General features: G+C 59.7%; 55 protein-coding genes (2 of these 55 cut by a window edge). 20 read left to right on the plus strand and 35 right to left on the minus strand.

Annotated features, from left to right (window positions below):
• The 19 genes from HF257_RS33285 to HF257_RS05710 form a co-directional block, all read right to left on the minus strand.
• Positions 1–1,699, minus strand: the 5' portion of a protein-coding gene (locus HF257_RS33285) for a phage tail protein (RefSeq protein ID WP_233100269.1). 44 nt of this gene lie to the left of the window's left edge; the window shows 1,699 of its 1,743 coding nt (coding positions 1–1,699); the start codon lies at positions 1,697–1,699; its stop codon lies off the left edge, out of view.
• A gap of 8 nt (positions 1,700–1,707) precedes the next feature.
• Entirely contained in the window at positions 1,708–2,232 is a 525-nt protein-coding gene (locus HF257_RS05630; protein ID WP_185712032.1) for a phage tail protein, read from the minus strand.
• Positions 2,225–3,400 carry a baseplate J/gp47 family protein gene (locus HF257_RS05635; protein ID WP_185712033.1) on the minus strand — a complete coding sequence of 392 codons (1,176 nt, stop codon included), beginning with the start codon at positions 3,398–3,400 and terminating at the stop codon, positions 2,225–2,227. Before HF257_RS05635 ends, HF257_RS05630 begins: the two co-directional genes overlap by 8 nt.
• The gene (locus tag HF257_RS05640; RefSeq protein WP_185712034.1) at positions 3,397–3,714 is read right to left on the minus strand and encodes a DUF2590 family protein; all 318 of its coding nucleotides are present in this window, start codon (positions 3,712–3,714) and stop codon (positions 3,397–3,399) included. The genes HF257_RS05635 and HF257_RS05640 overlap by 4 nt, the downstream gene beginning before the upstream one ends.
• Positions 3,711–5,693 carry a phage tail tape measure protein gene (locus tag HF257_RS05645; protein ID WP_185712035.1) on the minus strand — a complete coding sequence of 661 codons (1,983 nt, stop codon included), beginning with the start codon at positions 5,691–5,693 and terminating at the stop codon, positions 3,711–3,713. The genes HF257_RS05640 and HF257_RS05645 overlap by 4 nt, the downstream gene beginning before the upstream one ends.
• Before the next feature lie 6 nt (positions 5,694–5,699).
• A complete protein-coding gene (locus HF257_RS33540) occupies positions 5,700–5,843 on the minus strand; it encodes a DUF6890 family protein (protein ID WP_408635599.1) in 144 nt (47 codons plus the stop codon).
• Between the two features lie 20 nt (positions 5,844–5,863).
• Positions 5,864–6,151, minus strand: a complete 288-nt coding sequence (locus HF257_RS05650; protein ID WP_185712036.1) for a putative phage tail assembly chaperone — start codon at positions 6,149–6,151, stop codon at positions 5,864–5,866.
• Between the two features lie 39 nt (positions 6,152–6,190).
• Positions 6,191–6,643, minus strand: a complete 453-nt coding sequence (locus tag HF257_RS05655) for a lysis protein (protein ID WP_185712037.1) — start codon at positions 6,641–6,643, stop codon at positions 6,191–6,193.
• Complete coding sequence (locus HF257_RS05660) at positions 6,643–7,176, minus strand: lysozyme (protein WP_185712038.1); 534 nt, start codon at positions 7,174–7,176, stop codon at positions 6,643–6,645. The genes HF257_RS05655 and HF257_RS05660 overlap by 1 nt, the downstream gene beginning before the upstream one ends.
• Complete coding sequence (locus HF257_RS05665) at positions 7,173–7,478, minus strand: hypothetical protein (protein ID WP_185712039.1); 306 nt, start codon at positions 7,476–7,478, stop codon at positions 7,173–7,175. The genes HF257_RS05660 and HF257_RS05665 overlap by 4 nt, the downstream gene beginning before the upstream one ends.
• On the minus strand, positions 7,475–7,687 hold the full coding sequence (locus tag HF257_RS05670) for a TraR/DksA C4-type zinc finger protein (protein ID WP_185712040.1): 213 nt from the start codon (positions 7,685–7,687) through the stop codon (positions 7,475–7,477). The genes HF257_RS05665 and HF257_RS05670 overlap by 4 nt, the downstream gene beginning before the upstream one ends.
• Positions 7,687–8,136 carry a phage protein gene (locus tag HF257_RS05675; RefSeq protein ID WP_185712041.1) on the minus strand — a complete coding sequence of 150 codons (450 nt, stop codon included), beginning with the start codon at positions 8,134–8,136 and terminating at the stop codon, positions 7,687–7,689. The genes HF257_RS05670 and HF257_RS05675 overlap by 1 nt, the downstream gene beginning before the upstream one ends.
• Positions 8,137–8,148: 12 nt before the next feature.
• The gene (locus HF257_RS05680) at positions 8,149–9,258 is read right to left on the minus strand and encodes a DUF2586 domain-containing protein (protein WP_185712042.1); all 1,110 of its coding nucleotides are present in this window, start codon (positions 9,256–9,258) and stop codon (positions 8,149–8,151) included.
• Between the two features lie 11 nt (positions 9,259–9,269).
• The gene (locus HF257_RS05685) at positions 9,270–9,950 is read right to left on the minus strand and encodes a phage virion morphogenesis protein (RefSeq protein ID WP_185712043.1); all 681 of its coding nucleotides are present in this window, start codon (positions 9,948–9,950) and stop codon (positions 9,270–9,272) included.
• The gene (locus HF257_RS05690) at positions 9,940–10,383 is read right to left on the minus strand and encodes a phage tail protein (protein WP_185712044.1); all 444 of its coding nucleotides are present in this window, start codon (positions 10,381–10,383) and stop codon (positions 9,940–9,942) included. Before HF257_RS05690 ends, HF257_RS05685 begins: the two co-directional genes overlap by 11 nt.
• On the minus strand, positions 10,380–10,841 hold the full coding sequence (locus HF257_RS05695) for a head completion/stabilization protein (protein WP_185712045.1): 462 nt from the start codon (positions 10,839–10,841) through the stop codon (positions 10,380–10,382). The genes HF257_RS05690 and HF257_RS05695 overlap by 4 nt, the downstream gene beginning before the upstream one ends.
• A gap of 97 nt (positions 10,842–10,938) precedes the next feature.
• Positions 10,939–11,664, minus strand: a complete 726-nt coding sequence (gene gpM, locus HF257_RS05700; protein WP_185712046.1) for a phage terminase small subunit — start codon at positions 11,662–11,664, stop codon at positions 10,939–10,941.
• The gene (locus tag HF257_RS05705; RefSeq protein WP_185712047.1) at positions 11,661–12,680 is read right to left on the minus strand and encodes a phage major capsid protein, P2 family; all 1,020 of its coding nucleotides are present in this window, start codon (positions 12,678–12,680) and stop codon (positions 11,661–11,663) included. The genes gpM and HF257_RS05705 overlap by 4 nt, the downstream gene beginning before the upstream one ends.
• A gap of 1 nt (position 12,681) precedes the next feature.
• A complete protein-coding gene (locus tag HF257_RS05710; protein WP_185712048.1) occupies positions 12,682–13,602 on the minus strand; it encodes a GPO family capsid scaffolding protein in 921 nt (306 codons plus the stop codon).
• 161 nt (positions 13,603–13,763) lie between these two features.
• Between HF257_RS05710 and HF257_RS05715 the strand changes: the two genes are divergently transcribed.
• From HF257_RS05715 to HF257_RS05725, 3 genes are all read left to right on the plus strand, one after another.
• On the plus strand, positions 13,764–15,815 hold the full coding sequence (locus HF257_RS05715; RefSeq protein WP_185712049.1) for a terminase large subunit domain-containing protein: 2,052 nt from the start codon (positions 13,764–13,766) through the stop codon (positions 15,813–15,815).
• Positions 15,727–16,605, plus strand: coding sequence for a phage portal protein (locus HF257_RS05720; RefSeq protein ID WP_185712074.1), 879 nt, complete (start codon positions 15,727–15,729; stop codon positions 16,603–16,605). Before HF257_RS05715 ends, HF257_RS05720 begins: the two co-directional genes overlap by 89 nt.
• Positions 16,606–16,670: 65 nt before the next feature.
• Entirely contained in the window at positions 16,671–16,919 is a 249-nt protein-coding gene (locus HF257_RS05725) for an ogr/Delta-like zinc finger family protein (RefSeq protein ID WP_185712050.1), read from the plus strand.
• An 85-nt stretch (positions 16,920–17,004) separates the two neighbouring features.
• Here HF257_RS05725 and HF257_RS05730 read toward each other — a convergent pair whose 3' ends face one another.
• Together HF257_RS05730 and HF257_RS05735 are read right to left on the minus strand one after the other, a co-directional pair.
• Positions 17,005–17,181 carry a hypothetical protein gene (locus HF257_RS05730; protein ID WP_185712051.1) on the minus strand — a complete coding sequence of 59 codons (177 nt, stop codon included), beginning with the start codon at positions 17,179–17,181 and terminating at the stop codon, positions 17,005–17,007.
• Between the two features lie 100 nt (positions 17,182–17,281).
• Positions 17,282–17,629: a helix-turn-helix domain-containing protein gene (locus HF257_RS05735; protein ID WP_185712075.1), complete on the minus strand. Its 348-nt coding sequence runs from the start codon at positions 17,627–17,629 to the stop codon at positions 17,282–17,284.
• A gap of 92 nt (positions 17,630–17,721) precedes the next feature.
• Between HF257_RS05735 and HF257_RS05740 the strand changes: the two genes are divergently transcribed.
• The 9 genes from HF257_RS05740 (at position 17,722) to HF257_RS05780 (ending at position 25,313) form a co-directional block, all read left to right on the plus strand.
• Positions 17,722–17,922, plus strand: a complete 201-nt coding sequence (locus tag HF257_RS05740; protein ID WP_178963362.1) for a DNA-binding protein — start codon at positions 17,722–17,724, stop codon at positions 17,920–17,922.
• Between the two features lie 29 nt (positions 17,923–17,951).
• The gene (locus HF257_RS05745; RefSeq protein WP_332872294.1) at positions 17,952–18,431 is read left to right on the plus strand and encodes a YmfL family putative regulatory protein; all 480 of its coding nucleotides are present in this window, start codon (positions 17,952–17,954) and stop codon (positions 18,429–18,431) included.
• A complete protein-coding gene (locus HF257_RS05750) occupies positions 18,428–18,793 on the plus strand; it encodes a hypothetical protein (RefSeq protein ID WP_185712053.1) in 366 nt (121 codons plus the stop codon). The genes HF257_RS05745 and HF257_RS05750 overlap by 4 nt, the downstream gene beginning before the upstream one ends.
• A gap of 73 nt (positions 18,794–18,866) precedes the next feature.
• A complete protein-coding gene (locus tag HF257_RS05755) occupies positions 18,867–19,100 on the plus strand; it encodes a hypothetical protein (RefSeq protein ID WP_185712054.1) in 234 nt (77 codons plus the stop codon).
• An 8-nt stretch (positions 19,101–19,108) separates the two neighbouring features.
• Positions 19,109–21,811 carry a toprim domain-containing protein gene (locus tag HF257_RS05760; protein ID WP_408635613.1) on the plus strand — a complete coding sequence of 901 codons (2,703 nt, stop codon included), beginning with the start codon at positions 19,109–19,111 and terminating at the stop codon, positions 21,809–21,811.
• Positions 21,812–21,934: 123 nt separating this feature from the next.
• A complete protein-coding gene (locus HF257_RS05765; protein ID WP_185712056.1) occupies positions 21,935–22,147 on the plus strand; it encodes a hypothetical protein in 213 nt (70 codons plus the stop codon).
• A complete protein-coding gene (locus HF257_RS05770; RefSeq protein ID WP_185712057.1) occupies positions 22,144–23,292 on the plus strand; it encodes a site-specific integrase in 1,149 nt (382 codons plus the stop codon). The genes HF257_RS05765 and HF257_RS05770 overlap by 4 nt, the downstream gene beginning before the upstream one ends.
• A gap of 121 nt (positions 23,293–23,413) precedes the next feature.
• A complete protein-coding gene (locus tag HF257_RS05775; RefSeq protein WP_185712058.1) occupies positions 23,414–24,271 on the plus strand; it encodes a DUF5677 domain-containing protein in 858 nt (285 codons plus the stop codon).
• 757 nt (positions 24,272–25,028) lie between these two features.
• Positions 25,029–25,313: a DUF3077 domain-containing protein gene (locus HF257_RS05780; protein ID WP_185704680.1), complete on the plus strand. Its 285-nt coding sequence runs from the start codon at positions 25,029–25,031 to the stop codon at positions 25,311–25,313.
• A 74-nt stretch (positions 25,314–25,387) separates the two neighbouring features.
• On the opposite strand, the gene pelG is transcribed toward HF257_RS05780, so the two are convergent.
• The 8 genes from pelG to HF257_RS05820 form a co-directional block, all read right to left on the minus strand.
• Positions 25,388–26,758, minus strand: a complete 1,371-nt coding sequence (gene pelG, locus HF257_RS05785) for an exopolysaccharide Pel transporter PelG (protein WP_185704678.1) — start codon at positions 26,756–26,758, stop codon at positions 25,388–25,390.
• Positions 26,759–28,273 (minus strand): GT4 family glycosyltransferase PelF, encoded by a 1,515-nt coding sequence (gene pelF, locus HF257_RS05790; protein WP_185704676.1) that lies wholly within the window; start codon positions 28,271–28,273, stop codon positions 26,759–26,761. It abuts the gene before it with no gap.
• On the minus strand, positions 28,263–29,258 hold the full coding sequence (locus tag HF257_RS05795) for a HEAT repeat domain-containing protein (RefSeq protein ID WP_185704674.1): 996 nt from the start codon (positions 29,256–29,258) through the stop codon (positions 28,263–28,265). Before HF257_RS05795 ends, pelF begins: the two co-directional genes overlap by 11 nt.
• Positions 29,236–30,603 carry a PelD GGDEF domain-containing protein gene (locus tag HF257_RS05800; RefSeq protein WP_233081259.1) on the minus strand — a complete coding sequence of 456 codons (1,368 nt, stop codon included), beginning with the start codon at positions 30,601–30,603 and terminating at the stop codon, positions 29,236–29,238. The genes HF257_RS05795 and HF257_RS05800 overlap by 23 nt, the downstream gene beginning before the upstream one ends.
• A 5-nt stretch (positions 30,604–30,608) precedes the next feature.
• Positions 30,609–31,127: a penicillin-binding protein activator LpoB gene (locus HF257_RS05805; RefSeq protein ID WP_185704672.1), complete on the minus strand. Its 519-nt coding sequence runs from the start codon at positions 31,125–31,127 to the stop codon at positions 30,609–30,611.
• 26 nt (positions 31,128–31,153) lie between these two features.
• Positions 31,154–34,762: a tetratricopeptide repeat protein gene (locus HF257_RS05810; RefSeq protein WP_185704670.1), complete on the minus strand. Its 3,609-nt coding sequence runs from the start codon at positions 34,760–34,762 to the stop codon at positions 31,154–31,156.
• Positions 34,740–37,553, minus strand: coding sequence for a bifunctional glycoside hydrolase 114/ polysaccharide deacetylase family protein (locus HF257_RS05815; RefSeq protein WP_185704668.1), 2,814 nt, complete (start codon positions 37,551–37,553; stop codon positions 34,740–34,742). Before HF257_RS05815 ends, HF257_RS05810 begins: the two co-directional genes overlap by 23 nt.
• Before the next feature lie 62 nt (positions 37,554–37,615).
• Positions 37,616–38,548: an NAD-dependent epimerase/dehydratase family protein gene (locus tag HF257_RS05820; protein ID WP_185704666.1), complete on the minus strand. Its 933-nt coding sequence runs from the start codon at positions 38,546–38,548 to the stop codon at positions 37,616–37,618.
• 438 nt (positions 38,549–38,986) lie between these two features.
• Between HF257_RS05820 and HF257_RS05825 the strand changes: the two genes are divergently transcribed.
• The 3 genes from HF257_RS05825 to HF257_RS05835 all read left to right on the plus strand — a co-directional run bounded on the left by HF257_RS05825 (position 38,987) and on the right by HF257_RS05835 (position 42,947).
• Entirely contained in the window at positions 38,987–39,487 is a 501-nt protein-coding gene (locus HF257_RS05825; RefSeq protein WP_185704664.1) for a sigma-70 family RNA polymerase sigma factor, read from the plus strand.
• Positions 39,487–40,434, plus strand: a complete 948-nt coding sequence (locus HF257_RS05830) for a FecR domain-containing protein (RefSeq protein ID WP_185704662.1) — start codon at positions 39,487–39,489, stop codon at positions 40,432–40,434. Before HF257_RS05825 ends, HF257_RS05830 begins: the two co-directional genes overlap by 1 nt.
• A gap of 101 nt (positions 40,435–40,535) precedes the next feature.
• Positions 40,536–42,947 carry a TonB-dependent siderophore receptor gene (locus HF257_RS05835; RefSeq protein WP_185712059.1) on the plus strand — a complete coding sequence of 804 codons (2,412 nt, stop codon included), beginning with the start codon at positions 40,536–40,538 and terminating at the stop codon, positions 42,945–42,947.
• Positions 42,948–43,000: 53 nt separating this feature from the next.
• Here the strand turns inward: HF257_RS05835 and HF257_RS05840 are convergent, their stop codons facing one another.
• Entirely contained in the window at positions 43,001–43,702 is a 702-nt protein-coding gene (locus HF257_RS05840) for an SDR family NAD(P)-dependent oxidoreductase (RefSeq protein WP_185704658.1), read from the minus strand.
• Positions 43,703–43,722: 20 nt separating this feature from the next.
• Positions 43,723–43,926 (minus strand): tautomerase family protein, encoded by a 204-nt coding sequence (locus tag HF257_RS05845; RefSeq protein ID WP_016979078.1) that lies wholly within the window; start codon positions 43,924–43,926, stop codon positions 43,723–43,725.
• Positions 43,927–44,138: 212 nt separating this feature from the next.
• On the opposite strand from HF257_RS05845, the gene HF257_RS05850 reads away from it, so the two are divergent.
• Positions 44,139–46,160 carry a M48 family metallopeptidase gene (locus HF257_RS05850; RefSeq protein WP_185704655.1) on the plus strand — a complete coding sequence of 674 codons (2,022 nt, stop codon included), beginning with the start codon at positions 44,139–44,141 and terminating at the stop codon, positions 46,158–46,160.
• A 302-nt stretch (positions 46,161–46,462) separates the two neighbouring features.
• Here the strand turns inward: HF257_RS05850 and HF257_RS05855 are convergent, their stop codons facing one another.
• Positions 46,463–47,785 carry an OprD family porin gene (locus tag HF257_RS05855; protein ID WP_185704653.1) on the minus strand — a complete coding sequence of 441 codons (1,323 nt, stop codon included), beginning with the start codon at positions 47,783–47,785 and terminating at the stop codon, positions 46,463–46,465.
• Positions 47,786–48,196: 411 nt separating this feature from the next.
• Here HF257_RS05855 and HF257_RS05860 point away from each other — a divergent pair, with 411 nt between their 5' ends.
• Positions 48,197–50,263 (plus strand): TonB-dependent receptor, encoded by a 2,067-nt coding sequence (locus HF257_RS05860; RefSeq protein WP_185704651.1) that lies wholly within the window; start codon positions 48,197–48,199, stop codon positions 50,261–50,263.
• 126 nt (positions 50,264–50,389) lie between these two features.
• Here the strand turns inward: HF257_RS05860 and HF257_RS05865 are convergent, their stop codons facing one another.
• The 3 genes from HF257_RS05865 to HF257_RS05875 form a co-directional block, all read right to left on the minus strand.
• Complete coding sequence (locus HF257_RS05865; protein ID WP_185704648.1) at positions 50,390–50,602, minus strand: hypothetical protein; 213 nt, start codon at positions 50,600–50,602, stop codon at positions 50,390–50,392.
• Between the two features lie 234 nt (positions 50,603–50,836).
• The gene (gene aguA / locus HF257_RS05870) at positions 50,837–51,943 is read right to left on the minus strand and encodes an agmatine deiminase (protein ID WP_185704646.1); all 1,107 of its coding nucleotides are present in this window, start codon (positions 51,941–51,943) and stop codon (positions 50,837–50,839) included.
• Between the two features lie 121 nt (positions 51,944–52,064).
• Positions 52,065–54,965, minus strand: coding sequence for an aminotransferase (locus tag HF257_RS05875; RefSeq protein WP_185704644.1), 2,901 nt, complete (start codon positions 54,963–54,965; stop codon positions 52,065–52,067).
• A 151-nt stretch (positions 54,966–55,116) separates the two neighbouring features.
• Between HF257_RS05875 and rfbB the strand changes: the two genes are divergently transcribed.
• The 3 genes in view from rfbB to rfbC are tightly spaced (each overlapping or abutting the next) and all read left to right on the plus strand, a layout consistent with a single transcriptional unit that may run on beyond the window.
• Complete coding sequence (gene rfbB / locus HF257_RS05880) at positions 55,117–56,199, plus strand: dTDP-glucose 4,6-dehydratase (RefSeq protein WP_185704642.1); 1,083 nt, start codon at positions 55,117–55,119, stop codon at positions 56,197–56,199.
• Positions 56,196–57,089, plus strand: a complete 894-nt coding sequence (rfbA, locus tag HF257_RS05885) for a glucose-1-phosphate thymidylyltransferase RfbA (protein WP_185704640.1) — start codon at positions 56,196–56,198, stop codon at positions 57,087–57,089. Before rfbB ends, rfbA begins: the two co-directional genes overlap by 4 nt.
• Positions 57,070–57,327, plus strand: partial view of a dTDP-4-dehydrorhamnose 3,5-epimerase gene (gene rfbC, locus HF257_RS05890; protein ID WP_185704638.1) — the 5' end (the start) only. It continues 288 nt past the right edge of the window; 258 of the gene's 546 nt are visible here — the first part of the coding sequence; the start codon lies at positions 57,070–57,072; its stop codon lies off the right edge, out of view. The genes rfbA and rfbC overlap by 20 nt, the downstream gene beginning before the upstream one ends.

Below are 57,327 nucleotides of genomic sequence, written 5' to 3' on the forward strand. Positions count from 1 at the left end.
CGCCTCCTGCCCAGCGACCGCCACCTCCATATCCTGGGTTACTCGGGCGTCTTGGATCGCTAGAAGCAAATCCACTTTCACCACCTGCTCCCGAGCCGCCGTAGAAAGACCCTGAGGGCACAGATAGGGCGGGGTTACCGCTACCGATAGACGTGTTCATATCTCCACCAGTACCAGTACCGCCGCTTGCAGTGCTGGCATCCACCCGCCCTCCGCCGCCTCCAGACGCAGAGCAAAATTCACCAAACGATGAGCCTCCGCCATTCAGGCCTGGGTATCCGTTGGCCACTGATCCGTTGCCGCCTGTCCCCACCGTGATGACAACCGAGTTAATCCCAGTTAGGTCGACAGCCTTTCTGGCAACGCCACCACCTCCACCGCCACCCGGCCCTGGAGAGCTTCCATAAAAAGCACCGCCGCCACCGCCTCCGGTGACTTCAACCCAACATTTTTTTACCCCTGCTGGAACGTTCCAAGTGGATACACCTGCAGTGAGAAAAAGGGCCTGCCCATTCACGGGCATTTGGTCGAAGATCTTTTTGGCCAGCTTGGTTGTGGCCAGCACGTCGGAGCTGTCTGAGTCCCAGCTATCGCTTTTTGCATTCGGAAGTTTCCCCAGGCCCACGTCTTCTTTGGTGGTCTTTCGAGCCCGCATTTCCAGGTGATCACCGATGACGATCAGCTCATACAGGGCTCTTAGTGCCTTGGTGGTAGCAAGGATTTCGCTGTCCGATACGTTGGGGTCGTCGCTCTTTGCGTTGGGAATAGCAGACAACCCTACGTCTTCCTTGGTCGTGGCCCTGGCGCGCAGTTGCTTGTAGTCACCAATACGCAGTGCAAATTGCTGGACCAGGGGGCCGTCGATCGCCTCGACCGATCGCCGATCCGTAATGCCGGCAGTGGCCAGGTCTGCGATAGCCACGCAGTAGTGCTTCACGCCGAGGGCGTCGGTGTAGTCCGCCTTGTTCGCCCCGAAAATCAACGTCCAACTGGCCACCACATCGCTCAGCTCCCGCTGCAGCACTACGTCCAGCCAGACTGTGGTGGGCAGTGACGGCGGCGCGATAGGCAACGCAGCCGATTGCACAAGGCGCATACCTTCGATGTAAGCAATGCCCGACTTGAGCTGATAGGCACTGCCGACCTTTATCACCTGCAGCGAGCTGCCGAAGAAACAGGCTCGCCCGTACACGTCGCGATTGCTAAGGCGCTCGCGCTCATCGATGCCGGCCAGGCGCACGGTGAAGTCATGCTGCCAGGTGCTGGCATCGATGGTGATGCCGGTCAGCGCCAGGGCGCCGTCGAAGGCCACCAGGAAGTTTCGGGTCAGGTTGTTGCCGATCTGCAGCGGCGGGATGTTGCGGCGCTTTTGCTGCACAGGCACATACGCCACCGCAAACAGCACACCCTCAGTAGTTTCCAAACCGATCCAATTGAAGTCCCAGTCGCCAACGTCGGAGCCGATCTGCGCGCTGTACACCACCTGATTGGGGTTCACGTAGCCCGCATGCTCGGCAGGGATCTCGTGCACATTGACGATCTGACCCACTGGCGGTTTTGGCGCCGCCCGGTCCACCGGCGCATTGGGATTCAACCCGGGTACGTTGGCAAAAATGAATCGACTCACTTTGAGCCCCGCGTTTGCGGCTTGTTTCTGCGCGATCAGGTTTTCACCTGCAAGGGTAATACTGGCTCCCATGAGGGCTCCTAAAGGCGGGCGACCAGCGTTTGCTGATCGTCGTGGAAGTGAACAAGGCCGATCCGCACCGGAATAGGTGTGATGGTGGAAAAGTCATAGCGCCGGCACGTGCGGCCGTATTGCTGGATCAAAACCCGCAACAGCTCGGGGTTTTGCGACAGCTGGGAATCGGAGAAACGCAGCAGCACCACGTCCCAATCCCGATCGGGCTGACGCTCCTCGATCTCGACGTAACCCACGCCCAGGCGCACCAGGATGCGCTTCATGCCAGCCGTACTTCCGGCGTCCACCGCGTTGATAAAGGCGTGCTTGACCCGAAGCCGATACAAGCTCTCAGGTTCCCCCTTGAAACGGGTGATATCGCGCTGCCAGGCCAGCAGGTCCAGCACGGCGATATGGCAGGTGTCCGCGTCCATCTGCAGCAGTGGCCAGCGCAACCAGCCCTCGACGCGCTCCCACCAGGACTGGGCCGCCGTTTTGAGCTTGGCCAGCTCGGTGCCATCAAGCCAGAACGGCAGATCGATCTTAATCATGCAGTTGCACCTCCAGGCTCTGAATCCGTGGAATGTTCAGTTCGGCAATGATGTCGGCGGTGGCAAAGCGCAGTGACTCGATGCCGGGGAACTGCTGATGGAGTTCTTCGCCCAGGCGGCTAAATGAAAACCGCGATTGGGGATAGGTCAGCGTCGGTTGGTAGTCGGTGGCGGTGCTGTCGCGGAACGCCGCACGGATAAACAGCGTGGCGTTGTCCTTGAGCGTTTCACGCTGCTCGGCGGTCAGCGTAGAGCGCGGCCAGATCTCCAGCTGCAGCGCGTGCTGGGTTTCTGGCATGACCATTACCAACAGATCATCACCGTGGCCATGGTTGCCCTGGTCACGGATATGCGCGTTGATTTGCTCCAGGTACGTCGCCGCCGGCACGTCCGCTTCAAACAGCACATAGGCATTGGCGCTGCCTGGCCCACGTGGCGCGCCGTGTTCGAAGTAAACGCCGTCTGGGCGTACGCCCGGGAAGGCCGAGATCATGGCGCGATATACCGCGTCGGTGTGCCATTGGTTGACCGCTGAAAACTGGTTGCGGGTGCGCAAACGCAGCTCGTCATTGGGCTCAGGATCCGCACCTGGTGTGGTCAACCAACCGTCGCTGTTCACCACCTGGGCAATGCCCGGTACCGGCACCGGCAAAATCGCGTAGTAACCCGGGGCCAGATTGAAGCCGGCGCCGGTGTCGACCGCCTCTACAGGGATCTGCAATTGCATCAGCCCATCAGCGAAGATGCCCACCGCCGTGGTCACTACCTGGTAGATATGCCCGTTGATGGAAGCGGACTGCACCAGCGTGCCCGCTGGCACTTCCAGAGCGCCGCCGGCGGCCTCGCGGGTGAACAACAAAAAGCCCTTGGCCTTAGTCGCGCCCTTGCGTTCGACGTTTACCGCCCAGGCGAGCATGTCGAGCCAGGCGTCTACAGCAGTCTTGACGAAAAAGTTCGGCAGCACCGTGGCCACGAAAAAATCCAGGATCCACAGAACCGGCTTGGTGACCAGGGCGCGAACCACGCGCCAGAACGGTGAATAGGCGCTGGTGTTGCTTAGCTTGCTGCCCTGGGCGGCTACCTCTTTTTCCCAAGCCTGCAGCAGCCCCGCCTCGGTGGTCGGGATGCCGGCGTCAGTCAGCGCCTGTTTAAAATCTACGTCACTCACAAAGCCACCTCGATGTTGCCAAATTTCAGGGTTGTCGCCGTGACCAGGTACTGGCCAGGCTGCAGCTGGGTGATCTGCGTCGTGCCCGGTACCAGGCGCTCGTCGGCCTCCACCAGCAGCTCCAACTGCTGGATGCAGTCGCGCTGCTTGAGGCGATCGCGCTCGGCCACCAGGGTGACCAGCAGGCCGCTGTCGCGGATCATGTGGGCGATGTCTTGGGCGATGCTGGCCCGGTCATCGATCAGCAGCGGTTGGCGGGACGGATCCAGCACCAGGTCGTTGCCGGCAATCAGCAGATCGATGTACTCGCTCATCCGCCCACCGACATGGCCATCATGTTTTCCATCTCCAGGGGGCTCATGGGCTTGCTGGTGTGGATCTCGACTTTCTCCACCCGAGTACCTTGATTCTGGTTCTGAGTGTTCTGGATGCTGGTCAGCAAACCGCCAGGCGGCACCGCGTTAGGGCGCGCCGGCGATAGGTTCGGAATGGCCGCATTGATGCTTTTTTGGGCTTTTGAGGCGCGGTCGGCCTGCTCAGCTGCACCCATGGCCACGTCGACACCTGGTGCATCAGGCACCGCGCCGAATGTGGTCTCGATGTTGACGCCAGGGATCTTGTTCATCATCGCGATCAGGCCATTGATCGCGCTGTAGAAGATCGAGGCGATGCTGTTCCAGGCGGCTTGCACCATGCCCGACCAGCCGCCCATGGAGTCGAACCAGGCCGACAAAGCGGTGAGCTGCTCGCTGACCCACTTGAACGCCTCGCTATTGAGTAGCGCGGCAGTCCATTCATCCCAATAGATAACCGCTGCTGCGACCGCTGCCACCAGCAGAGCGATGCCGGTGATGATCAGCCCCACGGGGTTGGCGGTCATGGCGATATTGACCAGCCAGATCGCGGCCTGCCAAAGCATCATCGCGCCGCGCACAATGCCCATCCAGGCGACCATAGCCACCAGGCTAACCACGAAAGCCGTGATCATGACTGCGTGCATCAGGAACATCGCAATGCTGCGAAAGCCGGTCCAGGTAAGGAGTTTCCAGACCGTGATCATGCCCAGCCAGACCATTTTCGACAGGCCCACGGTGAAGGTGAGCAACGACATAGCCGCGACGATGCCCAGTGTGGTCAAGCTGGCGATGCCGACAACCCGGGTGATGTTCGGGAACAATTGCGTCCAGCGGGTGAGCGTTGAAGCCACGCCCGCTAGCTTGTTCATCAGCGGCGTGAGGATCGGCAGCAAGGCTTGCCCAAAAGCAATGCGCAACGCCTCGACGGCGGCGGCGAACTGCTGCCACGGGTCCACCATGGCCTGGGCCATCTGCTCGGCGTTCTCCAGGCCCCGGACCTTGCCCAACTGATCCATACCGTTTTTCAAACGGTCGGTGTCGCCCATCAGCGTGGTGATCAGGCGCGCCGCCTCGCCACCGAAGGCATCGCGAAGCTTCTTGCCGTTGGCCTCGATCGACAAATCCCCGAACTTGCCTTTGAGCTTGTCCAGGATGTCCATCATCGGCAGCAACTTGCCCTGTTGGTCGACAAACTTCATGCCCAATTTTTCGGAGGCGCCACTGATGTTCTCAAAAAACGACTTGTACAGGCCGCCGGCCTCGCCGCCGTCCATGGTGCTGCCCAGGGTGCCCAGGACTGCCATCTGCTCGGCCAGGTCGACGCCTGCTGTGCTGGCCAAGCCGCCGGCGGACTTGAACGCCTCGCCGATCTGCTCGCCGCTGGTGCGGAACAGCTTCACCGCCAGCGCCGTTTGGCCGGCTAGGGATTCAACCCACTGCCCCTTGCCCATGGCATCGGCCTGGCCCTTGAACAGGTTGTACATCGTGCCGACGTAGGTGCCCATGGTGTCGGCATCGGACTTGGTGGCCTTCGCCAACAGATTGCTGGCATTGGTAAAAGTCGCCAGCTGGTTGCCCGTCAGGCCTTTGATTGCACCCTCAATGTGGTATGCCGAGGCGACAAAATCCCGAGCGTTTTCGCCGTAAGCCACCGAAAACTCCAGTGACTTGCGGTTCAGCGCGTCCAACGCATCCTCGGCCACGCCCAGCGATCGGACCTCGCCCAGGGCGCGATTCATTTCCAGGGCTGGCTGCAACGACTCAGTGATGGCCATGCCGGCGCCCACCATCCCAGCCAGGCCTAGGCCCATCTTGGTGATGTTTTTCTGCCCCTGTTCAGCCAGGTCAGAAAAGCCCATTTTGACCTTGCCCAGGGGCGCAGTGACCTTGTCGGTCAGGCTCAAAATAAAGGCCAGTCGGGCGCTGCGGTCAGTCATGCCGGGTTATCCGTTCAAGGCATGGGCGATACCGTTTGCTACGGCGATCTCCATGCGTCTCCAGTATTCGTCGTCCAGCCACTTGGCTGATCCCATGTTTTCGATCGTGGGTTCAGCACCAGGCAACCAGCGCTGGGTCAGGGCGAACAACTGCCCAAACCCGTCCTCAGTCAGGCGGTCAGCGTGGCCGAGGGCTTTTTTACGATGATTTCAACGTCCGGCGCGTACTCTTCCACCAGGGTGCCGGCCAGTTGCATGACCATGACTGGGTTGCCCAGCAACACCTTCAATTCGTCTTTTTGCGCCGGCAGGATGGTGTTGGCCAACAAGTTGTTGGCCGGGGCGACCTTGTTGGTTTGGGTCAGGGCGTTGAAGTACTTGGTGATGTCCTGGGGCGTCAGGGTGAAGGTGAATTCCTTGTCGCCGACTTCCAGGGTGATATCGCGCTTATGGGTCATTGGTGTTGCTCCGTGGTTGATTTAAAAGTGGGGTAACGATCAGCGCAGGCAAACTCGGCGCACGTGGTCCTGCAGGCCCAGGATCATTTGCTTGCTGAGGGCAAGCTGATCTCTGAGGGTGAAATAATCTTGTCGAGCGTCTTCTGTGAGTTCGGCGGATCCGCCATCAGCCAAGCCGCCGGCGCCGGTGATACCGGTCGTGGGGGCGCTGCAGGTGGCGTTGACGCGCAACCGCTTAAGGCCAGTGCGAACAGCGAGGCGCAGGCCGTCGTTTTCCATGCGTTCATCGTTCAATTCCTGGGTACGTTGAAGGTCGATAGCGTCGCGCTCGGCCAACATCTCGCCGCTGATGCGCGCCGCTTCGCGAAGGCCGGTCACCTCGAATACAGCGGCGTCACGCTCGATGCGTGCGGTATCACGCTGGCCCTGTAAGAGGTCAAAGCCGAGCCAGGCCACTAGGCCTACCACCAGGGGGAAAATGGCATCACGCATCACAGACCCGCCTTGCACAGTTCGGCCTCTGCCAGCCGACGCCGGTGTAAGCCACGGACAAATTCCTTCTGCCCCGGAGCAGTGGTGACGTAGGCCCACACAGGTGTTTTGCCATCCGCCGCCCAGGCCAGTGCGTTACAGCCGTCCTTGATTCGACCGGAGTTGATCAACCCGACGGCCCGACTGGCGCACGTGCTTGGCATGCCAACGTTGTGGCCATGACTACTCAGCGCGTCGAACGTGTTCTGGCCAACCTTCTGATTGGTGATGCAGTCGGCCAGCTGCAGTTGCCCTTTGCGGATCACCAGCTGTTCCACCTCGCTGCAGTGAGCGTCCGACCAGTAGTCACCGATAATCACCGGGTACGGGCTGGTGTAGCGGGTGATGCCTTTGCACACGGTCGGCAGGCCCTGAGCCAATTTGTCGGCATAAACGGTGTTCTGGCCGTTGCCTTCCCAGGTGCCCAGGAACAGCACCAGGACTGAACTACAAAGCGTGAGTCCGCCGGCGGCGATCTTGCCGCGCAGGCTCATGGGAAAACCACCCGAAGCAAGGTTGGGCCGATCATCTGCAGCACGGCCCACAAGGTGCTGGCCACAGCCAGCGCCCAGGTGATTTTGGTGCCAAGGCCGGACACAACGCTGGTCAGCTTCTGCTGGCCCTCGTTGAGTTCCGAGAGCTGGCCAGCAAGGTGTTCAAATTGCTGTTCCAACTTGGTGACGCGCGTCGGGACCGTTTCCATTTGGCCCACGCGGTGTTCGACCACGGCCATTTTTCGCTCTAGGCGCCCCAGGCGTGCGGAGTTCGCCAGGTCGGGTGTGGTTGCATCGGTCATCGGCGGTAGCTCCGCTCGTGTAGGGTCTGGCAAGGCACGCAGCGGGTGATACCGCCCAGCGCCTGGCGCGCTGCAGGGATTTCGTTATCGCAGTCGATGCAGTCGGGCAGGCTTGGCCCTGAGGGGCGCGGACGAGCGAGCTGTGCCTGAATCGACCGCTCGCGCTCCAGCTCCTCGATCGCCTTGGCGTCGTCGAGCCAATCGCCCATTAGCGCAGGCCCTCGATCTCAGATGAGTCCAGGTACGGCACACCGTTGATGCGAATAAAGTCCGGGCTAGTAACCTCAAAAGGCAGTTTGTGCTTGGTCTTCTCGCCGCCCTTGGGATCGATGCTGAGCAGGCTGGACACCTTCAACTTGCAGCCGAAAACCTCGATGCGCAGTTCTTCATCGCCGGCCTTGGCAAAGAAAACCACGTCGAACGCTTCCAGCTTGCGGAAGCTGCCAGCAGTGCGCGCAGCTTCGATAAGCAGGTTGAAATTGGACGAGTCCAATTCAAAGTCGCCAGCTGCTGCCACGTCGCCGTCGACGTAGCCGTCAGGCACGCCCCGGGTTTGTGCGGTTTTACCGTTGTCGGTGATATCCAGGGTGCAGCTTTCAACGTGTACCTGCATATCGCCCAGGTTCACGTCGAAGTTCTTGCCGCCAATACGTGACATGGGGGCTTACTCCTAATCGTCGTTGGAAAGGTCCAGGGCGATGTTCGCCGTGAGGTCTTTAGGGCAGTTGAGCGGGGTGATCTTGATGTACACCTCCACCTTGGTTTTGCTCAGCCACACCAGGACGATGTCGCCGTCCTTGGGCGCAAGGATCTCGCCTGGGAACACCTGGCCAGCAAAGGTCGCGGACTTGGCCATCGCACGCAGCGGGGCCATCAGCGCGCTGACGGCAGCGGCCATGCTGTTGGGGGAGTTGTTCAAGCGCCGATCGGCAACGCGGCGAATCAGCAGTGGGCGCACCTGGCGAGCGGCCTTGTCGGCCAAACGCAAGTACTCGACTACCTGGAAGTCGCTCGCCGGCGCATCGAGCATGTTGCCGTCGCCCCAGTACACGCCCGGGTAATCGGGGTAGGTCTGCGAGACGGAGAAGCGCGCATTGTCCAGCTCGGCACGGATCGCCGATGGCAACGGGATGTTTTCAGAGTCGGTCGGCACGGGCCCCAGGCCCAACAGTGAGCCGCTGGCTACACGCATCGGGCTGTCGGCAATGCTCACGGCGGCATTCGCTAAGCGACCTGCCAGCACGCCCAGGTCATTGCCGTGCAACTGAGGCACGACCAGTACACGCGGGGCCAACAGGTCTTTGGTGATCGCCTTTTGCTCGACCAGGTAGTCCGACCAGGTCTTGGCGGCAGCGATGCCGGCAGACGCTGCCATCACAAAGACACGACGGCCATAGGTGCTATTCAATTCCACGGCGGCGTCATGCATCGCCGACAGTTCGGTACCACTGTTCACCGGTGTTGTGATCACCGCAGCTTCGATGGAATAGCCCTGTTGCTGGGCGGTTTCCAGGGCGATCGCCCATGTCCCATCTGCGCCGATCGGAGCCGCCAGACACGACCAGCGATCGCCGCCATTGAGGCGTGCGGACTTGACCTGGGTTTTCAGGTCGCTGTCCGGGATGCCCAGTTGGGCGTCCAGATCGCTGTCGGTGTTGAGCGGGATCAATTTGCCGGCGTTTTTCGGACCGGCGCCGATGAACAGAAAATAGCGCTCGATCTCAGTCACGCCACCTTGGCCCAGATTGAGATTGTTAACGCTGACTTTGCCAAGTGCCATGCTGTGCCTCGTTAGCGGGGTGAATTAAGGATTTGCTGCAGCACCTGGTTCACCAGTTCGCTGGTGTCACGTTCGCTGCTAACACCGATGAACTGGCGTTTGGGCAGGGTGATGTCCCAACTCTGTGCGCCAGTGGATTCGGTTTTTTCGTCGTTCAAAATGCGGATCAACAAGCCGGCCTGGGCGTAGTTAACGTGGTCTTGAATCCAACCCATCGACGGCCTGGTCAGGCTTTTTTTACCCTTCTGCCGGGTGCGAAAACCCAAGCGGCGCAAGCGCTTGGCCTGTTTGTCGGTGCAAGCAGTGCCAGCGGGCACCTTGTTCCAGCGCTTCATCTGCGCAGCCGTACGCCGCTCGCTGACACCGTTGTGTTGCTGGGCGGCGACCCACCTGGTGAGCGCGTTACGCCAGCCCAGCTCGGCTTCATCAGCGCTCAGCCGGGTGACCTCCATCAGTTTGGCCAGGCCGGACTCCATCTTCTTTTTGCCTTTGCCCGAACCCTTGCGGGCCTCGAAAGGCGAGCCGTCCAGGTTCTGCTGGTCACGCACACGCTTACGGCCCATGGTCCGCACACGCTTGGAGACGTTGTTCAGCAGGCGCCGGCGTAACTGCGGCGGCAGGCTCAGCAGCGCCAACTGCTCACGCACGCCTAGGTAGCCGCGTGCGTCCAGCTCCAGGGTGCTACGCGCCATGGCTGCGGACCTCGCCGTGTTCTGCTGTCCACAGCACGTACGGGATCAGTCCGTACTGCTTGCTGCCGACCTTGATCGGGCCGTCTGGATCCTCGGTCAGGTATTGGCCTTCCTGGAATTCCAGCGTTAGCTCGACATCGAACAGATCGTTGTCCAGCGGCTCCACAGTGAAGTTGGGCGCCGGCAAGTCGTCTCGATCGGGATCAAAGGTTTCAAGCCACGCCCCAACAAGGGCCATCAGCAGCACCGGGTTTTCGGCGAACCGCTCCATCACGATGACGGCGCGGTAACGCATGTCACCCATGTGCATACCGCTTTTCCCGGGCTTCCAGATAAGGTCCAGGGTCACCTGCTCGGTGAAGCTGTCCAACTGTTCCGGGGGCACCAGGTTCTGTTCGATGAGGTACGCCGTCAGGGCTCGCAACTTGTTCACTGCAAAGACGCCGTGATGCGACCACGACCCTGCAGAGCGCGCACGGCCTGCTGGCTGAAAGCGAGGAAGGTTTCCGCCCGCTCCGGGGCTTCCTTGCCGGTGTTCTCGGCGCTTTCCCTGCGCGTAACCGTGGCGAACTGTGGCAACAGATTGGCCTTAGTGCGGCAATACACGGCGCGCTTGTAAAGCTTCACCTTGAATGCACGCTCCTGTAGCAGCACCGTGTCTGCTGCCTCAACGTTGTTGATGCCGAAGGCCTGCCACCGGGCCTTGCACTTGGCCAGGTCACCGTTGACCTCGATCATGGCCACGGCCAGATCACCGCCCAGCAGCTCTACCAAGTACTCCGCCGGCAGGCGGTATTCCTTCTGGAATTCGGACAGGGAGAGGTTCGGCCAAAAACCGTCGTTCTCGATTGTCTGTTCCACAAAGGTGGTGGGTTTCCCGGAAAAGCTCATTGCTGGGCGCTCAAATAGGGCGGGGAGCCTGTTTTCAGTGGGACGGTCCATAAATGGGCGGCTCACTTCCACAAGTCCCCGCTGGGGGGGTAGTTGGTTATTCGGTGGCCGGGTTAGCGGCCGCTTGTTTTGCCAGGGCCTTGCGGACCTTTTCGATACGGGTGTCGTTGCCGGCCTGGGCGTACAGCTCGGTCGAACGCTCCAAGTGCTTGAGCGCGGTTTCCAGCAGCCCGGCTTCCAGGGCACGAATCCCAATCAACTTGTGGTACTTGCTCGGGATCTGCTCCGTGAGCTGCCACTCACCGTCAACCAGCGGCAGCAGGTCGGAGAGGTAAGGCTCCGGGCTGCGGCTTGCTTTGTATTCGGCGTAGGCCCACTCGCACACGGCGTCGGCCACAAAGGTCTGGATGTCGCGGCGCTTGAAACGCTCCGGCATCTGCTGGCCCTGCTCGATCAGGAAGTCGGCCAGCTCCAGGGCGTCATCGAACTGGGCGGTATCGAACAGCCAGACCATCACCTGCACCGCAACACGGTTCGGGAAGTTCAACCCCGACTCGCAGTAACGCTGGACGTACTCTTGATACTTGGGCAGCAGCTCGTCGCGCTTGAGGGCCTGGCGTCCGGCCAGGCCGTTGATTGCGCTGATGCGCTCCAGGTCCTGATCCAGTGCGGCTTCCTGCAGCAGCAAGTGCTTTCGCGCATTGGCGGGGCTGCTCAGGGCTTCCGCCGGCGAGTAAGGAAGAGCTGCGGAGGCGGCAGCCGCCGTAATGGCGGCGCTTCCCAGTGCGATGGTGCGCCGCTTGTGCGCAAGGGCCAGACTCACGCCAGAAGCTCCACGTTTTCGGTCATGGCGAACTTTTCCAGTTGCTCGATCACATAACCTTCATTGCGGCTGTTGTAGTCCTCAACGCGGGAGCGCTTTGGATTGTCGACGGTCTGCTTGCGCCAGCTGGAGTCCTGGAAGTAGATCGAAAGGTTGTCCCAACTGGTGACGACCACGCCGTTGACCGGGAAGAACGGCACGCTAAAGCTCGGCAGGCCGCCGTAGGTGGCGATTACCTGGGCTTCTTCGATGCGCTCTTTTTCGGTCGGGGTGTCGCCCTGCTTCGAATACAGCTTGGCCTTGTCAGCGGCCAGCAGGTCGGTGCCGATGATCGCGATCAGGTCGCCGGCGTCGCGCAGACGCTCGTCCACCAGTTGCTTGGTGTCGTGCACCAGAGCATCGAGGTTGGCATAGTCGCCACCAGCGCCGAGGGTTACCTTGCCGGCGTCCTTGCCTTCCTTGAGGACCTGGGCCGGGATCTGTTCCCGGGCCTGTTGCAGCCAGCCTTTGTTGACGTCCTGCAGCATCGGGTATTTATCGATGTCGGTCTGCACGGCAGCATGGGTGCCGTGGAAGCCGACCATAATGCGGTCCAGCGCGATCTGTTTCTGCACAGCTGCGGAGTAACGCTGATGGAAGTCCGGGAATTTGGCCCAGGCATCGATCTTGGCGTAAGGCAGGCCCACATCGGACTCGGTCGACGACAGCTCGTAGGTGTCCTGATCCAGCGACGACGCATCTTTGGCTTCGCGATCGGTGGTCTTGGTGTTGGTGCGGCCTGTGACCGGCCCCGACACGCCAATGAAGACCTTCTGGCCTTTGATCTCGGTCACCGGAATGACGTTGATCCGCTCCAGGAAGTCCGACTTAGCCGTGATGGCGTCGTTCAGCTCTTGGGCAATGGTCGGGTCGACGCTGAACATCTTGGTAGCCAGGTCGACGCCATAGCTTTCCGCGATGGCGAGTTGTAGCTCCGCGAACATTTGGGCGCCGAAGGCGCTCAGTGAATAGGCCATGTTAGAGCACCCGCTTTTTGACGGTGGTTACCGGGCCCGGGTTGCGCGGCAACTGGCGACCGGCGGAGGTGTTCTGCAGTGCGGTGAATTGCTTCTGCAGAGCGTCCAGCTTCGCCAGCACGGACTGATTGCCCTTCCCTTTGCGGCGGAACTCGCGCTCTTCCTCGGCCGTGGCCACGATGTCATCCACGGCAGTGCTGACATCATCGATCAGGTCCTGGTCAGGCTCGGGGGCGTCTGCGGCGGCAGGCTCAATGACAGCCTGGAGGCCGGCAGCGACAACCAGCAGCTGCGCCACCAGGGCCGTCAAAGCCGTTGCTGTAGCTTCATCCATTGGGGGTTTGCTCTCTGTGTTGGGTGGAGTGGTTTCGGTGGGCAGGGATTCGGCGGCGAAACGCTTGAAAAAACCGGTCAGAGCATTGATCAGGCCGGTTTCGGCGCTGGCCTGGCTGTCGTCCTGCAGGCGGCCGAGTTCGACCGAGGCGGCGTAGTACGATGCACGGGTGTTCTTGTGGGAGAAGTAGAGTTCCTGGGTGCCCACACTGGCCGGCTGATCGGTGACTCCCATGCCAGTGAGGTAGGCTTTGCCCTTGCCACGGAAGTCCGGAGTGATCTCGATGCTGGTGAACAGCTTCTGGCCCTGATCATTCAGGTACAGCAGCCGGTCGTTGGGCTTCAATTGAGCTTCCAACGCGACTTCGCCCGGCTCCAGGTCGTCGGCTTCTTCCACCAGTCGCACCGCATAGACGGTGCCATGGGAGCCTGGCCAGCGTTCGTGATCGCACCAGATCACCGCCGTGTAGAACGACGGCTTGTAGGTTTCAGCGATATCGCGCAGTTCCTGGGGAAGGATCACGCGCCCATCAACGGTGGCTCCGCTGGTGGCGACACGTTTCCAGAACGAAACAAGGGAACGGGGCATGGATTTGACTGCGCTCAATCACTGAATGAGCCGCCACGATAGGGAGCCGCCAAGCCCCAAACAAACGATTCAAATGCGCGTTTCTCCTATATTAGCGATATAGGTGGATCACGGAATTTAACCCCGCGTTTCCAGCGTTTTCGCCGCATAGACTGCGGCCCATGTACTACTCGACCGAAGTTAAAGAAGCCGCCAAACGCCTGTTCCTGCGCCGCTGTAAGGCCAAGGAAATTCAGGCGCAGCTCAACCTGCCCAACATCCGGATCGTCTACTACTGGATCCGCCAGGGCGGGTGGGAAGACATGCTGTCGGACGAAGAACCGCTGACCGCCGTGGGCCGGCGAATCACCCTTCTCCTGGACAAAGCCAGCAACCTGACAAAGGACGAGCTCAACGAGCTGGATCGACTGACCACCGTTCGCGAGCGTCTGTTAAAGCAGGCAGCCAAGCCGACGCCGACGCCGATCGGGGAATCTGCCGGCGAGCCCCAGGAGCGTCGCCCGGGGCAGCGCGGCGAGCGTTCCAGTCGTGGCGACGGCGGCGGCAAGAAGCGCGAAAAGAAGGTGAAGAACGATGTCAGCGAGCTGACCGAAGTCGACTTCTTGGATAAGTTCATCAGCAAGATGTACCGCTATCAGCAGGAACTGTTCGCCGCCAAGCAAAACCCGCTGACCTGCCGGATCCGGAACATCCTGAAAAGCCGCCAGGTCGGCCTGACCTACTATTTCGCCGGCGAAGCGTTCATGGACGCGGTGCTTACAGGTGACAACCAGGTCTTTCTCTCCGCCAGCCGCGCCCAGTCCGAAATCTTCCGCAGCTACATCATCGGCTTTGCCCAGGAGTGGTTCGGCATCGAACTGACCGGCAACCCGATCACGCTCAGCAACGGCGCCGAGCTGCGGTTTCTCAGCACCAACAGCAGCACCGCCCAGGGCTACCACGGCCATGTGTACGTGGACGAATACTTCTGGATCCGCGACTTCGAAAAGCTCAGCACCGTGGCCAGCGCCATGGGCACCCACAAGAAGTGGCGTAAAACCTACTTTTCGACGCCCAGCGCCGTATCACACCAGGCCTACCCGTTCTGGTCGGGAGAGGAGTTCCGCAACAGCAAGCGCGGCAAGAAGGCCGGCGGCACCTGGCCCACCGAGGCGTCATATACCCAGGGTGCCCTGTGCCCCGATGGCCAATGGCGCAAGACCATTACCATCGACGACGCTATCGCCGGCGGCTGCGATCTGTTCGACCTGGAACAACTGCAGCTGGAGTACGACGAAGACAAGTTCCAGCAGTTGTTCTACTGCAAGTTCATCGACAGCAGCCAGAGCGCATTCGGCCTCAAGGATCTGGAGCGCTGCTATTCCGACCTGACGTTGTGGGAGGACTACAACCCGGATCTGGATCGTCCATTCGGCAACAGCCCGGTGTGGCTTGGCTACGATCCCAGCCGGACCCGCGACGACGCCACGTGCGTGGTGGTCGCCCCGCCGCTGGAACCCGGGGCGAAATTCCGCATCCTGGAGAAGCACAGCTGGCGGGGGCATTCGTTCACCTACCAGGCCGCCCAGGTCAAAAAGCTTACCGAGCGTTTCAACGTCCAACACATCGGGATCGATATCACCGGCGTGGGCTATGGCGTGTTCGACCTGGTGCGCGACTTCTACGCGAAGGCAACGCCGATTCACTACAGCCTTGAGACCAAAAACACCCTGGTGCTCAAGGCCCAGGACACGATCCAGGGAAGCCGCATCGAGTGGGACGCCGGCTGGACGGACATCGCCCAGGCGTTCCTGACCATCAAGCGCGGCACCACCAACAGCGGCCAGGTCACCTACAGCGCTTCGCGCACAGACGCCACAGGTCACGCCGATATCGCCTGGGCCGTCATGCACGCCCTGGCCAACGAACCCCTGAATACCAACAAGCGGCGCCGTAGCCGCTACGTCACGAGCGGAAACAATGCCCAAACCACGACGCAGAAAGCCCCAAGCCAACCAGCAGGTACGACAGCAGCAGCCCATGCGGGCGTTCACGTTCGGGGAACCCGAACAGGTACTGTCCGGCAACATCGGGGAGTACCTGGGGGTGTTTCCCAGCGACGACGGCGAGATCTACAAGCCACCGGTGTCACGGGCGGGCCTGGCCAAGCTGCTGCGCGCCAACGCGCACCACGGCGCCATTCCGAAGTTCAAACGCAACCTGTTGCTGCGTGAGTTCATTCCATCCGAGGGCTGTAGCACGCAGACCATGGGCCGGGCCGGCCTGGACTACATGGTGTTTGGCGAATCCTATTTCTATCGCGACGCCAACGCCTTCGGCGAGGTCCTGGAGCTGCAGCACCTCCCCGCCATCAACATGCGGGTGAAGGTCGACGGTGGTTTCAGGATGCTGCTGCCAGACAGCAAATTTATGGACTTCGACCAGGACGAAATTGAACACGTCCTGGACTACGACGTGGAACAGAACATCTACGGCGTGCCCGACTACCTGGGCGGGCTGCAGGCGCTGTTGCTCAACGAGGCCGCAACCCTGTTCCGCCGGCGCTACTACAGCAACGGCGCGCACGCGGGCTACATCTTCTACACCAACGACCCGGACCTGACCGAGGAAGACGAAGAGAACCTGCGCGCCCAGATCAGTGCCAGCAAGGGTGTGGGTAACTTCCGCTCGATGTTCGTCAACATCCCCAACGGCAAGGAAAACGCGATCCAGATCATCCCCGTGGGGGACTTTCAGGCCAAGGACGAACTGGAGAAGGTGAAGAACATCACCCGCAATGACGTGATTGCTGCCTGGCGTATGAACCCAGCACTGGCGGGCATCATCCCGGAAAACAGCGGGGGATTTGGCGATATTGAAAAGATCGATCGCGTGTACACCAGCAATGAGATCAGGCCGATCTGTCAGCTGTTCAACCAACTGAACGACACACTACGAAATGATAGGAGAATTAGCTGGCAAGAAGCCGGATCACTAGCTGATAACACTTCATATACGAACTGAAGCAGCTATTACCACTACAAATTGTGGCAAAATAGTGGCTATTGGCTGCCCTGGGGAGGGACACGATGAGAGTTATCTGCAAATGCGGGAACAAGGGCCGGATTGCTTCTAGAGAAGAGCTTTCCCGAGACTTTGCGAAGTTGTATTGCCAGTGCCTGGACGCAACTTGCGGGCACACCTGGGTAGCAAACTTGACGTTTTCGCACACCCTTAGTCCTTCGGCTCAGTCATACGAAAGAATGTTATTCGACCGTTTGAGGGATATGCCCAGGGCGAAACAGCGAGAGCTTTTTGATCAGCTTGGCGCCGCCTGACGAGTCGACAAAGCGCCAGCTATACGGGGGCCGGCGCTAAATTTAAGGTTAAAGGGAAGCGGCCTGAAGCATCAATCCCAGGACATCATTCAATATCAGAAGGCTGTGCAAGGTATCCGGCTATACGCCGAACTTGTTTGCGCTCTTTTTCCGGTACTTGTCGGTACAGCTTTATAAGCCGGACTTCGAGATCCGTCAGCTCTAGCCATTCATGGCCAACCGACCCGCGATAACTGCTTTCAAGTATCTTGCGATCCAACATGCGTACTGCTCCGTTAATGCATTTGCTGAATCGACGGTATTGGGGCAGCCATCGCGTTCTAACGCAGGCATTTCGATGGAGATACGTAAATTGTTACAACTTAATTGGAGCCTTCGTCTGCCTCAGCGGCCATGGACTTAACGATTCGTCGCACAGTTTTTTGATCATCCAAAGGCAAGCGCCTGAACTGCTCGATCAGATCAGCTTCTGCAGGCTCAAGCCCCTGACCAGGTGGTGGAGATCGATGCCCAGAAAGCACGTATCCCGCGTCAACCTTATGTTCCGCCAGCGCCGAAACGTAACGAAGATCCAATGAATTGGCACCTTGCTCGTAATTTTTTTGAGTCCCACGGCTGACTCCTAACAATGTCCCAAAATCAGTTTGATTCAAACCTAAGCGCTCGCGCTCTTCCCTTAGGCGATCACCTACTCCGTCAGCTATGAGCATTTTTTTATTCACCACACTTGACCTGATCAAATATTTGACCAAGAATCACCACAGACAAACAGAAACAACCACAAACGAACAGAGTAGACATGATGCCCGCCACCATTACACCCGAGCAAGCCCGGGCCGCTCTTGATCACAAGGGAGTGAGCATCGCGGAGTTCAGCCGTAAGCATGGGTTGAATAAAAATTTAGTCAGCGACCTATTGAACGGTCGGATCAAAGGTCGCCGGGGGGAGGCACATCGCGCCGCCGTGTTACTCGGTATCAAAGACGGCGTGATTGCACAGTAATGGCCAGGTCTCTGAGGGAACAGCAGAAAATGAAAAGTCAGGTTCTAAAAACACGCCGCGAAGTCGTAAGTGCGATTATTTGCGCCTACGAAGGTGGGCGCGAATGCGCCGCTGCTCGTATTGGCCTGCAGCTTAAGAAGTTCGACAACCACGCCTACGAGAACAACAACTGCCGTCCGCTGACAGATGCGCAGATCTTCCAGCTGGAGCAAGTCACCGGCACGCAGCACTTGGCCAACTACGTCGCATCGATGTACGGCGGCATGTTTGTACCGGTGATCCACCCGGACAGCCTGGACAATGTGGAGATGTATTCACGGGCTATGCAGAGTTCCGCAAAGCAGGGCACGGTCGATCAGATCATTGCCCAAGCGCTTGAGGACGGTGTGATCACCGAGAACGAAGCAGAACTAATCATCAATGCTCACACCCTGCACATGGCTGCACGCACAGCGGAAGTGTATGCCGCCATTGATCTCTATCGCGCCAAATCGGGGAAAGCTCAATGACCGCTCAAACCAACGCCATGGACTACAAGGAATGCATGCAAAGCGCCGCACTGGCGTTCCTTGAGCGTCATCAAGCCGAACACCTTGCCGACCTGTCCGCACTACTCAATCGCACGATCGATCACCTAGTCATCAGTTTCGACGTTACCGAATCGGTTGCAACCAAACTGGTGTCCCTTGCCCACATCGAGCTGACGGAAATCGCTTTCCGCCAGCGCCTGCTCCTGGACTACAGCACCGACACCGTCGTGGTGATCAAGGATCCCGTGAAGGGTCATTGCTGGTCTGTCCCGGTCAGCCTGATTTATGAACGTGTCCTGAACACCCCGGACAACGTGCGTTTGCGCTCCGCAAACTCGTAACACCAACCCAACCAATCGCCTGCCCCACGTCCCATGGGTTTGGGTGAGCTGTGCCCGAAATCGAGGTTTAACGATGGCAAACGCCGTAATTGTCACCACTCAACTGCCCCCGGCCGAGGCCGAGGCGTTGCTGGCCGCGCTGCGTGAACAGTATCGCTTGAGCCTCAACGAACATTGGTACGACGACCAGTTCCGCCTTGTTGCGAACGGTCTGCGCCACGGCGCAATTCTCGCCCACGTCCCTGTGATGGCAGCACAAAAACGCCTTATGGCCGCCCTCTCTCATAGCCTAAAGGCAGCGAAATAATGTCCACAATGAAAGATGATATCCGCGCCCAAGTCATCGAGCGGTTGCAGTTCGATTTCGACTTGAAGGTCCGTACCGGCTCCAACTACATGCGCGGCGGCACCTGCCCAAAATGCAAAAAGAAAGAGCTGTACGCCCGCCACGACAACCCTTGGCAGATCCGCTGTGGCCGGCCTGAACGCTGTGGCCACATCGAGCATGTCAAGGATCTGTACGACGACCTGTTCGAGGACTGGAGCAAGCGCGCACCGGCAACAGAAAACGATCCGACGGTAACGGCGCGTACATACCTGGAGTTTGCACGCGGTTTCGACATAGGGACGTTGACCGGCTGGTTCACCCAGGAAAACTACGTAAACCACGAAACGGGCGAATCCAGCGCCACGATTCGGTTTCCGCTACCAAACGAGGGCTATTGGGAAAGGCTGATTGATCGGCCCGCTCGCTTCGGCAAGATGAAGGCTCGCTTCAAGCCCAAGTACAGCGCCCTGGGTCACTGGTGGTGCCCTCCGACTGTCGACTTGGCCACCGTTAAGGAGCTGTGGATCGTTGAGGGGATCTTTGATGCCGTTGCCTTGCTGCACAACGGGATCGATGCTGTGTCCGCGATGTCGAGCGTCAGCTATCCCGCGAACGCCCTGGAGCAACTGGCAGAACAACGTAAAGGCAACCTCCCGCGCCTGGTATGGGCTCTGGACAATGAGCCGGCGGCCCGCGGCTACCTGCAGCGCTGGGTAAAGATGTCCCGCCAGCTTGGATTCAGCTGTGCCGCTGCCCTGATTCCACAACGCGATGGCCGCAAGGTTGACTGGAACGACCAGCATCAGCGCTGGAGCTTTGAAGAAGCTGACAAGCGCGATCAGCGCCGCAGCCGTGACCTTGAAATCGCACGCCATGAAGGTGACCTGCTATTGGCACCGTCGCCACGCGATAAGGCCATCCTGATGTACACCTGGGAGGACGCCACATCCGAATTCCACTTTGAGTTCGGGAGCAAGATGTACTGGGCGAAGTTCGACCTGTCGAAACTGGAAGATGAACAGCGCGCTCTTCTCAACAGCGACGATCACGACGACCAACAGCTAAACGATCGGCAGGCACGCAACAAAGTGCTGGAGTCCGTCTGCGGACTAAAACTGATCGCCAACTGTAATTTCCAGGCTCTGTATAAGCAGGTAAACGAAGTCACCGGCGACGCCTGGTTCTATTTCCAAGTGGATACTCCCAGCGACAATGCACCCGAAAAACACACGTTTACCCCTAAGCAGATCTCCTCCAGTAGCGAATTCAAGGCCCGCCTGATGAACGCTAGCGCGAGCTGGCTCGGCACACAAAAGCATCTGGACCAGATCATCGTCCGTCAGACGGAACGCTTGAAAACCGTCGAGACAATCGACTTCCTCGGATACAGCAAAGAGCACAAGGCATACATCTTCAACGACATCGCGGTACAGGCCGGGAACGTCTACAAGGCCAACGACGAAGACTACTTTGAATTTGGCCAGGTTCGCGTCAAGTGCCTGATGAAGTCGATCAAAATCAACATGGCAAGTGCTTCGAAAGGCTACCGCGACGACTGGTTGCCCAACCTCTGGTTGTGCTTCGGGGAGAAAGGCCTGGTAGCGCTGACATACTGGTTCGGCTCCCTGTTCGCGGAGCAGATCCGTGCCGACTACGAAAGTTTTCCATTCCTGGAAATGTCTGGCGAACCCGACTCAGGCAAAACCACGCTGATCAAATTCCTCTGGAAATTGTTCGGTCGCCTCTATGAGGGTTTCGACCCGGCCAAGGGCTCTATTTCCGGTCGAAGCCGAGCAATGGGCCAGGTATCGAACATCCCACTGGTATTGCTTGAGGCCGACCGTAACACCGATGCAGAGAATGCGAAGTCGTTCGAATGGGATGAATTCAAGGACTACTACGGCGGCGGTCTGCTGCGGACACGTGGGGTGAAAAACAACAGCAACGACACCTACGAGCCCCCATTCCGTGCGTCCATCGTCATCGCGCAGAACGCCGGTGTGTCGGGCCATGAAGCGATTCTGAGCCGGATTACGAAACTGTACTTCGCGAAGCCCAACATCACCGAAGAAAGCCGCAAAGCAGCGGACGCCTTGGTGCAGACCGAGGTGGGCGACGTCAGCCACTTCATGGTCAAGGCGATGAAGGCTGAACCGCAGGTCATGAAACGGTTTGCGGAGGCCTACCCAAAGTACCGGGCCGAATTGTGGGCCAGTAAAAAACTCTCATCCGATCGAATCATCCGCAACCACAGCATGTTGCTTGCCCTGGTCGACTGTCTGCAGCTCGTACTGCAGGTGCCTGATCACATGGTGCGCGAAACACGCAAATACATCACAGGGATGGCCAACGATCGCCAGGCGGCCATCACCACCGACCCACAAGAACTGAACGACTTCTGGCAGGTGTACGACTACCTAGAAACTCTCCCGGGTAGCCCGCTGGTCAACCACAGCAAAAACCCTTGCGTCATCGCCATCAACCTCAACCAGTTTGCCGAGGTCGCTCACGAACACCGCCAGCGTATCCCCGACCTTGCCACACTGCGCCGGATGCTCAAGGACGGAAGGACCCACAAGCTGATCGATGCCAGCAAACCCACCGAAAGTGCTATTCGCGCAAACCTGCAGGCGCGTACCCCACTGCAACCGGTGCCGCAGTCAGTCCGGTGCTGGCACTTTAAGGTTTGAGGTGCACGACATTCAGCGTCACCGACCCAATAGATCCAGCAGTTTGCATCCCAACTTCTAACAACAATGCCCCGGCCGCAGCGCTAGACTGCCCGGGGTGCTCCAGCTTACAGAGGGCTAGCAATGAACTCCCGATCGGACAGCGTCCTGCTATTCACTGACCTGCAGCGCATCACTGGCTACCAGCGCCGTTCTGATGTTGAACGGTCACTGATCGACCAGGGCGTTCGCCTGTTCCGTGGCCGCACAGGGCCGTGGACAACGCTGGACCTTATTAACCAAGCCGCAGGCATGACGCCTGCCGCTACAGAGCGATACGACGCCGACATCCTATGAGGAAAGCAAGGAAGCGGAAGCATAATCCGCACATCCCCTCTCACATCGATCAGGCCGCTCTCCCAGCGGCCGTTTACTTTGATCAGCGAAACGAAGGGGTTTGGTACACCCTTCATCGTGACGAGACGGGCACGCAGCGCCGGCGCAACATAGCGCCGGCTACCGTTTCGCTGGCAGAGCTACACCAAATCATGGACGAGGCTTCCAACGTCGACCGGGGAACGCTCCGCTACGTTTGTGCGCAGTTCCACGACAGCGATCGATACAACAAGCTGAGTTCGAAAACCCATGACGATTATTGCTACTCCCGCGATGTTCTCCTGACTATTCCCACCAAGCTGGGAAAACCGTTGGGGGATCTGGCCGTTCGGAAATTCACTTCTGCCCTGGTGCAACGAATCGTTGACCGACTCGCGGACGAAGGCACGCCATCGAAGGCCGCACATGCACTCCGCTACCTGCGCCGTGTGCTGCAGTGGGGCCGCAATCGTGGCTTTCTGGAAGTGAATCCGGCCCTGGGCATTGAGGCGCCCGTAGAGCGCAAACAGCGCCGTCTACCCAACCACCAGGTCATGGACAACCTTATCGACCGGGCGACTGCCAGGGGGCTGCTGCAACGCAATGAGAAAGGCGGCTGTCCCGAATACCTGGGCTACGTAATGGAACTGGCCTACCTCTGCAGGTTGCGCGGCATCGAGGTCGTGACCCTTACTGACGAAAACGAGCTGGAGAGCGGAATCCTGACCAATCGCCGCAAGGGCAGCCGCGACAATATCGTTCGTTGGACCCCAAGGCTTCGCAAAGCTTGGGACCATGCTAAGGCCTATCGAACCAAGATATGGGCCAAGCGCAAAACCGCAATCCCGATCATGCCATCGCGCCGGAACATCATCGTGGCCAGTCACGGTGGCCCCCTCCGCAAGTCCAGTCTCGATACAGCTTGGCAACGTTTCATCACATTGGCTCTTGCAGACGACATCATCACTCCAGAACAACGTTTCGCACTCCACGACTTGAAGCGACGTGGCATTACCGACACGACCGGCAACCGCGCGGATAAACAGGAGGCCAGCGGCCACCGTGACCCCAAGATGATGGACGTATACGATCTGAGCATACCTACCGTATCCCCCTCTGCAGACTGAGCAAAAATCTACGTGATGAGGCATTTAGCTCACATGCGTGGAGAGTGAGGAAATCACCTGCTCAGTTGCGACTGGCGAAGGCCTACACTTAATCAAAATGACGATAGCGGGAGATAAGCTGATGCTGTATCAACGAATGGAAGAGCTTGAAAGGGAATTCGACCTGCTGATCGGGCTCATGGGAGACATGATCACTGCGCAGGCAACGCTGCACGATCCGACAGCCGACTCTCCAGGGTGGATGTACAGTCAGCATGACCTGGCGAAGAAACTCTTCCGTCATATGTGTTCCGCACGGACATTACTTGAGCCCTCTCCCTTTCAAAGTCAGACCGTCCCAGCGCACGGTTTTATTGACCACTCATCAGTAGCAGTTCTGACTCGCACATCGCTTGAGAACTACTTAGTGATGAGCTGGCTTCTCAGCGGTGGAAATAAATCGCTACAAGAATTCCGACATAATGTTTGGGAGTATTGTGGGTGGAAAAAGCGAAGCAAATTCGCCGCAACGACCGATGAGGCCCGGACCTCTCGACAGGCAGCCGAAGATGATGCTTCCGCTTTGTGGCCTGTGATCCAGGAATCCCCACTTTTCCAAAACTATACTGAGTCCCAGCAACAGCGATTGCGCAAGGGTGATTGGGGTACAGGCTGGCACTGGAACGACCTCGCAGAAGAGGCTGGTTTGCACAAAACCTACTTCACCTCGACCTATCCCTTCTTAAGTGGACATGTACACAGCGACTTCATCGGAGCACTCCAGAACGGCCAAGCGGTCACGCTGGACAATCAGTACATGTTGGGGTCAGGTTACCTGCAGGTTATCGTTATGCTGATGGGCCATTTCGCACATCATTACGCGAACCTGTTCCCCCCAGCCAACAATGTGTTGCTTCATGCCGGAGAAGTACGCGAGATCGCGGAAAAGTGGAATCTTCGCGCCGAGGACATGGATTTCCTTTACCGGCCAAGAGAATGACTTAAGCCTCCTATCGCTTTGTAATTTACCTACGAGCAAAAATCCACGTAACAAGCGAATCAGAGCCCGCTATCTATGCGGGCTCTGGCGTAACTGCACGTAACAAGAGGTCTCGTAAGTCATTGATTTGTTTGTTTTGAGCACCTAGCTTGTAATCAGTAGGTCCCGGGTTCGACTCCTGGTGCCGGCACCATACGCAGTATCAAAAAAGGCTCACCGCAAGGTGGGCCTTTTTTGTTTTCCCACTTTCACAATTTCGCTCACACCAGCATCCAAATGCCGCGTGCCACTCCAACTCCCGTCACTACCGCGGCAAAGGCAGTGTTCGATCAATCCGGTGAGGGAATCGAACTGGCGACGAAGTGGCACATCAGGGCTGAAACCATGGCCCATATTTATGACCATCTGGACCTTCAAGAGCCTAAGCTCTGACCCGAAAGCTCATGAGGCAGGAAGCGAATAACCTCCTCCCCCAGAAATTCATTGATCTACGCCAGTCTAGCTTGAACCGGTTCCAGCTCGTTGAACGCCCACACCTGGGCGGCGTCGCGGATCGACCCGCCCCCCCGAAGACTCCGAGAAAAACCCTCCCATCAACATTCCCGATTGCTCCCCATCCCCCACCAAGCTACTCTCCCGCCGTCGCTGTCAATTCAGCGATCGGGCCTGAGAACCCGGCAAGATGCAGGCGCCACAGCGCCGCCCATTCGCACGATTACGAATGTGGTAGCTCTCACTCGATATGGGAGTTTTACCGATGACCACTACACACCCATCAGCCTTAACCACCCTCGGCGTCACCCCTTTTTCCTTTCACTCCGACCAACCTCTGTTCCGCGTTAACAGCGGTGTTTCCCTGCCTGACGCTCTGCACCACGCCTCCAACCTGCTGCACGTTGCCGAGTTGCTCGCAGAAGACGCGGCCATGACGCGTGATACGGATCGCTACGCCTGGGCATCGCACTTCTTGCAGGAGATGAGCAAGGCGGTGATTGATGATGTGGTGAAGGTGCTGGAGTCGCCTTGCCATACCGAGCAATAACCAATCCCTGAGCAACAAAAAAGGCACTTGCCGCTATCCGCCAAGTGCCTTTTTTTCGTCGCGCTTAACGCCAATCACCGCGCCAGCATAAACGTCTCATACTCCAAATCTTCCAGCGTCGACGACAACCGCGCCAGTCCCAGCAACACACACACCAGCAGCGACAACGTAAACCCATACCCAAAGAAACTCGGCCCCAGGTGCATGCTGAGCAGTGTCAGGGCGCCGTTGAGTACGGCGAACAGTACGCACAGTTCCAGCACGACGCGGCGTTTGTCGAGGTAGAAGAAGACGTTGAGCAATGCCATGAACACCACCTGGATGCTCACGCCGATCAGGTCGATGTAGAACAGGGGCAGGTAGTAGCTGGAGATGCCGATCCATTCCAGCAGGCGCGGTGCGAAGAGGAACAGCAGCACCACGGTGAGGCCCTGGACCTTGCAGATTTCCAGCAGGCCTTGGCGGATCGATAGGGTCATTTCGGTTTTCAGCGAGCCGATGTGCTGCAAGGTTTCGCCGTCGCGAATGGCGCGGAACAGTCGGTCGTACCATTCGGCAAAGTCGGTCTCGATACGCACCAGGAACACGGCCATGCCAGGGATGATCGCCAGGTAGGCGATGAAGATGGGCATGTCGTACAGGATCGAGGCGCGCAGCGGGCCGATGACGGCGTTGGAGGTGCCCGGGTTGAACCAGAACAGGATCTTGTCGACCCAGATGCCGAAGTTGTAGAAGAACCCGGTCACCAGCAGGCTAAGGAAGACGTTGCGACGATTGAGGAAATCGAAGGCAATCATCTTCTCGGCACGGTATTCGCGCAGGATGTCGTACAGGTACAGGAACAGCAGGCTACCGTGCCCGATCAGCAATGCCAGCAACAGGCCGGGCATCTTCAGGAAGCTCAGCGCGTAGGCGCTTGCGACCATCAGCGCGTAGCCCACCACCATGACCATGAGGATGCGGTTATATTTTTTCATCCCCGACAGGAAGATGATCACCAGCCACAGGTTGCACAGCACCACGAAGTTCGACAGCACCAGCACGCGGTAGATCAGCGGCTGATCGAACAGCAGCGCCAACACAATGACCCCCAGCACGCCGGCGCCAATGGTGACCAGCAGCAACACGCCCAACAGGTTGGGCAGGATCTGCTCGTACTTGTGTTCAAACAATTGGTCGGACACAAACCGGGTGAAGAACAATTGCAGGCCACCCGTCAGGATCAACGAGCTGGCCATCAGGTACGTCACCGTGACCAGGAACTGCCCCACCAGTGAGTTGGGCAACAACAGGCCCAAGCTGATGATGCCCACCAGCATCACGCTGATGATCGACAGCACCCACGGCCCGGAGCTGATCAAGCCGGCGTACACATACGCGTGCAGGGTAGCGGTGTATGAGTCGCGCGAGAGGATCTTGCGCAGTTCGAAGCCAATACCGGCCATTTAATTGTTCTCCATGGCTGCTTGGTACAGGTCGCGATAGCGCTGCAGCATCAAGGCTTCGGTGTAGTAACGGTTGACCCGCAACAAGCCGCTGGCCTGTGCAGCCTTCCAGCGCTCGGGGCTGCGCAGCAGTTCGAGGATGGCGGCGGAGGTGGCTTGTGGGTCGGCAATCGCCACCACCTTGCCTGCAACGCCCAGGTCGCGGTCTTCGGCGCTGCCGCCTTCGATCAATTCGCGGCACGAGCCGACGTCGCTGCTGATGACCGGCGTACCGGCGGCCCAAGCTTCGAGGATCACCAGGGGTTGTGCCTCGCTGATCGAGGTCAGCACCATCAGGCCCAGTTTCGGCAGGATGTCCTGGATGCGTTGGAAGCCCAGGAAGTGCACCCGGCCTTCAAGCCCAAGGCTCGCCATCAAGCTGCGGCATTCGCTGACGTATTCCGGGTCTTCCTCTTCCGGACCGACAATCCAGCCCTCGGCGTGCGGCATGGCGCTGATCACGCCGCGCATGGCGCGCAGGAAGGTTTTCACGTCTTTGATCGGCACCACACGCCCGATCAATCCGACCACGGGCGCGATGCCCGGCTCGCGGGTTTCCATGGCGCTGGCCCACTGCGACAGGTCGATGCCGTTGGCGATCAACTGCGTGCGAGCGGGGTCGGCACCGTCTTTGATCTGGCGCTGACGGTTGCCGTCATACAAGGCAATGATGTTGTCGGCACTGTTGTAGGCCAACTGGCCGATCCGTTCGAAGTAGCGCACCCACAGGGTACGGATATACCCCGAGCCACCGTCGAGGCTGCGGTTCAGCGCCTGGCCGGAGCTTTCGGCGATCCACGTGGCCTGGGCCAGGTCGATCTTGCGTTCCTTGGTGTAGATGCCGTGTTCGCTCAGCAGGTACGTGCACTTCCAGCGATGCTTGAGGATACACCCCAGCAGCCCGGCGTAACCGGTGGAAATCGAGTGCAACACCCGCGCTGGCGGCATCTTGCGTGAGGCTTCGGCGAGCATCAGCAAAGGCGACTGCAGCGAGCGCAGGGTCCAGAAATAGTTGACGAAAGAAGGGTCGGCGCAGTGCTGGCGGTAACCTTCGCTGAGGGTTTCCCAACTGGCGCGGCTGCGCAGTACGTCGTCGAGGGTCATGTGGCCCTCGGCGATGCAATTGAGCATGCGCTCACCCAGTTCCCGCTCGGGCTGGTCCGGGTGATGCAAAAAGCGATACAGGTCGGCCAGCTGTTGCGGGTCGGCATCACGCGGCGTGCCGCGGGTGTCGGTGGGGTGTGTCGCGTCTTCGAGGAACACTTCCTCGATGTGCAATACGTTCGCCGGGATTTCGTAGCGCCGCGAGGTATAGGCCGAGCGCTGGCCGCCGATGAACATCACCGAAAAGGTCAGTTCCGGCAGGCCGAGGATCATCTGGTGAATCCAGCTCGATACGCCGCCACGCACGTACGGCCAGGTGCCTTCCAGCAACAGGCAGATATCGGCCGTCGGTGTCGCTTCCTTATGATTCATTCCAGCTCCTCACCAACTCAGCGAAGGGTGGCCGCTGGCGGGTTTTTTCCGGAAGGCTGGCGAGCAACCCGGGAATTTCGTGATAGCGACCCGACTCAAAGGCCAGTTCGGCATGGAAGGGCAGCAATTGCGCAGCACCAAGACCGTTTCTCTCCGCTTCGTGCAGGAGGGCTTCGGCTCGCTCATTCTCACCGCGCTCCAAGGCAATACGGCCCGCCAGCAACAACAACTCACCGCCCTCGCCCGCCGCCAGGCCCTGCTCGGCGTGTTCACTGGCTTGGTTCAACACGTGCTCAAGCACACTGCCTTGGGCAAGGCCCAGGTAGGCCAACTCCCAATACCAGCGCGCCAACATGCTGTGCACCGGGCCCGCGGCTCGCGGGCTGACGCCGGCCAATTGTTCGAGGGCCATCTGGATGTGCAGGTTGATGTCGCTTTCCTGCTTGTCGAGCATCGAGTACGCCAAGAGGCGCACGTCATCGCTGGGGTCACCCAAGGCCAACTTGAGGATGGGCACGGCGTCCTTGCCCGGCATGCGTCGAGTTGCCAACAAAGCGGCCAGACGTTGATCGGGGTTCGGCGCGTGACGCAGCACATCCTGCAAACCGCCGTCGGCGAAGATCGGCGTGCGGGTCTGGGCCTGCGCGCGGAACGGCAGGTCTGGGATGCCAACGGCCTGCCAGGCTTGCTGGTCGCGTTTGCGCGGCAGGTACAGCGCCGGGAAGATCGACGCCACCACGCCCAGGGTACCGATGACCGGCACGAAGAACGCCAGGCTGAAAATGAACAACGGGCTCCACGGCAGCGGCGCACGGTAGCGCGCCGGCAGCAACAGCCAGACCGCGCCGCTGAGCATCACGCAGGCGAGGCCGTGACTGAAGGTGAACACCAACAGTTGGTGCAACTGCGGCGCGTCGAGCCACAAACTGGCCCAACTGCCCGCCTCTAGCAACACGGCGCCGCTAAACAGCCACTTGCTGATCATTCAGGCCACACTCGTTGTAAAGGAAGTTACGCAGCCCGTTGCGATCACAGCCAGGCTCCAGGTTGAAAGGCATGACCCGCACACCCAGGCTGTCCAAATCGGTGTCGATGCCAAAGTGTTCGTGCAACAACAGGCCGATACGCGCGAGGTAGCCTTGGGTGCCTTCCGGACTGGTCAACGGCAACAACACCAACAGCAGATGGTGGTCGCGGTTGTTGCGCACCGGCAGGTGCAGGTCCAGGCCACGCTGGCTGCGCTCCATCAAGCGCGACAGTTCGTCGTTGGCACGCGTCATCTCGAACGCGAACAACCCGGCCGGCAAGGTGTGCTGTTCCACATCCACCAGCGAACGCTTGAGCTGCAACGTGAATTGCTGGGCATCCGCATCGGGCAGGCTCAGCACTTGCGGATCGCGGCGCAGCAGATCGGCGATGTGGCCGGCCAGCAGCGACAAGAGGCTCAACGTGCGGTCCTGGAACGCGAAGAACGGCATCTGCCGCACCGCCAGGATCGCCAGCAAACGCCCTTCCGCGTCGATCAGCGGGATACAGGCCTGCAACGATGAGAACTGCGCGGAGTTACCCGAGTCGATCAGTTCCTGACGCACGCTGACCAGCTCGCCACGCTCCAGGCACAGCTTGATCAAACCGTCGTCGGTGCCCAATGGGCCCATGACGCCGATCATGGCCAAGGCCTGCGGCAGAACATTCTTTTCGCTCTCGTCGACGCGGTACAGCCCCGCCACGCGCAAGGCGCCGTACTGTCCCAGCATCGCCACGATCGGTTCTGCCAGTTCGTTCAGCGCATCGCCTTCGACCGACATGCCGCGCAGTTTTTCTCGCAGCCCCAGCAAGGAGCTGCGCAGGCTCTGGTCGCTGCCGGCGACACGTTGCTCCAACAGGTCGTGAGACACCCGCAAGATCTGGTGGGCACGGGTGAATTCGTCGAGACGGTACTGACGGTATTCGTTGGCCATCTGCAGACGCTCCAGACGGCGCACCCACAAGTCGCGAACCTCACCGACCAGCATCCCGCACACCAGCACACCCACGATGAAAGACGGCTCCAGCTGGGTGTAACCCTCATGCCCGCTGTAGCGCAGCGCGAACAACGCGGCCACTAGCAAAGCGGCGCTGAACAGACCGCGCACAAAACCGTAACGCACACCCAACAGCAGCGGCGCCAGAATCGGCCAGGGGAAACCACCGTGCATCTGCAACGGGTCTTCAGGGGTCAGCCAGAAGCCAAGACCAATGGCCAACCCCGTCACCAGAAGCGTTTCCAGCCAAGACACCGGCCCGCTGGCGCGAGGCGCCAGGCTGTAATCCATGTGTGGAGAATTCATTGCGTTCACTCGAACCGAAGGGCGCCAACAAGCTTGTCGATAACCGTCTGAGCATTGCCCGCCAGGCTTTCACGGGACCAGCCGGCGCGCGCGCCACTTTTGCTCCAGAGCACGCGACCGCTGTTGGCTTCCAATACCCGCAGGCTGATGCCGACTGCCGGCTCGCCGTCCAGGCCGTTCTTGTACTGCCACTCTTCCACGCTACCGGCCACCACGTAATCGAGCTTCTGCTCACGTGCCCATTCAAGGGCGCCGTTCAGGCGCTCGTTGTCGTCCATCAGCGCTTGCTCGCCCTGGGTGCTGGTTGGGTACACGCGCGGTTGCAGGCCGTGGCTGCTGAGCACACTGAGCAGAATCTGCTCGCTGCGCTCACCGGCTTGCGGGGTCTGGGAATAGTTGACCATCGGCACGATGCCCCACTGCGCGTTGCGCGGCAGGTTCGGGCTGTTTTCACTGGTGAAGCTTGAGCAACCGGCGACGAACAGTACTGTCAGAGCCAAGCTCAGGTTACGAATTGCTTGCATAGGTTTTTCTCCCGTAGATTCTGTAATCAGCGCCCGAAACGCACGCCGTAGCTCATACCCAGTGTGCCGCCGGACTTGCCATCCCCGCCCTGTGGCGCAGATTGGTAACCGAAGGTGAGGGCCAGTTCGTCATCACCCAGCACTTCGAAGCCGACCCCGGTGTTGATGCCGTAGTTAAAGGTTTGGTCCGTCCATTGCCAGCCTGCCGTCATGTCCACCAACCAGGTGTATTGCGGCTTGCTGCGCACCAGGGCGCCCGGTATGCCACGACGCCAGGTGGTGCCGACGTAGAGTTGGCCGTAGCGGCTTTGCAACAGGTCGCCAGCGGTAACGGTTTCCACGTCGAGCGGGTCCGGCAGGTTAGTGTCCGGGTCAATCGACTGAGGCGTGATCTTGATCGGGCCACCATTACGACTGGAGAGGTAGTCCAGGTCACGATCCTTCACGTTGTTCTTCTGGTAATCCACACCGCTGCGCACGGTCCAGTTAGGCCCGGCGAATTCCAGCGTGTGGTTCAACTCCAGCTTCACGGCCTGACCGGTGCCCAGGGAATCCCCGGCACGGGTCGAGAACGAGCGCTGCGCCACTTCCCAGCTCAACTGGTCGCGTGCGGTCAAACCATGACGCCCACCGACCCAGGCCCGGTCCTGCTCGCCAAAGGCGCGCATGTAGCCGCTGTCATCGCTCTTGCGATGCCAGTCCAGGCCGGTCTCGATCTGGTGGCTGGAACCCAGTTGCCACATACGTGACAGGCCCAAGCCGTTGCGGTCGTCGTCCTTGCGCTGGCTGGTATCGGCAAATAATTTCCAACTGCCGTTTTCCACCGAGCGAACCAGGGTCAGGGCTGCGTTGCTCTCGTCACCGATTTTCGATGAGATCACATCGTCGCCTTTGTAGTTACCGTGTTCCACTTCAAGGTCCGCGTACCATTTGTCACCCAGGTTATGGGCGATTTCCAGGCGCGGCGAATCAAACGAGAGGCCACCAAAGTCTTGCTTCTGATACGACAACAGCGCGCCTTGCGGTGTGCTTTCGTGAATCTCCACGGCCTGGCGACGCAGTTGCTCGCGCACCGCCTCTGGCTGGTCGTCACCGAGTGCAGACAGGTTGGTTTCCAGGGCCTCGTTGTTACGTCCCAAACGGCTGAGTGCCTGGGCACGTTGCGCCGGGTTCAAGTCGCTGCTGGCCAACAGGGTTTCGACCTGGGCTTTATTGCGGCTGCGCAGGGCTTCCTGGATCTGCTCGTAACGGTCGACCTTGATGCCTTGGGTACGCGCCCAGGCCAGCCAGTCATCTTTCTGTGCTTGCTGGTTGGTTGCATCCAGGCGAGCGACCAGGCGTTCGAACCACAGTTGCTTCATCGACGGCGAACCGTCTTTCCACTTCAGCAGTTCTTGCTGGGCTTTTTGCGGCGAGTAGCTGCTGGACATCAAGCGCAGCCAGATCGCGTAGCGCTGCGACGACGGTTGCAGGTTCTCGGCCTCAGGGCTGCGCAGCAACTTCAAGCGCAAACGCTGAGCGGCGTCCTGGTAGCCGGAGGTATCCAATGCGTCGGCATACGCGGCCTGCACCAGCCAGTCGTTCGGGCTGAGCTTGAGGTACATGCGATACCAGGCCAACGCCTCGGTATCACGCCCCAATAGTTGGCTGGCACTGGCGAACGGCAGCCACAGCAGGCGGTCTTCCCGTGCGTAGGGGCGCCATTTGGCCAGCAACGGCTTGAGCTTCGCCGTATCGGCCTGGTCGACGTACAGCCAGGTCAGGCGCTCGCGAAACAGGTTGTCATCGGGGAACCGCGACAGCCCCAGCAGATACAAACGCTCGGCCTCGGTGGTGTCGCCCTGCTCCACCGCCAACGCGCCGCGCACCGCCAGAACCTGGGCTTGCTCGTAGGCATCCGGGTATTTCTTGGCGTCTTCCAACAAGGCGACGACCTGGTCCCACTCCTGCAGTTCCTGAGCCAGTTGCAGCGCTTCGACCAACCGCTGCGGGTCTTGGGCGCGGTGCCAACTGTCAACCATCAGCTTCAGGGCGCGCTGCGGGTCACTGGTGCGATACAGGGTGATCAACTGGCTCTCATCGCCACTGGTCAGCTTGCCGTTAAGGGACAGCAGCTTCTCCAGCGAGACGCGCAAGTCTTCATCACGCTCCAGGTCCCAAGCGAGGGCCGCGCGGGTGCGCCAGTATTCCGGGTCATCAATGGCAGGGTTATCCGACTTCACCACTTCCCAAGCGGCTTGCTCATCAAACAGCTTCATTTCGGTGCTGGCCCAATCGACCAGTTCTTCGGTGGTCAGCTTGTAGCTTTTTGCATAGTCCTTGTAGACCTTGCCCTTGGCCGCGAATTGCCCGGTGTTTTCCAGGTTTTGCAGCAGGCGTGTCCAGGCCAGACGATGCGACGGGTATTTACGCAAGTAGCCGCGCAACCAGGCTTCGGCTTCGACGGGGGTACCGCGCGATTCGTGACCGTAGATCAACGCATCCAGTTCGATGTTCGTGAGCGCACGCTGTTGCATGATCTCGGCGAGCAGCGGGATCGAGCGGTCAAAGTCGAATTGCTGGCTGGCGAGACGCCAGGCATGTTCGCGGGTTTTCGGGTCTTCCTTGAGCTTGAGCAAGCGGATCCAGTAGCTCAGCGCCGCTTCGTTGTCGCCGCGCCATTCACCGAGCTTGGCCATTTGCTCGAGCAATTCGGTGTCATCCGGGTAATCGACCACCAGTTCCTGGCCGGTCTCCCACGCACCCGCCAGGTCATTGATGGCCAGGCGTACCTGGAACTCCTTCACGAGGATTTTGCGGTTGTCGGGCTCCAGGTCATGCCACTGCTGGAGCACACGCTGGGCAAGCTCAAATTGCTTGGTCGCAACGGCGATATCAACGCCCTGCTCCAGCCATGCCACATCGGTTTTTGCGTTCGTCAGCGTGGGCAATTCGTCAGCCAACACCTTAGCGGCCTGCTCGTCACGGCCGGCCGAAAGCAGGCTATTGAACGCCAGCTGCGCGTACTCGCGCTGCTCGCCTGGCTGCTGGGCGTCACGCTTGAGTTGCAGGTAGATGTCGGCCGCACGTGCCGGTTGCTCACCCGCTAGGTACCACTGCGCTGCCGATTTAAGGGCCTCGGTATGTTGCGCCGGGTCACGCCCTGCGATTTCTTCGAACACCGTGGCGGCAAACGCCGGCGCCTGCAGGGTTAGCGCCAGCTTGGCCAGGCTTTGCAGTTGGGCCACCGGCAACTTGCGATGATCAAAGCTTTGCAAACGCTCGACCAGCGCATGCTGCGCGATCAGATCGTTGCCATTGGCGGCGATCAGCGCGTCCAGTTCCAGGCGGTAGTAGGCCTGGATCTCCGGCTGCGGCTTGGGCCAGGCATCCACGTGCTCACGTGCCTTGGCGTAGTCACCCAGGCGAATCAGCAAGTCGACCAATTGCAGGCGCAAGCGGTCGTCCTCGGGGTGCGCTGTCAGCAACAGCTCGGCGTAGTTGGCAGATACCGCATCGGGCTCGCGCCCGTCGGGCTGGAACACTTCTTCACGCTGGAAGGTCGCCCACAGCAAACCTCCCACGGCAACCGCGACTACCGCCAGTGCCCAAGGATTGAGCAGGCGGTTATTTTTAGTTGCAGAGGAGTTGACCATTACTCACCTGCTTCATAGGTAGTTGAAAAGTCCAAAGGCCGGCCGAAGCCTTGCCCGCAAATCGCTGCCCATCGACTTCTACGCGGCAGGCTGTAGCCGAGCGCACGGAGAAGGTCAGGTCAAACTGACCGGCAAACGCGAAACTCACGCGACGATCATCCAGGTAGCGCCAATCGAGCAAAGGCACGTTAGCCTCCTCCAACGCAGGGCGAGGATCCCTGTCCGAACGCAGCACCAACAGCGCTTTGTCGCTGCTCAGGGCCACGTAACGGCCTTGCGGCAAGTCGCGCACGCCGGCGATATTTTGTGATTTGACCAAGTCCGGCCAACCCATTTGTGCATCCAGGCGCACGGTACGCAGTGCGTCCATCCCACGGATCTGCCAGGCGCCATCGGCGGTACGCGCCAAGCTCGACTGGTACAGACCATGCAGGCGGTCGACGTAATCGCTCATCCACAACGACATCGGCTGTTGATCACGCATGTAGCCGTAGATCTCGTGCATGGCCTTGATCGAGGCTTGCTTGGTGCTGGAATAGAAGTGGTAGTAGAGGTGCAAGCCGCGCAGGCGACGCGGGCTGTCGGTCAGCTGGAAGGTGTCGATCAACTCGCGGAAGCCGTAATACGGGCCTTTCCACAGGTTGGTGTAGAGGTTTTCGTTGATGATCGGCGCGTAGTACTGCAGGCCACCCGGGGTTGGGCGCAGCAACGGGTTCAGGCCCGTCAGCGATGGGTTGGCCTTGGTCATGATGGTTTCGGCGCCATTGACGTTTTTCAGGCCGGCGTCATAGGCCAACTTGATGGTGTCGGAAGACGGCAGCGCGTCGCCCGGCCAGAACACCATTTTCACCGGCTTCTGCGGGGTGGTCAGGTTCTGGTTGATGTAGTCACGCGAACCAAAGATCTCGCGACGAAAATCGATTTTGTTGTAGCCGGCGATCTTCATGTTCAAGCCGTATTCCGGGTTGAAGTTCTCGCGCTTCTTGGCTTTGTCCGGCTGCATGAAAAACGGGTGGCTGAACGTGTGCGTCGCCACTTCGACTTTCGGGTTGGCAAAGATCTCGCGGGCAATCGGCTCAAGCTCACGGGCCAGGAACGGGAACGCACCACGCGGCGAAATCTCACCTTCGATGATCGAGACCGAGGTCAGGAACGGGTTGGGCTTGATGTAGTCGTCCAGGGTGTGGCGACCCGCGTACGGCGTGCCCCGCACTTCGGCGCGGGATGGGAAGCCATCACCGTCGATGTGCACGGTCGCGATGCGACGGCCATTTTCGGTGGTGGTGTCCGGGCGTGGCTGGTCCGGCAGGCGCAGGCTGGCGGTCAGGAAGGCGAACGGATCGAGAATCCACCGGCTGCGCTCGTTGTTGATCTCAAGGATATAAGGCGCCAGTGCCAGGCCACCCCATTTGCCGACCACCACCGGGTTGAACACAGCGCCATTGGCACCGCTCAGGGACAACGCCGGGGTTGGGCCGTTAGGCAACACCGAGACGGATGCCAGGTCGCGGGAGCGCGGTACAACCGGCGCTTCAAATGAGCCCAGCAATGCCTTGTCCTGGTGAGTGATGGTCAGCACTTGGGTGGCTGGCGGCGCATCACGCTTCAGGCCCAGGCGCTTGAGCAGCAACTTGTCTTCAACCGGCAGGCCACTGAAAAACACCACCGGGACGTTTTCGTCCAGGCGCGCGTTGAGAAAACGATTGAACGCGGGCGTGTCCTGCGGCGGGCCGCTGGTCATCCAGGTGACCACACCTGCGTACAAACCGCTGAAGCCGTATTGCGGCAGGTCACTGTTGGCGGGGAGGTAATCGACGCGATAGCCGAGATACTCCAGCAAGCCGCCCAGGTTGCTATGTCCAGCAGCATCTTCGAGCGCGCCTTCACGCGGGTCGTAGATCATTGCGATACGGCGCGGCTGAACCTCGATGCTGCTGATGCCCAGGGTGTTGAGATCCGGAGTGCTGATGTACGGAATGAAGCCCTCGTCACGCAAACGCTTGGCGAGCTTGCGCGCTTCTTCGCGGCGCTCAGGTGGCAGGTAGTCGATGGCAACCAGCGGGATGCCCTTGGCGCGCAGCGGTTGCAGGTGCGTCTCGAGCCACTGGCGGTCGGACTCGGACACCGGACGATAGCGCTTGGCGGAAGCATCCCAGCCCGCATGAATCGACTCGACGGCGACTGCGGCCGCCACGCCATCCAGCTCTGGCAGCACTTCGAAGCCGCGGTTGAAGAACAGCTTCAAGTTAGGCTGACGCTTGTGCAACTCACGCAGCAAGCTGGCCAAGCCAACGCGCTGTGCTTCACGGGAGGCTTGTGGCAGCAGTTGGAAGCTGTCGAGGGTGTCCAGAAACAGGCCGGCATAACCTTGCGCTTCGAGGGCCTTGGCGCGACCGAACAGGTGCTCACGCCAGGCCGTCGAGGTGAGGTCCATCACCTGACTGTTCCAAGAGTCGTTGCGCACCGGGGAAATCGCTTTGCTCAGCCCGGCTTTCTCGACTTCGGCCTTGTTGCCATCGAACTCACCGATGGACAAATAGGCAAACGGCTGGCTTCCCAGTGCCCGCAAGGTTTTCACATCGCCCGGTGTCATATGGCCCGGCTCGACCACGGCCCAATCGAACTGCGACAGTTCTGGCAGCGGTGGTTGGTCGGCGTACCAGAACGCCACGCTGGCCGGTTGAGGCAAAGCAGCAGCGTGGGCAACTGGCCCTGCAACGAACAATGCTAGAGCAGCGAGTAGCCGCTCGGCGATCGCGCGCAAACGCGTCCTGCGGAAAACGATTTCCATAATTCACTCTTGAAAATGACTGGGCCGATACTGCGTTAACGTCGGGCGAACTGACCGTCGAATTACAAACTACGCAAGAGCTGTGCTAGACCCTGGCCGATTGAAGTCGGTTCCGGGAGAGCAAAGCGTTCCAGCAAACGGGCGTTGTTGGCGCGCGAATGGCGAATATCACCTTGGCGTGGCGCTTGGTAGGTCACGTTCAACGGGGTGCCCGTGGCATCGCCCAGTTCAGCGATAAGATCGTTGAGGCTGGTGGCGCGGTTAAGTCCGACGTTGATGGCCCCTAGGGCCGGCTCGTTGGTCTCTACCGCCTGGACAAGAATGCTCACCAAATCTTGCACAAATACGAAGTCGCGGGTTTGCTCGCCGTCACCAAATACGGTGATGGGCTTACGGGCCAGTGCGCGCTCGGTGAAGATGCTGATCACGCCGGAGTAAGGCGAGGAAGGGTCTTGGCGTGGGCCAAAAATATTGAAGAAGCGGAAGATCACCGGCTCCAGGCCGTGCTCGCGGCGATAGAAGTCCAGGTAGTACTCACTCGACAACTTGTCGCTGGCATACGGCGTCAGCGGGGACTTAGGCGTGTCTTCATCAATGGCGGTGCCTTCGCCATTGTTGCCGTAAGTGGCAGCGCTGGACGCAAATACCACGCGCACCACACCGGCTTTCAACATGCTTTGGCAAACGTTGAGTGTGCCGACAAAGTTGGCTTGGTGGGTGGCGACCGGATCGTCTACCGAGGCCTGGACCGACGCGACGGCTGCCAAGTGCACGACCGCGCTGCAATCTCGCATGGCGCGCTCGACGACGGTGCTGTCTGCAACATCACCCACCACCAGTTCCAGGTCGGCATTGTCCATTGGCAGGTTAGTCACCTTGCCGGTGGACAAGTTATCCAGCACGCGAATCTTGTAGCCCTTGCCCAACAAGGCATCGACCAGATGTGAACCGATGAAACCTGCACCACCTGTAACCAGAACGCGTCCTACGACCATGAAGTTTTCTTCCTAAAGACTCTACTGCAGACGTGAATCAAAGAGCCTGCGAACAAGGTAATTGTGTTTAATGGGTACCCCGACTGACGCCACTTGGCCATCAGGGTCCAAGCCGCAACATCCCGACCTCTTTAAGAACAACAGCATGGGACGAATCTGCGCTATTAATGTCATTTTAATGGCTTAGAGCCATCAAAACCGTCGCAAATAATGTTGGATCCATTTGGAACTGTCAACGTTTTGTCTTGCCTGCCGCCAAACGGTCACTCCAGGCTCGATTCACGCCATTTATTTGACAGCGTAAAACCAGCAAAGCCACTTCCGCCGCCTGTTGGACGCCCGCTGATTCGGTCATCCCACCGCACAAAAGCCTCTTGCATAAAACCACGCCATCACAATAATGAGAGCAATTACCATTTACACATCGGTAGCACGCTCATGTCGGCCCTTGATCATTCAGCGCTTCATCAGTTGTACAGCGACCACAACAGTTGGCTTAAAGGCTGGCTGCGGGTACGGCTGGGGAACGCGGCGGATGCGTCTGACCTCGCGCAGGACACTTTCCTGCGCGTGATGACGGCTCGCAACAGCGCGCCGATCCGTGAGCCGCGTGGCTACCTGAGTGCGATCGCACGTTCGTTACTGATCGATAAATCCCGCCGTCGCGCCATCGAGCAGGCTTATCTGCAGGCGCTGGCGCTGCGGCCGGAGCCGGTGGAAGTGTCGCCGGAGGTGCGTTTGTCGATCATCGAAATGCTGGTGTCCATCGACAGCCTGCTGGATGACTTGGGGGTGCGCACGCGAGAGATTTTCCTGGCGGTGCAGCTTGAGGGCTTGAACTACGTCGCCGCCGGTGAACGCTTTGGGGTGTCGGTGACCACGGTGAAGAACCATCTGATCCGCGCCATGACGCAATGCCTGTTGCTGGTCGAGAGCTGATGAAGCCGTCCCTGGATTTAAAGACGCTTGAAGCCGCCGCCACCTGGTACGTGCAGTTGAATGACGGCGAGGCTGACGAGGCACGCACACAAGTTTGGCAGGCCTGGTTGCAGGCCTGCCCACAGCACGCAGCGGCGTGGGGGCGAGTCGAGGCGCTGCAACAGCAATGGGCAAGGATGCCTCAGCAAGCCGCCCTCTCCGGCCTCGGCGCCGCCCAGAAACAACGCCGTGAGGTGTTGAAGATCCTGAGCATGCTGATGGCCGTCGGCGCGTGTTCGTGGCTGGCGGTGGAGCAGGTTCCGTACCGCGCCCTGATGGCCGAGCAACGTACCGGTACCCGTGAACGTCGCTCACTGCGCCTGGATGATGGCACGCAATTGGAGCTGAACGCCGACACGTCGCTGGACATCCATTTCGACGCCAACCAACGACTGATCCGGCTCTATCAGGGTGAAATCCGGGTGCAAACCGCCAAGGATCCAGCCCTGCGGCCGTTCATCATCACCACAGGCGACGGCAGCATCAAAGCCCTCGGCACGCAGTTCAGTGTTCGCCAGTTCGACGATCACACCCAGGTCGGTGTGCTGGAGTCCGCCGTTGAAATACGCCCGCGCCGACAATCGGGCCACGTGTTGCGTTTGGAGAGCGGCCAGCAGGTCGCGTTCGACCGTGATGCCATCCAGAACCCCTCGGCCCTGCCAGCAGGCTCCACCGCTTGGGTGCATGGCATGTTGAGTGTGGACGACTGGCGCCTGGGGGATTTCATTACGGAGCTCAGCCGTTATCGCCCTGGCGTGCTGCGCTGCGACCCGGCGGTGCAAGGCTTGAGCATCTCGGGCGCGTTCCGTATCGACGACACCGACACCGTGCTGGAAAACCTGGGCAAATCCCTGCCGGTGAAGGTGCGGTATGTCACCCGCTACTGGGCCACTATCGAACCCGCGTGAAAATTGTTGTCGGGCAACCTTGCTGATTTTGATTCTCATCCGTCAATGACACAAACCGCTATTGCAGCGACTTTCTGCCAGCTCAACGGAAGGATCACCGAATGCCCCCGCTTCCTCTCTTCGCCAACACGTCCATGACGCGCGCCGTGCGTCTGGCGCTGTTTGGCTTGACCCTCGCCAGCCTGCCCGGCCTGGCGTTGATGCCAACCCCTGCGTTGGCACAAACCCAGGCAGCCTACGCCATTCCAGCGGGGCCGCTGGGTAAGGCACTGACGCAATTTGGCGTGCAGGCGGGCGTGACGATTTCGTTCGACACCGACCAGGCTCGACACCTCACCAGCACCGGTCTGAACGGTTCGTACACCGTTGAAGACGGTCTGGCACGTTTGCTGGCCAACAGCGGCATGCACGCCGAACGCCAGAGCAACGGCGGCTACATACTGGTCGCAAACGCCGAGCAGAGTGCATTGCAGTTGGGCGCCACGCAGGTGACCACCAACCAACTCGGCACGGTGACCGAAGGCACGGGTTCCTATACCCCCGGCACCATCGCCACGGCCACGCGCCTGGTGCTGACGCCGCGCGAAACGCCGCAGTCGATTTCCGTCGTCACGCGCCAGGCCATGGACGACTTCGGCCTCAACTCCATTGATGACGTGATGCGCCACACCCCCGGCATCACCGTGTCGACCTATGACAGCGAGCGCACCAACTATTACTCGCGCGGTTTCTCCATCAACACTTTCCAGTACGACGGCATCCCGACCCTGCGTGACGCCCAGTATTCCGCCGGCCAGACCCTCACCGACATGGCGCTGTACGACCGCATCGAAGTGCTCAAGGGCGCCACCGGCCTGCTCACCGGCGCTGGCGGCGTGGGCGGCACGCTCAACCTGATCCGTAAAAAACCGACTGCCGACTTCCAGGGCAGCATCGAGTTGGGCGCCGGCTCCTGGGACAACTACCGCTCGCAGATCGACGTCAGCGGCCCGTTGACCGAAACCGGCAACATCCGAGGCCGTGCGGTCGCCGCCTACAATGACAAGCACTCATTCCTCGACCACTACTCGCGCAAGACCAGCGTGTTCTACGGGATTCTAGAGGCCGACCTGGACGAAGACACCCTGCTGACCGTCGGCGCCGACTATCAGGACAGTGATCCAAAAGGTTCCAGCTGGACCGGCAGCCGCATGATCTTCGACGCCGAGGGTAAAGAACTGGACTTGCCACGCTCGTTCAACAACGGCCCGAAATGGGGTTCATGGGCGCAGTACACACGCACCGCCTTCGCCACCTTGGAGCACAGTTTCAGCAATGGCTGGGTCGCCAAAGGTCAGTACAACCACCAGATCAACGCCTATCACGCGCCGCTGGGCGCCCTGTCCCAGGACTCGGGCAACCAGAGTTCGCTGTTTGCACGTAAATACGTGGGTGAAACCACCAGCGACAGCCTCGACGCCTACGCCACCGGGCCGTTTGAACTGTTTGGCCGCGAACACGAACTGGTGCTCGGTCAGTCGGTGGCCATCAGCACATGGAAGAACAAGGCCTACAACGCCCTGTTTGCAAGCGGCACCAACTCGGCTGATTTCTACACGTGGGATGGCGACATTCCGGAGCCGGCGTGGGTTAAATATCGCGACTTCGACCAGACCACTCGCCAGACCGGCAGCTACCTCACCAGCCGCTTTAGCGTGACCGACGAAATGCACCTGTTGCTCGGCGCTCGCTTGGCCAACTATCAAGTCACCGGCAACAGCAAATCCAAGGAAAGCGGCAAAGTCGTGCCTTATGCTGGCCTGACTTACGACCTGAACGACAACTTCACCGCCTACACCAGCTACACCGAAATCTTCCAGCCGCAGACCGACTACCGCGACCGCAACGACAAAATGCTCGAACCGGACGAAGGCAAAAACTACGAAGTGGGCATCAAGGGTGAGTTCTTCAACGACGCCCTGAACACCAGCCTCGCCTACTTTGAAGTGCACGAGACCAACCGCCCGGAACTCGACACCTCACCTGGCGCCGCCCTGATCAACGACTCGCCCTACTACGGCACCAAGTCCAAGACCAAAGGCTACGAAGCGGAAATCTCCGGCGAACTGGCCACCGGTTGGCAGTTGCAAGCGGGCTACACCCACAAGATCGCGCGCGACGACAACGGCAAAAAAATCGCCACGTGGGAGCCGGAAGATCAGATCAACCTCTACACCACCTACAAGCTGACGGGTTCGCTGGACAAACTCACCCTTGGCGGTGGCGCGCGCTGGCAGAGCGAAGGCTGGAAGTCGATCAGCAATGCCGGCCTGCGCCGTTCCGAAGTGCTCACCCAGGACGCGTACTGGTTGGTGGACCTGATGGCGCGCTACCAGATCACCGAGAACCTGTCGGCGACCCTGAACGTCAACAACGTGTTCGACAAGAACTACTACACCAACATCGGCTTCTACGATTCGGCCTACCCTGGCGACCCACGCAACATGATGGTCACCACGCGCTGGAATTTCTGACGCGGGCTAAATGTGGCGAGGGAGCTGGCTCCTTCGCCACACTTCTATCCGCACTAGTGACCGGCGCTTTGCCCGCCATCGACATGCAGGATCTCGCCGGTCACAAACCCGGCGTTCTCCAGGTAGACGATGGCCTGGGCAATATCACTCACCTCGCCCATATGCCCAACCGGGTGTAACTGCCCCAACGCCTCGTGGGTGTGCTCGCCGTGCATCGGCGTCTTGATAATCCCCGGGCTCACCGCATTTACCCGAATCCCACGTTTGGCGTATTCAATCGCCAGGGATTTGGTCGCCGAATTCAACCCACCTTTGGTCAGGCTGGCGAGCACCGACGGCACCCCGTCAATGGCATGGTCGACGAGGCTGGTGGTGACGTTGACGATATGGCCGGCACGCTGCTTTTCCATCTCGGCGATAGCCAGTTGGGTGATGTAGAAAAAACCATTGAGGTTCACCGCCAGCACATTGGCGTAGTCCTCCTGGGTATAGGCGGTGAAGGGTTTGGCGATGAAGATGCCGGCATTGTTGATCAGGCTGTCGATGCGCCCGAACGTGGCCAGGGCTTCGCGAATGACGCGCTGGGCGGTGGCAGGGTCGGCGATGTCACCGGCGACCGTGAGGATGTTGGGATCGGTGGATGGCTGGATCGAACGCGAGGTGGCGACCACGCGGTAATCAAGGGCGCGATAGGCCTGGACCACGGCGGCGCCGATGCCTTGGGAGGCGCCGGTAATGATGACGACTTTGCTCATGATGATGCTCCGGTAGGTGTTCAGGCTTGGGACTTGCGGTATTCGGTGGTGGTGATGCCGGCGTAGCCCCAGTTATCGGTGTCGACTTCTTCGATGACGATGTGGGTCAGGTCAGGGCGTTTGTGCAGGACGCGTTCGAGGGTCTCGGTGAACTCGGCGATGACCTGGGCTTTTTGCTCCGGGGTAACGCCGTCACGGGTGATGCGCAAGCTGACAAAGGGCATGGCAGTGGCTCCAGTGGCCGACCATCGGGGTGATGGGCGGGCGGTGAGGCCAATCTAGAAGTTCGCTAGCTGGGGATAAAGGTGGGGCCAGGTACTTCATTAATGACGCGGCGTAACAAGTGCATGCCCTGCTGACTGGCTCGTGCCCATCCCGCGTCCAACGTTTTTTCTGTATAACGCCGTCACTACTTTTGCGTTGCGAATGGATGCCAATGAACGCGTTGAAACTGATTGCCCTATTGATCGTCTTCCCTTTATTGCTGGCCGCCACCGGCGCCTGGGAACTACAGCGAATCGACATGGACGCCATGGGCGTTGCCCACGGCTTGAACCGTGTGCAGCTGTTACTGGCACCCGGCGTGGTTTTCTTCGGGCTGCTGTCGGCCTTGATCGGCGCAGGAGCGCTGGCGTGGATCCACCGCGCAGGCAAACGGGCGCAGCAGTCTCAAGTGATGCTGATCAGCGCGTTCCTGGAGGGGCGACAGCTGCTTCCAGGTTGGTTGGTGGGGCATATCGTGACGGTCTCGGTGGCGGTCGTGCTGGTTTTGGCCTACGAGTGCCTGGCGCTGTGGAAACAAGGGAGCCTGTCGAGCTTCGAGGTCAAGCTGGCACTGTTGGCCCTGCTGGGAGAAGCCTTTTGTGTGTACGGCGTATGGCTGTTGCTCAAACGATGCCGCGGCTTGCTGAAAATGTTCGAACCGACGCCACGGCAGATGTTCGGCCAGTTGGTACGCCCGGACCAGGCGCCTCAATTGTGGCGTCAGGTAGAGGCATGGGCCGGTCAAATGGGCGCGCTACCGCCCGAGCATATCGTGGTGAGTTTGTCGCCGGGTTTCCATATCACCGCCTGCGAGACCTGGTTGTATCCAGAAGGGTTGGCCCTGCAGGGACGCACGTTACATCTGCCACTGTGCTACCTGGCGCTGTTGAGTCGCGAGGAAGTCGGTTCCATCGTCGGGCATGAATTGGCACATTTCGTGGGGGACAAGGCCGAGTACAGCCAGCGCTTTCTGCCACTGTTCGACGGGGCACGGCGCAACCTGGAAAACCTGGCCGCCAACCTGCAGGAGTGCTCGCCCCTCGAAGCGCGCCTGCTGAAACCTGTGGCGCTGTTCGGCAATCACTTCCTGGCTCAAATGCACAACGCTGCCCTGGCGCTTGGCCACAATCGCCACTATGAAGCGGACGCAGCGGCCGCGAGCCTGGCAGGCAACACCACACTGGCCTCGGCGCTGCTGCGCATGGCGGTGCTCGGCCCGCAGGTCAAGACGTTGCTGGAGACCTATCTCGACCTGAACAAGCACAACTGGCCAGCCGTTGAAGACATTGCCTGGCAAGCGATCACCGAGTTGCAGCACCGTGAGTTGAAGCTGTCCAACCACGACCTGATCAACCCCCTGCCCCATCCTACCCACCGCTTGCCGGCCACCGGTGAACGGCTCAAGGCACTGGGTGTGCCGGTGCAGGACGTACTGGCCAGCGCAACCCGCAGCACCAGCACACCCGTGGCGAACGCGGCGCTGGACGCCTGGTTCAGCGATGCGTTGACACTGTGTCGGCAACTGTCGGTTGAGCGGGTCACTGCGGCGGTCAATCAAGACACGCAATACACCGAAGAGCTTGAGACGCTCGCCAGCGCCGTCGAAGGCGAGTTCACCTTGCATGAAGGCGCGCGACTCAGAGGCATCGTGATCGTGGCGATCGCGTTGCCGTGCGCCGCGCTGCTGCTGTTCCTGCTGATGTTGAATGGCTTGGCACCTGGGCGGTTCAGCGAGGATAAAGTCCTGGCGTTCTGGGTTGCTGCCGGGCTCGCATGCCTGGGTTTGGTGTGGGGTGCCCGGCTGATCAAACGTTCGCCGCTCACCGCACTGCGCATCACGCCGGATCACCTGTTCTACAACAACTTGGCGCAACCGTTACCGATTCGGGACATTGCCAAAGTGGAGGTGGTGGATAGTGCTGGGCTCTACGTGTTTGTGCATCTGGAACCCGATGCACCTTGGCCGGCAGCGCGTGCCACAGGTTTTGGCGTACCCGGCGTGTGGCGTCAGAAGTGGCATCGCGTACTGACCTTGCGCACCGAGTACCTGTGTATCGACGGGGAGCGTGTTCACAGCAGCGACGTGCTGAACCTGCTGGTCGACTACATCAACGCTTCACGAGCCCGCGAGCAATTGCAGCAACAGGCACCACGCGTCCCCGAGGCAGCCACGCAGCGCGATTTTTCGGTATAACCAGGATCATCGCGTTGTGAACGGACTCCCATGAACGCCCTGAAGCTGATCTTACTGCTGGTGATTTTCCCGTTGCTGCTGGCCACCTTGGGGGGCTGTTCGCGATCAGCCGCCCCTGGCTCGCCCCGGAACGCCTGAAAGGCACACCACTGTCAGCGCTCGGCGCAGCTATGTGCCTGGGCATTTTTGTGATGGGCTTTCTATGGCTGGGCAGCACCGCGAGGACTGATCCACCGGCATAAAAAAACCCCGAACCAGTCGGGGTTTTTTATCGCCTTGAATCAGGCGCTACACACGATCACTTAGAAAACGTTGATCGGGTAGTCGGCGAACAGACGCAGTTCGTTACCACCTACGTTGTAATCGCTGGCGTTGCTGGACACACGCAACCACGAGGCACGAGCACGCAGGCTCAGGTCTTTGGCTGGGCCGCTCTGAACGACGTATTTGAACTGGTTGAAGATTTCACGCTCGGTGCCATTGCCACGGCCAGAGCCGTCGTCAATGTTGGTACCGCGCACGTAAGCAACGTTGTAGCTCAGGCCAGGCACGCCGAAGGCGCTGAAGTCCAGGCCGTAGCCTGCTTGCCAGGAGCGCTCGTCCTTGCCGTTGAAGTCAGACCAGTAGGAGTTGGCCAGCAGGATGGTGTTGCCACCGTCGCCGATACCGGTGTCCTTGGTATTGTCGCGGTAGCCGCCGTACAGGTAGCCAGTGTCGCCGGTGCTGCGCTGGTGAGCCACGGTAAAGCTGTGCGGGCCGACAGCCCAAGTAGCGCCCAGGCTCCAGATCTTGTTGTCGCGCGCGTCGCCATCGCCACGCTGCTCGGCAAAGCTGCGATCCAGCTTGGTTTTGTAGCCGTTGAAGTCAAAGGTCAGCGACTGCTTCTCTGGCAGAGCCAGCACGTAGTTGACGTTGACGTATTGCTTTTTCAGCACGTCCTGCATGTTGGAGGCGTACAGCGCAGCCGACAGGCTTTCGGTGAATTTGTAGCTACCACCGAGGTAGTCGATGCTCTTCAGGTTGCCGCTGTCGGTGCCTTCGGCACTCTTGCGAGCTTCCTTGGTGAAGTGACCGGCGTCCAGTTGCAGGCCTTCGATCTCTTTGGAAACGATCGAAGTACCGGTGTAGGTTTCCGACAGCAGACGGGAGTTGTCGTACTGCAGAACCGGCACGGCCGGGAACTGGTCACCGTATTTCAGCACAGTGTTGGAAACACGGAATTTGACGGCTGCGCCGCCCTTGGCCAGATCGTCGGCCGCTTCGCCGTTGCGAGTGGAGCCATCCGCGCGCGTGGTGCTTGGGCCGGTCTTGAAGAAGTCGATACCACCCGCGCCAGCGCGGCCTCGGCCACCGTCCAGACGGATAGCGTATTGGCCGATCACGTCCACACCCACACCAACGGTGCCTTGGGTGAAGCCGGACTCGAACTTGCCGATGAAGCCTTGGCCCCATTCGGCTTTATCTTGCTTGTGGTTCTTGTAGTCGCGGCTGATGTAAGCGTTACGTGCTGCGATGTTCAGGTGGCTGTCTTCGACGAAACCCTTGGATTGCTCCTGGTCGTTTGCCATTGCGGCCGATGCGCTCAAAATCCCCAGAGCGATCAGACTCATCCGTTGCTTCAACATTTTCTTGTATTCCTTATCACTGGTTGAGTACGCGCTGTAACACCAGGCTCCGTGTTGCTTTTCTGGTGTCGACTTTTTCCGGAAAAAAGAAGGCCCGCGGACGACTTAACATGCCGCGGGCCTTTTTTTATTGGATGAGTCATGGCGGTTAGCCACAGGCGTTGGGCGCAATCCTAGTCGCGCGTTGAACTATGTGTCAATTTCGTGAATCGTCTGTATTTAGGCGAAATAATTCTAAGCAACGGCCTATAGCCTTTCTGAAAACGACCAAAACCCCTTCCTTACGACCCTTAAAACACATTTCGTAACATATTTCAAAGCCGATACATTTGGGAACTCGTTACGCGCGCAAATGCAAAGCATTACCATTCACGCGTAATTTCCTCCCTAATAATTCGGATACATTCCCCCATGCCTGCCCCTCGCCTGACGCCCATGACCCTTGGGCTTTCCGTTCTGCTGTCTGCCGGTTTTGCCTGTGCGGCCACCACCTTGCCCGAGACCTCGATCAGCGCTGAAGCGGACGAAGACGACCCTCGCGTCAAGGAAACCAGCACCGCTACCCGCACGGCCACGCCGGTTCGCTACGTGCCCCAGGCGATCGATTCAGTGAAGACCGAAAGCCTGCGTTCCTACGGCACCAATGACCTGGGCCAGGCCTTGAGCGGCATTCCCAACGTCAGCAGCGGCGCCGACACGCGCTTCGACAGCTTGCGCATCCGGGGTTTCGACGCGAGCAATGACTTCTATCTGGACGGCATTCGCGACGACAGCCAGTACGTGCGCGACTTGCACAATATCGAGCGCATCGAAGTGCTCAAGGGGCCGGCCGCTGTGCTCTACGGGCGAGGCGGTCAGGGAGGGATCGTCAACCGTGTGAGCAAGCTGCCGATGGCGGGGCATAAATCCAGTATCGAGGCCCAAGGCGGCAGCAACGATTTGCGTAGTCTGTACGCGGACCTGAGCACCGATCCCACCGATAACATCAGCCTGCGCTTGAACATGGGCAACCAGGACAACAACAGCTTTCGCGATGGTGTCAGCGGCAATCGCCAGCTGTTCGCGCCGTCGATGAGCTGGCAGCTCACGCCGGACCTCAACTGGTTGGTGCAATACGAATACAGTCGTTACAACCGCACGCCCGACCGCGGTATTCCAGGCGTCAACGGTCGCCCGGCAGATGTAAGCCGCAGCACCACTTACGGCGACAGCCGCGACTACATCGACGACAAGTCCCAGTCCCTGCGCTCCAAGCTGACCTATGAGCTCAGCGACAACTGGCAACTGCGCCAGACACTGGGTGTGTTCAAGCTCGACAGTGATTTCGACAACACCTACCTGACCGCTTATGTCCCAGCGACCAACCGCGTCACACGCCAACGCTGGCAGCAGGACTTGACCACCCTCAACCTCTTCAACAACGTCGAGCTGGAAGGCGGTTTCAGTACCTACGGCCTGGAACATCGCCTGCTCACCGGCCTTGAACTGGGCAATCAGCGTCGTGACCCCAAACTCTATACCGGCACAAACGTGCCAAGCCTGGATCTCAACAAGCCCAATCGAAACCTCAGTCACACCGGGCGGATGAACGTATGGAGCAACGCCCACACCGAAGTCGAAACCCGTGCGGTTTACGTGCAGGACCAACTGCGCCTTAACGATCAGTGGCAAGTGCTGGCCGGCCTGCGTTACGACCACTTTGAAGTGGACACCAAGAACAAACTGACCAACGCCCAGCAGGCTGTCGCAAGCCACAGCACCAGCCCGCGTTTCGGCCTGGTGTGGACGCCGCTCGAGCATCACTCGTTCTACGCCTCGTGGAGCAAGACGTTTTCCCCGGCGGGGGGCGGCGTGATCGGTATCACCCCGAACGCCTCCGGCAGCGTCAACGACCTGAGCCCGGAACTGACCAAGCAGAAGGAAATCGGGGTCAAGAGCGACTGGCTCGACGACCGCCTGAGCACCACCCTGGCGGTGTACGAACTGGAACTCTACAACCGCCGCACCGCCGACCCGCTGGACCGTACCATCACCCTGCTTAGTGGCTTGCAACGCTCACGTGGCGTAGAGCTGACCGCCACCGGCAAGATCGTTGGCAACTGGTACGTACGCGGCGGTATCGGCCTGCAAGACGCCACGGTGGTGAAAGACAACAACGGCTTTGAAGGCAAGCGCGTCAGCGACGTGGCCAAGCGCAATGGCAGCCTGTTCATTACCTGGAAGCCGGAAATGGGCTGGTACGCCGAAACCGGCTTGACCCTGGTGGGCGACCGTTACGCCGACAGCCTCAACACCGTGGTGCTGCCGGGTTATGGACGCTGGGATGCGTTGGTCGGCTTGCGCCAGAAGGAATGGGACGTGCGAGCAGCGCTGAACAACATCGCCGACAAGACCTACTACGCGTCGGCGACCAGCGTGGCGCAGATTCAGCCGGGCGAGCCGCGTAGCCTGGTGGTAACGGGCACCTACAGTTTCTAAAGCCGGATACAGTCCAAATGTGGGAGCGGGCTTGCTCGCGAATACGGTGTATCAGTCACTTATTTGGTAAATGACGCACCGCATTCGCGAGCAAGCCCGCTCCCACTGTTTTGACCGACGTGTTGTTCAGTTATTCAGCACGTCACACAACACACGCACCTCATCCTCACTGAACAACCCCACCGGGTAGCGTTCACTCATCATGCTGCGCAGATCGGGCTGCCTGACCTGCCGCGAGCCGTTTTCCTTCAACCAGAGCCCCAGCGCATGGATCGCGTCGCCGTTGACCCGCAAGGGGTGGAACGTGCGCGTGTATCTCAGGTTGATATCGGCATTCATTTCAGCGCTCTCTCCTACTGCGTGAGCGGCTAACTTACTCAAGGTTTATTACAGAACTGTGCGGTCATCGCCTTGGGTCACTGTTGCAACACCGATACAAGAGCTATGCCAATGTGCCGTGTTTATAGGCATACGGACACAAAAAAGCCCGCGACCTTGCAGGGCCGCGGGCTTGGCTTGTGCGTTGAAACCGGTCAGTCCCCGGTCACCGCCGTTGTGATGTTACAACTGCACTCAATTTTTGTGCGGAGCTGGCTGTTGCTGGGTCAGGCAATGGATATTGCCACCGCCCAGTAACAACTCGCGGCCCGGCACCATCACCACTTCGTGCTGCGGGAACAGATTCTGCAGAATCGCCTTGGCCTGGCTGTCCAGCGGATCGTCGAAACTCGGCGCGATAATGCCGCCGTTGACGATCAGGAAGTTCACGTAGGAACCAGCCAGCCGCACCGTAGGGTTACGTTCCTGGGTGCCGTCCACCGGATCGACACCGGCGCATTCTTCCTCGGTGGCATACAGCGGCCCCGGAATTGGCATTTTGTGCACTGTGAACGGGCGCCCCTGGGCGTCGGTGCTGCTTTGCAGCACGTCCATGGCAGCGTGGCAACGTGCGTAGTTCGGGTCTTGCGCATCGTCAGTCCAGGCCAGCAGCACTTCACCCGGACGCACGTAGCAGCAGAAGTTATCCACATGGCCGTCGGTTTCATCGTTGAACAAGCCATCCGGCAACCAGATGATCTTATCCACAGCCAGGTTGGCGCTCAGTACCGCCTCAATCTCGGCACGGTCCAGGTGCGGGTTGCGATTGCGGTTCAGCAGGCACTCTTCGGTGGTAATCAGGGTGCCTTCGCCATCGACGTGGATCGAACCGCCTTCCAGCACAAAACCTTCGGTGCGATAGCGCGGCGCGCGCTCGATTTCAAGGATCTTGCCGCCCACCTGGGAATCACGGTTCCAAGGCGCGTACAGGCCGCCGTCAAAGCCGCCCCAGGCGTTGAAGTCCCAGTTCACGCCGCGGACTTCGCCGCTGTTGTTGATCACAAACGTCGGGCCGGTGTCCCGTACCCAGGCGTCATCGCTGGACATTTCCACCACGCGAATATTCGGCACATCCAGGCGCGCACGGGCGTTTTCGTACTGACCGGCGGAAACCGCAACGGTCACTGGCTCAAACCGCGCAATGGCTTTTGCCACCGCGACGTGCGCCGCCTGCGCCGGCTTACCGCCCAGGCGCCAGTTGTCCGGGCGCTCGGGCCAGATCATCCAGGTTTGAGTCTGTGGCGCCCATTCGGCAGGCATATGAAAGCCATCGGCGCGGGGTGTGCTGTGCAGGGTGGTCATGGCGATCAGGGCTCCGAATAGGGGTGAGGTCGACTTTATAACGGATAAAAATCGGCTTTAAAAGCCACCAAAGATGATAGACAGTAAATATGACAGAAGATAGCCGATAACAATCGACTAATTACAGCTGCTCATCCAGCACCTTCGACAGCATGTCGACAAAGAAGTCCACGCTGCGCCTGGAGGTGACCATCGGCGGCTTGATCTTGAGAATGTTCAGATAGTCACCGGTGGGCTGCATGAAAATCCCCAGTTCCCGCAGGCGATCACACAGCACTGCGGTTTCTTCGGTGGCCGGTTCCAGGGTGTTTCGATCCCGTACCAGCTCCAAGCCCAAGTAGAAACCCGAGCCATGCACCGCACCCACCAGCGGATGACGGTCGATCAGTTCTTCCAATCGCGCCTTGAAATGCCCCCCAACCACCTGGGCGTTTTCCCACAGTTTTTCTTCCTCCATCACATCCAGCACCGCCATGCCGATCCGGCAACTCACCGGACTGCCCCCTGAGGATGAGAAAAAATACCCTTCGGCCTCCAGCGCCTCGGCGATTTCGCGACGGGTGATCACAGCGCCCAGCGGCTGACCATTGCCCATGCCTTTGGCCATGGTGATGATGTCCGGCACCACACCTTGCTCCTCAAAACCCCAGAAGAAGTGGCCCATACGGCCGTAGCCCACCTGCACCTCGTCGGCGATGCACACGCCGCCTTGGGCACGAACCAACCCATACACCTGCTGCAAATAGCCCGGTGGCAAGGAGATCCCCCCGGCGTTACCGTAAACCGGCTCACAGATGAAGCCGGCAAGTTGGCGTTTGCTTGCGGCGATTTTCGCCAAATTGTGTTCCACGCTTCGTACGTAATCCGGCGCGCTGTCCTGCCCTCGGAACTCACCGCGATAGGTATTCGGTGCGGTCACCGGGTGCACCCAATCCGGACGGCTGCTCAGCGCCTGGGGGTTATCGGCAATCGAGGTGGACACCGCATCCGCCGCCACCGACCAGCCGTGATACGCCTCCAGCACACTGAGCATGTCGCGCCCGCCACTGTAGGCCCACGCCAGGCGGATCGCCAGGTCATTGGCCTCGGTGCCGCTGTTGACCAGGAACACCCGGTCCATGCCATCCGGTGCCAGCGCCAGCAAGCGCTCGGAGAATTCGGCAATCGCCGCATAGTGGAAACGCGAGTTGGTGTTGAGCAGCGACCACTGCCGCGCCGCCACGGCCGCCATGCGCGGGTGGCCGTGGCCGAGCACGGCCACGTTGTTGAGCATGTCCAGGTAGGAGCGGCCCTGCATGTCGATCAAGTGATTGCGCCAGCCGCGCTCAATGCGCGGAGGATCGGCGTAATAGTGCTTTTGCGAACGGGCGAAACTGGCGTCGCGACGGGCCAGCAGGGCCTCGGGGTCCAGCTCCGGTTCGGCATCACAGGCCAGCCCGAGCAAGGCGGCTGGCGATGGGCACAAGACCTGCCACGCCTGCGCCCGGGACGGCGTGCAGAACAGCGGCGCCGGCAGGTCTGTGCGGCAAAGCTGGACGGTCAGCGGGCCGGCCACTTCACCGATCACTTGGCCCTTGAGTACGGCGGCGCCGGGCTGCAACAGCGCCGTGACGCCCCACAACCGTACATTTGCCTCACGGTTGTGCACCCGCAACTCACCTTCGCGCCCCAGGCGCACAGTGCCCGCAAACGGCGCCTCGACGGCGGTACCCTGCGGCACATGCAGCTCGACATGCAGGGGGAAAGTCGCTGGCTCATGGGCGCTGTCAGGCTGGGTGCGCGACAGCCGGTATTGCCCATAACGACTCGCCGCCAGGCCATGCACCGCTGCTGCCTCCTGCAACAAGCGTTGATCAATACCGGCCTGCTCCCAGTTCCCCGCCTCGAAATGCGGGCTGAGTACCCCCAGGTCGATCAACGCAAATTCGCGCCCCACCAATCCAGGCAGCAAAGGCACAAAGCCCTCACTGGCCAGTGGTGCCGGCGTGTGCCCTACGCTGCGCAGAATCGCCGCTTCCATCAGTTCAAAGGGCACCGACGTCGCCACATGGAAAATTTCCCACTCATGCTCGGCGTTTTTCAGCAGGTAGCTATTGTGCGGGTCGAGGCGCTGCTGCTGTTCGCTGCTGAGCACGAGCACGGCGGCACGGGCGACGATCAATGGCCACAACGCCTGCAATTCTTCGTGCTGCAACGGCGTAATCGCGTGGCACGCCTGGATCGCCGGCAAGATCGCAAAGGGGTCGCCCTCGGCATGGTGCAGCAGAGCCGCGCAGGTGACCGACAGATCGGCAATGCGCCAGGTGTGCACCAGGTCGCCAAAGTCGATCACGCCCTGAAGCTGCCAATGGCGCTCGGCATCGCGCTGCCACACCACATTGTCATCGGTGATGTCCATGTGCACCGCTTGCCAAGGCAGGTGTTCGACCAAGGGCCGGATGCGTGTTTCGACATGGGCGACTACGTGTTCCAGCGCGGTACGGTGGGGCAGGTTTTCCAAGGTCGCCAGCAGGTGCGAGATCAATTCAATGGCATGACGCGGGTCCCATTGCAGCGTGCGGTCCAGGCCAGGGTGTGTAAAAGACGCCAGCGCCTGGCTCATGCGGCCACACAGGTCACCAAAACCTGCGATCACGTCGCGGCCCAGGTGCGGCAGATGAGTCAGGGGCTGGCCGTCGATGTAGTCCAGCACCCGCAGGTGCAACGTTTGGCCATCGACCGTCACCGTCAGCAACTCTTCGCCGTTGAGCGCCTTGATCACCTTGGGCACACGCACAGCCTGCAGGGCATTAAGCGCAGCGTGCTGGGCCTGCAACTCCACGGCGGCATAGTCGCCCCGGCAGATTTTCAGAACAAACCGCCCGCGAGCACTGTCGACTTTGTAGTTGAGGTCTTGCTGGCTTCCCAAAGACTGCAAGGTGCCCGTGAGGCCGTAATACTGCTCAAGCAATCGCGCCGCCTGGTCGGGGCCTACTTGCGGGCAGGGTAGACTGGCACGGTGGATCAGCGTGGCGAGCAGCATTGTTGTGGCCTCTATTTTTTTAGACGTGTATATCGCCATTGTTAGGGTGGGTTAGGCAACCCCTGCACAGACCGAACTTGCGTCCCCCCTTCGCACAACTCAAGCTATGCTTCATTCGCTTAATGTCCGTCTAAGGAAAAGGCCCTCCGACATGCGCATTCTCATCACCGGCGGCGCTGGGTTTATCGGCTCTGCCCTGATCCGTCACTTGATTCAACACACCGAGCATGAAGTGCTCAACCTCGACAAACTCACCTATGCAGGCAACCTGGAATCGCTGTCCAACATCGCCTCCAACAGTCGCTATGAGTTTGTCCAGGCCGATATCATTGACCAGCCCACAGTGAGTGCCGTGCTGGCGCGGTTCGAGCCACAGGCGATCATGCACTTGGCAGCGGAGTCCCATGTCGACCGCTCGATTGACGGTCCGTCGGATTTTATCCAGACCAATATCGTCGGCACTTACAGCCTGTTGGAGGCCGCCCGCGCTTACTGGCAGAAACTGGCCGAACCCGCCAAAAGCGCCTTCCGTTTTCATCACATTTCCACTGACGAAGTGTATGGCGACCTGCATGGCGTCGATGACCTTTTCACCGAGAACACACCCTACGCGCCCAGTTCGCCGTACTCTGCGAGCAAGGCCGCTTCCGACCATCTGGTTCGCGCCTGGCAGCGCACTTACGGCCTGCCGGTATTGCTGACCAATTGCTCGAACAACTACGGACCGTTCCACTTCCCGGAAAAGTTGATCCCGCTGGTCATCCTCAACGCCCTCGCAGGCAAGCCATTGCCGGTCTATGGTAATGGCTTGCAAGTACGTGATTGGCTTTTCGTAGAAGACCATGCACGCGCACTGCTGAAAGTCGTGACCGAAGGTGTCGTGGGCGAAACCTACAATATCGGCGGCCACAATGAGCAAACGAACATCGATGTGGTACGTGCTATCTGTGGGCTGTTGGAAGAACTGGCACCTCAGCGCCCGGCGGGCGTTGAAAAGTTCGCTGACCTGATCACCTTCGTCAAAGATCGTCCAGGTCACGATCAGCGTTATGCCATTGATGCCAGCAAGATTGAGCGTGAACTCGGCTGGACCCCCGAAGAGACTTTCGAGACAGGCCTGCGCAAGACCGTGCTGTGGTATCTGGATAACCTGGAATGGTGCCAAAGGGTCCAGAACGGTAGTTATCAGGGCGAACGATTGGGTAACAGCGAAATAAAGGATCTGATTGCATGATGAAGGGAATCGTATTGGCAGGAGGTACCGGCACCCGCCTGCACCCCATTACCCTGGGCGTGTCCAAGCAACTGCTGCCGGTTTACGACAAACCGATGATCTACTATCCGATCTCGGTGCTGATGCTGGCGGGGATCAAAGACATTCTGGTGATCTCCACCCCGGCGGACTTACCGCAATACCGCAATCTGCTCGGAGATGGCAGCCAATTCGGCGTGCGTTTCACCTATGCGTTACAGCCCACGCCGGACGGCCTGGCCCAAGCCTTTATCATTGGCGAAGAATTCATCGGCAATGACCCGGTGTGCCTGATATTGGGTGACAACATTTTCCACGGCCAGTACTTCGGCGAACAACTGCGTGCGGCCGCCAAGCGACCTTCCGGAGCGACGGTATTCGGGTACTGGGTCAAAGACCCGGAGCGTTTTGGCGTCATCGACTTTGACAAGGAGGGTCGTGCCCTCTCCATCGAAGAAAAGCCCCTGAAGCCGAAGTCGCCTTATGCCGTGACCGGACTGTACTTCTACGACAACAACGTGATCGAGATCGCCAAGGCTGTCAAACCTTCACACCGAGGCGAGCTAGAGATTACCGACGTCAACAACGCCTACCTCAAGCGCGGTGACCTGCATGTGGAACGCTTCGGCCGAGGCTTTGCCTGGCTTGATACGGGCACCCACGACAGTCTCCTGGAAGCTTCGCTCTACGTGCAAACCATTGAACACCGCCAGGGTCTGAAAGTGGCGTGCCTGGAAGAAATTGCTTATCAGAATCGTTGGATTGACCGTGAGTACCTGCTGGAGCGAGCCAAATATTTTGGCAAGACCGGCTATGGTCAATACTTGTTCACCCTCGCAGGGGATAATCCATATGAATGTATCCGCCACTGAGTTGCCCGGTGTATTGATCATCGAGCCGAAGGTATTTGGCGATGAACGCGGTTTTTTCTATGAGAGTTTCAATGCCCGGGATTTTGCTCAAGCCACCGGGCTGGAACAGCAATTTGTGCAGGACAACCATTCGCGCTCGCAAAGAGGCGTATTGCGCGGACTGCATTACCAAGTTGAGCATGCGCAGGGCAAGCTAGTGCGCGTGACTGCTGGTGAGGTGCTGGATGTCGCGGTCGAT

It is taken from the genome of Pseudomonas cremoris (assembly GCF_014230465.1).

Bases quoted from the DNA above. Each gene is read 5' to 3' on its own strand.
- HF257_RS05630 (WP_185712032.1), bottom strand. From the start codon at position 2,232: ATGATTAAGATCGATCTGCCGTTCTGGCTTGATGGCACCGAGCTGGCC.
- HF257_RS05640 (WP_185712034.1), bottom strand. From the start codon at position 3,714: ATGAGCGAGTACATCGATCTGCTGATTGCCGGCAACGACCTGGTGCTG.
- HF257_RS05645 (WP_185712035.1), bottom strand. From the start codon at position 5,693: ATGACTGACCGCAGCGCCCGACTGGCCTTTATTTTGAGCCTGACCGAC.
- HF257_RS05650 (WP_185712036.1), bottom strand. From the start codon at position 6,151: ATGACCCATAAGCGCGATATCACCCTGGAAGTCGGCGACAAGGAATTC.
- HF257_RS05655 (WP_185712037.1), bottom strand. From the start codon at position 6,643: ATGCGTGATGCCATTTTCCCCCTGGTGGTAGGCCTAGTGGCCTGGCTC.
- HF257_RS05660 (WP_185712038.1), bottom strand. From the start codon at position 7,176: ATGAGCCTGCGCGGCAAGATCGCCGCCGGCGGACTCACGCTTTGTAGT.
- HF257_RS05665 (WP_185712039.1), bottom strand. From the start codon at position 7,478: ATGACCGATGCAACCACACCCGACCTGGCGAACTCCGCACGCCTGGGG.
- HF257_RS05670 (WP_185712040.1), bottom strand. From the start codon at position 7,687: ATGGGCGATTGGCTCGACGACGCCAAGGCGATCGAGGAGCTGGAGCGC.
- HF257_RS05675 (WP_185712041.1), bottom strand. From the start codon at position 8,136: ATGTCACGTATTGGCGGCAAGAACTTCGACGTGAACCTGGGCGATATG.
- HF257_RS05680 (WP_185712042.1), bottom strand. From the start codon at position 9,258: ATGGCACTTGGCAAAGTCAGCGTTAACAATCTCAATCTGGGCCAAGGT.
- HF257_RS05685 (WP_185712043.1), bottom strand. From the start codon at position 9,950: ATGGCGCGTAGCACCCTGGAGCTGGACGCACGCGGCTACCTAGGCGTG.
- HF257_RS05695 (WP_185712045.1), bottom strand. From the start codon at position 10,841: ATGAGCTTTTCCGGGAAACCCACCACCTTTGTGGAACAGACAATCGAG.
- HF257_RS05705 (WP_185712047.1), bottom strand. From the start codon at position 12,680: ATGGCCTATTCACTGAGCGCCTTCGGCGCCCAAATGTTCGCGGAGCTA.
- HF257_RS05710 (WP_185712048.1), bottom strand. From the start codon at position 13,602: ATGCCCCGTTCCCTTGTTTCGTTCTGGAAACGTGTCGCCACCAGCGGA.
- HF257_RS05715 (WP_185712049.1), top strand. From the start codon at position 13,764: ATGTACTACTCGACCGAAGTTAAAGAAGCCGCCAAACGCCTGTTCCTG.
- HF257_RS05725 (WP_185712050.1), top strand. From the start codon at position 16,671: ATGAGAGTTATCTGCAAATGCGGGAACAAGGGCCGGATTGCTTCTAGA.
- HF257_RS05730 (WP_185712051.1), bottom strand. From the start codon at position 17,181: ATGTTGGATCGCAAGATACTTGAAAGCAGTTATCGCGGGTCGGTTGGC.
- HF257_RS05735 (WP_185712075.1), bottom strand. From the start codon at position 17,629: ATGCTCATAGCTGACGGAGTAGGTGATCGCCTAAGGGAAGAGCGCGAG.
- HF257_RS05740 (WP_178963362.1), top strand. From the start codon at position 17,722: ATGCCCGCCACCATTACACCCGAGCAAGCCCGGGCCGCTCTTGATCAC.
- HF257_RS05745 (WP_332872294.1), top strand. From the start codon at position 17,952: ATGAAAAGTCAGGTTCTAAAAACACGCCGCGAAGTCGTAAGTGCGATT.
- HF257_RS05750 (WP_185712053.1), top strand. From the start codon at position 18,428: ATGACCGCTCAAACCAACGCCATGGACTACAAGGAATGCATGCAAAGC.
- HF257_RS05755 (WP_185712054.1), top strand. From the start codon at position 18,867: ATGGCAAACGCCGTAATTGTCACCACTCAACTGCCCCCGGCCGAGGCC.
- HF257_RS05760 (WP_408635613.1), top strand. From the start codon at position 19,109: ATGAAAGATGATATCCGCGCCCAAGTCATCGAGCGGTTGCAGTTCGAT.
- HF257_RS05765 (WP_185712056.1), top strand. From the start codon at position 21,935: ATGAACTCCCGATCGGACAGCGTCCTGCTATTCACTGACCTGCAGCGC.
- HF257_RS05770 (WP_185712057.1), top strand. From the start codon at position 22,144: ATGAGGAAAGCAAGGAAGCGGAAGCATAATCCGCACATCCCCTCTCAC.
- HF257_RS05775 (WP_185712058.1), top strand. From the start codon at position 23,414: ATGCTGTATCAACGAATGGAAGAGCTTGAAAGGGAATTCGACCTGCTG.
- HF257_RS05780 (WP_185704680.1), top strand. From the start codon at position 25,029: ATGACCACTACACACCCATCAGCCTTAACCACCCTCGGCGTCACCCCT.
- pelG (WP_185704678.1), bottom strand. From the start codon at position 26,758: ATGGCCGGTATTGGCTTCGAACTGCGCAAGATCCTCTCGCGCGACTCA.
- pelF (WP_185704676.1), bottom strand. From the start codon at position 28,273: ATGAATCATAAGGAAGCGACACCGACGGCCGATATCTGCCTGTTGCTG.
- HF257_RS05795 (WP_185704674.1), bottom strand. From the start codon at position 29,258: ATGATCAGCAAGTGGCTGTTTAGCGGCGCCGTGTTGCTAGAGGCGGGC.
- HF257_RS05800 (WP_233081259.1), bottom strand. From the start codon at position 30,603: ATGAATTCTCCACACATGGATTACAGCCTGGCGCCTCGCGCCAGCGGG.
- HF257_RS05805 (WP_185704672.1), bottom strand. From the start codon at position 31,127: ATGCAAGCAATTCGTAACCTGAGCTTGGCTCTGACAGTACTGTTCGTC.
- HF257_RS05810 (WP_185704670.1), bottom strand. From the start codon at position 34,762: ATGGTCAACTCCTCTGCAACTAAAAATAACCGCCTGCTCAATCCTTGG.
- HF257_RS05815 (WP_185704668.1), bottom strand. From the start codon at position 37,553: ATGGAAATCGTTTTCCGCAGGACGCGTTTGCGCGCGATCGCCGAGCGG.
- HF257_RS05820 (WP_185704666.1), bottom strand. From the start codon at position 38,548: ATGGTCGTAGGACGCGTTCTGGTTACAGGTGGTGCAGGTTTCATCGGT.
- HF257_RS05825 (WP_185704664.1), top strand. From the start codon at position 38,987: ATGTCGGCCCTTGATCATTCAGCGCTTCATCAGTTGTACAGCGACCAC.
- HF257_RS05830 (WP_185704662.1), top strand. From the start codon at position 39,487: ATGAAGCCGTCCCTGGATTTAAAGACGCTTGAAGCCGCCGCCACCTGG.
- HF257_RS05835 (WP_185712059.1), top strand. From the start codon at position 40,536: ATGCCCCCGCTTCCTCTCTTCGCCAACACGTCCATGACGCGCGCCGTG.
- HF257_RS05840 (WP_185704658.1), bottom strand. From the start codon at position 43,702: ATGAGCAAAGTCGTCATCATTACCGGCGCCTCCCAAGGCATCGGCGCC.
- HF257_RS05845 (WP_016979078.1), bottom strand. From the start codon at position 43,926: ATGCCCTTTGTCAGCTTGCGCATCACCCGTGACGGCGTTACCCCGGAG.
- HF257_RS05850 (WP_185704655.1), top strand. From the start codon at position 44,139: ATGAACGCGTTGAAACTGATTGCCCTATTGATCGTCTTCCCTTTATTG.
- HF257_RS05855 (WP_185704653.1), bottom strand. From the start codon at position 47,785: ATGTTGAAGCAACGGATGAGTCTGATCGCTCTGGGGATTTTGAGCGCA.
- HF257_RS05860 (WP_185704651.1), top strand. From the start codon at position 48,197: ATGCCTGCCCCTCGCCTGACGCCCATGACCCTTGGGCTTTCCGTTCTG.
- HF257_RS05865 (WP_185704648.1), bottom strand. From the start codon at position 50,602: ATGAATGCCGATATCAACCTGAGATACACGCGCACGTTCCACCCCTTG.
- aguA (WP_185704646.1), bottom strand. From the start codon at position 51,943: ATGACCACCCTGCACAGCACACCCCGCGCCGATGGCTTTCATATGCCT.
- HF257_RS05875 (WP_185704644.1), bottom strand. From the start codon at position 54,965: ATGCTGCTCGCCACGCTGATCCACCGTGCCAGTCTACCCTGCCCGCAA.
- rfbB (WP_185704642.1), top strand. From the start codon at position 55,117: ATGCGCATTCTCATCACCGGCGGCGCTGGGTTTATCGGCTCTGCCCTG.
- rfbA (WP_185704640.1), top strand. From the start codon at position 56,196: ATGATGAAGGGAATCGTATTGGCAGGAGGTACCGGCACCCGCCTGCAC.